Genomic DNA, 57,671 nt, shown 5'->3' on the forward strand with positions numbered 1-57,671 from the left:
TGATGATTTCATAGACGAAGCTTTATCATATGCAAAGCGAAATTTAGAGCAATCCAAAGAAACTTAGAGCAATTCTATGAAGATATTGTACTATTTTTTCATATTTAGTTTACAGAGCCGAACATATTAAATTTGTTATTAAATAAAACATTTACGTTTGTTTATATTATATCAAACTTTGATAAAAAAGTCACTAACTCTTTTTATTAAATATATAAAGGACTAGTCTTTTTAACTAGTCCTTATAACTTCTTTTAAACTATATTAACTTCTTTACTTCCACCATAGCTTTATCATAATCTGGATGATTTGTTACTTCCTTTACATATTCTACATATCTAACTACATTATCTTTATCAAATATTACTATACCTCTACTTAGAAGTCTAAATTCCTCTATTACAAATCCATAATTCATGCCAAATGATAAATCCTTATGATCAGATAAAGTGATTACTTTATCTATATTATTAGCGGAACAAAATCTTTTCTGTGCAAAAGGTAAATCTACAGAAATAGTTAGTATAGTCACATCTCCAAGCTCAGTTGCTGTTTCATTAAAGTTTATTGTTTGAAGCTCACATACACCAGTATCTAAAGAAGGTACTACTGATATTATCTTTACTCCATCCCCTGCATCTTCTAAGGTAAATGGGGATAAATCACTTTTTAATACAGTAAATTCTGGTGCCTTATCTCCAACCTTTATTTCTTTTCCTAATAATGTAACTGGATTTCCTCCCATAGTCACAAGGTCTTTTCTTTTTTCCATAATCTATTTCTCCTTTCATTGGTATCTAAAATAATTGATTTCCCAATGAATTTACCCTGAAATAGTCGGAACTAATCATTTGATATTATTATATTTCCGTAGATTTAAAACCTTTACCCTTTACTTCTACTACATCAGTTATAGTGAAAAAGGCTTTTGGATCTACTTCATTGACTATTTCTTTTAATTTAGCAATCTCACGAGATGTAAGAATACAGTATATAATATTCTTATCTTCATGAGTATATCCACCTTGACCCTTTAGAAATGTAACTCCCCTATGCAACTGTTCTATAATTGCAGTTGATAGTTCTTTGGATTTCTCTGATACTATTACTACATTCTTCTGTACATTAAATCCAGTTTGAACCTTATCTAGTATTTGATATCCTATATACATAGAAATCAAAGTATACATAGCAGCTTTATATCCAAATAGCAAGGATGATAGAGTTATTATAACAGTGTTTACCATCATCAAGCCTGTCCCAATATTTACATTAAGCTTTCTTTTAAGAATTGCAGCTATAACATCCAGCCCTCCTTGGCAAGTACCATTTCTAAACATTAATCCCATACCAAGTCCATTTAATACTGCTCCAAAAACTGACCCTAGAAGAATATCTTCAACTATAAAGTATTTAGAAATATCTTTAGTTATTGTAAGCCATGATGAAAAAACAAGCATAGATATAAATGCATAGGTAATAAACTTCTTATCTATCATTCTGACACCTACTACAAATATAGGAAGATTTATTAAAAATACTGATATTCCTGCTGGCATCTCTGTCAAATACTGAGTCATTATAGCAACGCCTCCAACTCCACCACTTAAAAGTCCATTTGGAACAAAGAATAAATTAAAAGCTAGAGAACATAGTAAGTTTCCAATTACTATGAATAATATTTTTGTAAATATCTCCCTAATTCCTCCTAGTTTTGATTGTGCTACATCAATTGTTTTCATTTATAAACTCCTCATTTTTATAATATATTGGTGGTAAATGTATACCCAAATAATACTACTTTATCATACAAATATCAATTGTTACTTATAGATTAATCGTAATAAAATAAAAAATCCACTCATATAAATAAGGAGATTTTTTATTTTATATTTTAACTTATAGTTCTGATATAATTAGTTGCCTCCTTGGAAACATCTAAGATCATCTTTATCCATCTATCTTTATTTTCTTTCGTAAATCTTGATTTTGGACCTGAAATTGAAATACAAGAAATAATCTCATTATTAACTCCAAATATTGGAGCTCCAATACAACTAACTCCTATTTCTCTTTCTTCATCATCTAAACCATATCCTTGCTTTTTTATAAGATCTATCTCTTCCATTAATTTATCCTTGTCTGTAATTGTTTTATTAGTATATTTTATTAATTCAATACTATCTAGTATATGCTCCTGTTTAGATCTAGGTTGATAGGCTAGTAGAATTTTTCCTGCACCAGTACAATGTAATGGAGCTGATACGCCTATTTTAGTAAACATCTTTAACAATCTATTACTTTCTTCTTGGGCAATATATACAATTTGGTTATTGTCTAAAATAGTTAAGTTAGAAGTTTCTCCGGTCAATTCTTTTAGCTTTCTTAGATATGGTTTTAGAATAATAGAAATATCATTTTGTTCATAAGCTCGCATTCCTATTTGCCATAGCTTCAACCCTAATTTAAACTTTTTAGTCGTTTCATTTTGTTCAATTATATTACATTCTTTTAAAGTATTTAATAAATGATATGTGGCGCTAACCCCATAGTTCAATGCCTCACTTATCTCCGTTACTCCTAATTCTTTTTCAGATAATGCCATGTAATCTATAACATCAAAAGCCTTAATAACTGATCTTATAGTTTTCTTTTGTTTTTCTTCTACTTCATTAGTCATATTGTCCTCCTGATATTCAACATTTATCTTATGGTATTTATTTACTATTGGTAAATTATTATACCATTTAATATGCTCTTTTACCATATTTATCTTTATACTAATTAAAGGAGGCTGTTTTAAAATTATAATTTTAAAACAGCCTCCAGATTAATGATATATATGATGTATTTCTAGTTTTTAATTTAAGCCATTAATTCTTTTAATAACGTAGTTATCCCAGCTCCAAGCTCACTGTTTTTGCCCATTCTGTACAATGTTCTCTCGATTGCAGAGATTGCACTTACCATATCATGTGTATCGATATTACCCATATGTCCGATTCTACACATTTTTCCAGCATATGCTGCTAAACCTCCTGCTACCACTGCACCTTCTTCTGCTAATATTTTTCTGAACTCAACATCATCTATTCCTTCTGGATATATTGCATTTGATAATGTAACTGCTCTATGTTCTTTATCTGCTAATAATGTAAAGCCCATAGCCTCTAAAGCTGCCTGCATTGCTCTTGCATTTTTTCTATGTCTTTCATATCTATTTTCTATTCCTTCTTCTTTGATTATTCTTACTGATTCTTTAAGTGCCCAAATCATATTTACTGCTGGTGTAGCAAAGTATTTTGAAGGATCATTCATAATTGGAAGCCATTTATCAAAATCAATATAATACTCTGGAATTCTTCCAAGTTCTTTTCTTCTCTCCATTGCTTTAGGTCCTGCCCATACTATTGCAAGTCCTGGTGCTACTCCAAATGCTTTCTGTGACCCAGTGATTAAAATATCTATATTCATATCATCTACATACTCTGGTTCAGCTGCAGTAGCACAAACTCCGTCAACTATATACATTGTCTCAGGGAACTTTTTCATCATTTCACCAATTTCTTTTATTGGAGCACAAACCCCTGTTGATGTATCAACATGAGTTACTGTAATAGCATCATATTTCTTTTCACTTAATTTTGCTTCAATATCTTTTACAGGTACAATTTTTCCCCACTCACTGCTTATCACATCTACATTTATACCTTTTCTCTCTGCAAGATCAATAAATCTATCTCCAAAGAATCCATTTGATACAATAAGTAAATTATCACCTGATTTTAAAGTATTTGCTATACCCATTTCCATTGCCATTGTACCAGTTCCTGCAACAACGAAAACTTCTCCTTCTGTTTTCCATAGTGTTTTCAAATCTTCAACAAGTTCTTTAAAATCTTTAATAAAGTTAGGATCTCCAAATGCAACAGTTTCCCTACCCATTTGATCTTGAATTGACCTTACTACAGGTGTAGGTCCTGGGATCATTACTAATTTACGATTTTTCATTATTATTTCCTCCCTTTTTACTATTGTTAATTATTATTCTACCATGTTAAATATAATGAATCAATAAGTAAAATTATTTTTTGACAAAACTTTACATAATAAGCTACCATTTTCTAAGATGGTAGCTTATTATGTAGTATATATTTTTATTATTGAGGGCTACTTACAGCTTTGGATAGTGCCATTTCTTCTTTTTTTCTTAATCTTTTATGCAAGTAGGTTGTAAACAATGGGCATAAAATAGCTGTTACTACACAAGCTGCTGCAACTTGAGCAGTGGCAACTGTGGCATACATAGCAAGGTTAGGGTCAACCCCTCCAATTGCTCCAGGAGTTGCTACCGCATTACCTGCAGTGTTACCGACTGCTGCTCCAACTGCAGTTTTTCTTTCTTTCCCAAAAAACCAATTATAAACCCAATAACATACAAAACCTGTTGTCAGAAGAGAGGTTAATCCTAATATTATTCCAGGTACTCCCGCTTTAACTACATCCATTAAATTCATTCCTGCCCCTAATGCAAATCCATTAAAGGGAATAATAATAGGTAATCCTTTTTCACATAATTCTCTAATATCTTCATCTAAGTTTCCTAATAACATTCCAAGTAATAAAGGAACTAATACTGCAACTATTGACATAAATGGAATATTTGCCATACCAGTTAATCCAAGAGCTATCATAGTAAAGAATGGCCCATCATTAAGTGATAATACAGAAATCGCCCCAACATCTGTAGGCTCTCCATATTGTCCAGCTAATATCGAGTACATTACACTATTAGAGTTTGTAAGAGCTGCAATTATAGCTAATGGAGTAATACCTAAAACACCTGCAGGTCCCCATATTTTACCTACAACTACACCTATAATTACACCTACAGCAAATTTAGTTAATGTAAGTACTGAACCCTTATAAAAAGGTAATCCTATCTGTTTTACATTGATAGAAGCACCACAACAAAAGATGAACATTCCAACAAATGTTGCTGCTCCCTTATTTGAAAATAGCGCTGTAGTAAATCCGCCTATAGCTAAGAATTGTGGGAAAAATGTATTTACAACTGCCCCTAATAATAATGGTATAACCATTAATCCGCCAGGGAATTTTTCAACAGATTTAAGTATCTTCATTTAATAAAGCCCCCTTATCCTATATTAGATTAATTACCATTCCACATATATGCATCAAATTCTTGAGGTGGGAAAGCGAACTTTCTCTTTTTGCTATGTGTTAATCCTGTTTCAACCATCATCTCTGCAATTTTAATGGCTACAGTTACAGGATCAAGTACTGGTAATCCAACTAATTCTTGAAGAGCTTCATCATATCCGCATAATCCAGCGCAACCTAATATTACAACTTCTGCTCCATCTTCTTCTACAATTTTCAAAATTTCATCTTTTAATTGATTTAATGTTTCTTCTCTATCTGTAACACATTTCTCTACATTTACATTAATAGCTCTAACTGAAGCACATTTATTTTCTAGTCTGTAAAGACGAACTAAGTCTTCTTGATAAGGGATAAATTGTTTTAACATAGTAAGTACAGTATATTTATGTCCTAGAAGACCTGCAATAGTTTGAGTCCCTTCTGAAATACTGATAACTGGAATCGAAAGTGCTTCTTTCAATGCGAAAACACCTACATTTCCAAATCCAGCAAGCACCACAGCATCTGGTTTAACTTCCTCTACCTTTTCTAATATTGCTCTAATAAATGACCAAACTGATTGATAATCTGCGAAACCACAGTCAATATTTTTTGTTCCTTTTGGATTAGTAAGAGGAATAAGTTCTGTAGTTTCTTTAGCCTTACGTGCTGCTGACTTCATAATAATACCTGTTACGATTTCAGAGCTGTTAGGATTTGCAACTAAAATTTTCATAAACACACACACTCCTTTTAATTGTTTTATATTATTTTAAACACCAGCTATTATTAGAACTAATAACAGTGTTGTTAATACTACCTAATTTTTCTATCTCTATTATCACAGTATCACCATCATCAATAACCTTACCATATCCTCCAGGGGTTCCTGTTAAAATAATATCTCCCTCATAAAGCGTCATAACATTAGATATATAGCTTATTAGATATGGAATATCGAATATCATGTCCTTTGTATTTCCCTTTTGAACTATATTTCCATTAACTATAGTTCGTATCTCTAGATTATGACTTTCTATATCACCTACTATTTCATAGCTAAGAGGTAAAAAAGTGTCAAAGGATTTAGCTCTTGTCCACTGTATATCTTCTTTCTGCAAATCCTTAGCAGTTACATCATTAGCCATAAGATAACCCCATATATATGAATCCGCATCTTCTACTGAAATACATTTGCCCTTTTTACCTATTACTATAGCTAACTCAGCTTCACAAGTTAAAGTTTCTATCATTTGATTTTTTATTATAGAATCCTCATTACCAATTATTGCTGAAGGAGCCTTTAAAAATATCAATGGTTTTTTTGGTATACTGGCTCCATCCTCTAAAATTGTGTCCGAATAGTTTAATCCTGTACAAATAATCTTTTGAGGAGTACAGGGCGGTAAAAGATTTATTTCATCAATATTTATAAAAGTATTACTTTTTTCAAAGTTAGAAAAAGAGTTGCCATGTAAGATTTCTATGTTTTCACCATGTAAAATCCCATATTGTACTTGTTCCTTATGAACGAAACGAATATATTTAATCATTATAATCACCTCTTTTTTCGTTCTATATATATTCCATAACCTTGATTATTCATGATTTCTCCATGTTTCATTACTACTTCACCTCTTACCATTGTAAGTATTGGCCACCCTTTAAATACTTGTCCAACATAAGGGGACCATTTTTCCTTTGATTTAATATCCTCTTTAGAGTACTCTTTGATTAACTCCATATCAACTATGACTAAATCCGCATCATGACCAACTATAATTGAGCCTTTTCTATAATTCAATCCATAGAGTCTAGCTGGATTAAAACTTGTAACCTCTACAAGCCTTTCAAAACTTAACAGTCCCTTATTTACTCCATTTAATAAAACCGGTAGTAAAGTCTGTATTCCTGGTATGCCATTAGGAGCTTTCCATATATCCATCAATCCTACATCTTTTTCTTTCTTTTCATAAGGACTATGGTCTGATCCAATGGTACTAATATAACCTTTATCTAATAGTTCCCATAGTCTCTTTCTATTACTTTCATCTCTCATAACAGGAGAAAACTTCAAGTATGGTCCATATTCCAAAATATCAGTGTCTATAAAAGTTAAAAAATGCGGACATGTTTCAGCATAAACTTTAACCCCTCTCTCTTGAGCTGCTTTTATTTCCATTAAAGCACTCTCCATACAAGTATGTAGTATTATCCCTTTAGCACCAGTTACTTCTAAATAATAAATTGCTCTCTTTACTGCTTCTAATTCTCCAACTTCACTATGAGACTCAATATAAGCCATAGGATCATTTCGTTCTTCTATCTTTAATCTTCTTTCTTCCAATTCAATCAATTCATTATTCTCAGCATGAATCAATGCAATTCCATCTACTTTAGCTAGTTTTTGTAAAATATCATATAAAGCATCATCTTTAACATACGGAAAATCTGCTACAGAGAAACACATAAACATTTTAATTGATGTTGCACCAGTATTCTTCCATAAAGACTCTATTATTTCAGTATTTGTAGCAGTTCCTCCAGCGTGGATTGCATAATCAATATAACCCCTTCCTTTATAAGCTCCAATAGTAAACTTGTAACTCTCCTCATCTACTATTGGCGGTATATTCATAGGATGAGATATTGCAGTAGTAATGCCTCCAGCTGCTGCAGCTGCTGTACCACTAGGAAAATCTTCTCTATTAGTTATCCCTGGGTCTTGAAAGTGAACATGTCCGTCTATAACTCCTGGAATAATAAATTTTCCTCTGGCATCAATTATTTCTAATGCATCTAGAACACTATCTTCACTTAAAATAGAGTGTATTTTTCCATCCTTTATGGCAATATTTCCTTTAAATCTTCCACTATGAGTTACTATAGTTCCACCTTTAATCACTTTGTCTATCAATTTAAATCACTCCCTTTAAATGCTCGCGCGTACATTTTGGCTAAAAAATAATAAGTATCATTTAGTAAAAGTATTCAATTGTTTAATTCTAGACTAACTATTGTGTTCGCGCGTACAAACTTAAATAAAAAAATATATTTTTTATTCTTATGCAAAATTATTAATTTAAAAATCTTTTAATAAAGCTTTGAATCCGCATAAAAATATTAGTTAAAATTATAAATCATAATCATCTATTTCTACAGATTGTTAATTATGAGTCATAATTTTAACTAAATTTTAACATAGTCGTTAAATTAAAGCAATACCAAATTAAATAATGATACTAAAATATTTTATCATATCTTATATAATTCTCTTTTATATAGATATCACAAGCCACATCTATTTCTCCCTTATGAATTTCCCTAGGTCTATAAAAGTACTTATAAAAGTTATTAGCCACTACAGCTCCTAGAAAATAAGGTCTAGCAGAAACTATTCCATCTATAGTTCCATCAAATAAATAGCTTTCTATCTCTTTATTGATACCATTTGTAATTAGTATAACATCATCCTTAAGTCCTTCTTTCTTCAAAAATTCACCAATATAATCTGCATGATAGGGAGCATATATCGCAATGGGATTATACTTGTAATAATATTTACTTAATGCTTTATAATAGCTTTCTTTAGACATCGTATCTAATCCTACATTATACTGTTCAATAAGAGGATATTCTTTTAATTTTTCATGGAAACCCCTCATTCTTTCTTTGCTCAATTCATACCCTTCGTCATAGGATAGAATTAATATTTTTCCCTTCTTCATCATTAAGTTAGCAATATAAGCGGCAGAATAAGTACCTAGGTTATAATAATCTGGCCCCACATGACAAAGTTCACTATTTTTGTAAATCATATCTAGAGTCATTAAAGGGATATTTCTTTTCTTACATTCCATAGTTACAATTTCCATATTTTCTTTACTTAAAGCACTAAATATTACTCCATCTACTGAATTTGTTTCTATTACCTCATAAAACTGTTTAATCTGTGTTTCACATTGATTTTTATCTATATTTATGTCAGTAAAAATCACTTTAATTTCTAGGTTATATCCTTGCCATATATTTGATGCTTCCTTTATCCCTTCATAAGTCTGCCACCCATAACCTTCATCTACGGTTGCAATAATAAATGCATATACTTTTTTTGTATTTTTTAGAGCTAGAATAGTAGCAGCGCTATTAGCAACATATCCCATCTTTTCAGCTTCTTTTAGTACAAGCTCTCGAGTTTTTTCGCTAACATTTTGACCTTTCAAAGCACGTGATACTGTGGCCCTAGATATATTTAATTTATCAGCAATATCTTGTTGTGTAACCATTTCTAAGCTCCTTTTATAATAAATTATATATTTTTATTATAAGTCAAATCTTTCCAAATTTAAAGTCAATAATAAAAGATACTCCCCTTTCAGTATTAAATACCTTTAAGAGAAGTATCTCCTTTAATTAAGCTTTTATTTTATCTTTGCTAATGCTTCAAGAAAGGCTTCTACATCTTCCTTATACACATATCCCATAGTACCTACTCTAAACATATCATCAGCAATAGGGTCTAGTCCTCCATTTACTACTATCCCTTGTTCTCCTAGAGCTTGGACTATTCCTTTAGCTTTTCCTGGAGCATATACTGCCGTTAAAGTTTTAGAAGCGTATTTTTCATCTTTGGGAAATATACTATATCCAAGTTCTTTAACCCCTTCTATTATTCTCATTGTATTTTCAGTATGTCTCTTATATACATTATCTAATCCTTCTTCAAATATCATTTTTAGAGCCTCATCTACTGCAAACACATTATATACAGATGGAGTATTTGGTGTTTGATTTTTTTCTTGGAATGCTCTTGCCTTCTTTAAATCAAAGTAGAATTTTGGAATATTAGAATTTTCTACTGCCCTCCAAGCCTTATCATTTAAAGATATGAATGATAATCCTGCTGGTACCATAAGTGCTTTTTGAGAACTTGATAAAACTACGTCTATATTCCATTCATCCATTCTCATTTCTAGTCCGCCTGCTCCACTTACAGAGTCTGTTATTAACAATATATCGCTATCTCCTAATGCTTTACCAAATGCTTCTAAATCATTAGATATTCCTGTTGCACTTTCATTATGAATTATAAATACTCCTTTAGTATTAGGAGTTAGATGATCCATCACCTTACCAACGTCTGCCGCTTCACCTAAATCAAATTCTACTCTAATAACTTTTAACTGATAAGCTTCTGCCATATCTGCAAACTGCTTGCTAAAAGTTCCTAAAACTGGTACTACTACTTCATCTCCAAAGGAAAAACAATTTTGTATAGCCGCTTCCATGGCCCCTGTTCCTGATGATGTTAATATATAGACTTCATTTTCTGTTTTAAATAATTTTTTTAATCCATTTCTTACTCTTTCATGAATTTCACAATATTCTTTGGATCTATGGGATATTGATTTTCTATTCATTGCATTTAAAACCCTATCTGGGACCGCCGTTGGTCCTACCATCATTGATATTTCTCTTTTCATATTTATTCCTCCTTTTTACCATGCGTAAAAATCATTTACTATTGTTAAAACCATTGTAACTCGTTTTAATAATTATGTCAATATATAAAGATAAAAAAGACCTTCTTATTCCCATAAGAAGATCTTAAATCTAGTATCTATTCTTCATTCCACCAATCTACATTTCCTAGTTGCGGAATACTTTTAGATTTGAATGTTGGATTTTTCCCCTCTCTTAACTGTCCAACGTAATCCTTTAATACTGCAAATACTATAGGAGATAATTTAGTTATTACCAATAAATTAATAACTGCTAAAATACCCATAAACACATCTGCTGTATCCCATACTAATGAAAAACTACTTATTGAGCCAAAGAATACCATAGCTAAAGCTAATATTCTATATCCAATTAGAAACACTGGATTTGTATCTAAAAATTCAATATTTGTTTCTCCATAATAATAATTTCCAATTATTGAGCTATAAGCAAATAAAAAGACGCATATTGCAATAAAAGTGCTACCCCAAGAGCCTACTTGGGAAGCTACAGCTGCCTGTGTAATCTGTACTCCTTTGAGTCCTGATGAATTTTCAAGAACTCCTGATAATAATATTATAAATGCGGTAGCACTACATACTAGAAGGGTATCTACAAAAACTCCAATACTTTGTATAAAGCCCTGCTTTATTGGATGCGATGTATCTGCTGTTGCAGCCGCATTTGGAACGCTTCCCATCCCCGCTTCATTTGAAAATAATCCTCTTCTAACACCATTCATAATTGTTACGCCTAGTGTGCCACCTGCTATCTGTGTAATCCCAAAAGCATTCTGAAATATTAATTTAAACATAGATGGAATTAAAGTTATATTTTTTATCATTATGAATATGGCCACCCCTATATATAAAGTAGCCATAATAGGTACTATAATTGCAGATACTGAAGCTATTCTCTTAACTCCACCAAATATTATATATCCTGTAATAATAACTAAAATAATCCCAGTAATAATTTCTTTAATTCCAAAAGCTTCATTAAATGCTCCTGCTATAGTATTGGACTGCACAGTATTAAATACAAATCCAAAGGTTATTGTAATTAATACTGAAAATATTACTCCAAGCCATCTCATATTTAGACCTTGCTTAATATAATATGCTGGTCCTCCTCTGAAGGTTTCCCCATCTCTAACTTTATAAATTTGTCCTAATGTGCTTTCAACTAAACTTGAACCTGCACCAATTAAGGCAATAATCCACATCCAGAATACTGCTCCTGGTCCACCTGTGGCTATGGCAATAGCTACACCAGCTATATTTCCAGTTCCTATTCTAGAAGCAGCAGATATACAGAAAGCTTGAAAGGATGATATTCCTTTCTTACCATCTCTCATTTCTGCTTCCTCTGTCAATAGACCAATACTATGACTTAATAGTGTAAATTGAGAAAATTTGCTTTTAAAAGTAAAGTAAACTCCAAGTCCAATTAGTAAAACTATTAAGATATAAGAATAAAGCCAGTTGTTTAATATTGAAACAATTTTTTCAATGCCTTGTAACATAGTATACCTCCTTAAGTAATGTTATACTGTCTATTGATATTGCATTACTGCTCTAAAGTAATATTGAATATTTTTTTATTATACTATGTTTCATTAAATATTGCAAGTTTTTTATATTTTGATTCTTTTATTGAATTATACTGAATATTCAGCTTTATCGTGTTATTTTTTATTTTTTTGCAAAACAAAAAGAGAGGAACTCTCTCTTTTCTTATACTCAAGTTGCACATATCGTCTTATACATTTTGAAGAAGGTATAAGTAGTATCAATTTCTTCTTCTGTTAGTTGATTAGAACTAAGGATTTCCGTATACTCTTTATCTTCATCTTCAAATATTTTCTCCATCCTAAACACATATACAAGATTAGTAGCTTCATCTCTTACTAGATTTAGAGCCTTAATAAATTTTATCTTATCATTTTTATAGATTTCTCCAGCAATCTTAGCAAATTCTATTGTAAACTCTCCAGAAGGATTGCTATATAGTTTCAAAATTTTACCCAATTCTTCTATATTTCTTGAATCATAGTCTCTTATATATGCAAAGATTTCATTTAATTCCTCTGGTTTTCTTGATATTTCATTCCAATCAATCCAATATAGCTCTTCTATATCAATTTTTTTCACCATTATTCTCCTCATGGTCAATATCTTCTACATCCTCTACATTTATTACATCTTCAACAATTTCTACCTCTACTTCTATGGAATCCTCATTATCATTGGAAAATTTCCATTTTTTATATACATTTAGCTCATCTGAGATTTTTTTAATTACATATGCAATTACGGCTAAATCATCAATAAATCCAGCCACTAAGAAATCCGGTATTAAATCTAATGGATTTACTAAGTATAACAAAGATATTATTATCATTATTATGGAGCCTTTTGATATTTCTCTATAATCTCCTCTCATCCAATCCTTAAGTAAATCTAAAAACAACTTTATATCTTCCCAAACTTCCATCAGTGTTTTATTGCCTTCTACCTTTTTCTTAGTTGAATTCAAGAGATTTTTCAATCTGTCCCTATCAAAATAAATTGTATTAGCCTTTCCCTCTAATCTTCTTAAAATTTCTTCAACATCTATCTTCATTTTCAAACCTCCATCTTAAGTTTCCTTCATTTCTTTATCTATAGCTCTATCTTAATTATACTATAATTTTAGCTTTTTTATCCCTAGTTTAATTTAATATTTTTGATTTCAATTATAATATAGTAAATAAAAATATAAATAAAATTTTACGAAATATTGTAAGATAGCATTTTTAAAAATCTATATAGATCAAGTTCTTTCTACAAGATCGAAATTAAATGAGAATTCTCCTATATGCCATAAAAGATTCCAATCAGATTAATGAACCTGACTGGAATCCTTTATATTTTAATTATTGACCTTTATATGGATTTGTAATTTTTCCTTCTTTAAGCTCTTTAATAGCTTCATTTACTTTGTCTTTCACCTCTTGCTTTATATCTTTTCCCCATTGCATATCCAGTACATCGTCTGCCCATCCTAGTGAAGCTCCTATAGGCTTAAGCTCACCATTTATTAATTGCTCAACAGTCTTTTTAAATAATCCCGGAGTATTATAAGTAACAGATGAAATAACAGTATCTGGGGCAACATCGTTTTGTGGTGAAATATATCCTACAGCTTTAACACCCTTTGATTTTGCAGCTTCTATTGAACCTAAACCAACTTGATTAGCACTACAGAAAATAACATCTGCCCCAGCTTCTGCCATTGCAAGAGCAGTTTCCTTACCTTTTTGTATATCCTCCCAAGAGTTTACATAGGTTTTTGTAACCTTTATTGAAGGATCAATAGTTTGTGCTGCTACTTCAAATGCATCTAAAGTACCAGCTATGACTGGAAATGGGAATGAGCCAATAGCTCCTAACTCTTTACTTTCAGTATTCATAGCAGCAACTATACCTGCTACATATCCGCCTTCCCATTCTCTGACACCGATTCCACCAACATTTGGTTCTTGACCTTCTTCACTATTTATAACCATATAGAAGGTATTAGGAAATTGAGGTCCTACTTTTTTTGCTGCATCAAAAAACTGAGTTCCATGAGCGAATACTAAATCATACCCCTTTGTTCCATAGTCTGTAAATACAGCCTCAAAATCAGCTTGCTGAACAGATTCTATATACTCCATTTTTATACCTAAATCCTTTTCTACTAGCTTTAATCCTTCATAAGCCGTAGCATTCCACCCCTGATCATTTATAGGTCCTGGTAATAATAATACTATTTTATAATCTTTCTTTCCATCTGCTGTAGTAGAAGCATCATTATCTTTTTTTGATGAACAACCTGCTAACAAACCCACTAAAAGCACTGAAACTAGGAATAATGCTAAAATTCTTTTCTTTATAAACATTTTTATTCCTCCTTTAATTTTGTATACATTTTGATTGTAACAATGAATAAAGTATCTAAGCTCCTCCCTTCCCTTTGTAATTACTTTTCATATGTTCTTCCAAGCGCCTTTGGAGACGTAGTACGTCCAACAATTCCTGTAACTGCCACTACAGTAAGTAAATATGGAAACATCAGAAGAAATTGATAAGGTATTCCTAGTCCTGCCATTTGCATTCTTATTTGAAGTGCATCTGCAACCCCAAATATTAGGGAAGCCATTAATACACCTTTGGGATTCCACTTCCCAAATATTACAGCCGCTACTGCTATAAATCCTCTTCCTGATACCATATTGTCTACAAACATATTAAATTGCCCAAGTGATAAAAAACATCCTCCAAGCCCCGCCAATGCACCAGATACCAATACACATATTGTTCTTACTTTATTTACAGGTATACCTACAGTATCTGCTGCCATTGGATGTTCTCCTACTGTTCTAATACTAAGTCCTATAGATGTTTTATAAAAAATATAATAAGATATTGGTACAAGCAAAAATGCTATATATACAAGTATGGTTTGTCTGAAAAATATTTCGCCTATTATTGGTATATTTGAAAGGATTGGAATATTCACTGGTTCAAAAGCTTTTACAGTTATAGGCACAGTAGTTATTCCAAATAATGCTCTATAAAAAAAACTAGTAAGCCCTATAGCCAAAAGATTTATTGCAACACCACTAACTATTTGATTTATTTTAATTTTCACTGTTATAAAAGCAAAAAGTGCAGATATTAAAATTCCACTAAGTATTGCAACCAAAGCCCCTATCCAATAGCTTCCAGTAAAATAAGATCCTACTACTCCTGCAAAAGCCCCAACTAACATTATGCCTTCCAAACCTATATTTACTACTCCAGATCTTTCTGAGTACATTCCTCCTAATGCAGCAAATAGTATTGGTACTGAAAGCCTAATGGATGCAGATAATAATGCAACAATAAATGTAATATTTAATATATCTTTCATTAATCCAACACCCTTTCTTTACGATTTAACATAAGTTCAATCTTAGGTCTTATGGCATTTCCCCCTAGCACAAATATTATAATTAAAGCCTGGATTATGCTTACTATATTTGCTGGAACTCCTACCCCTCTTTGCATTGAATTTGCTCCTGTTTGAAGCATACCAAGAAGTATTGATGATATAATCACACCTACAGGATTTGCATTACCTAAAAGTGCTGCTGCTATCCCATCAAAACCAACATTTTTAGAGAAATTATCCAAGAGTCTATGGTGAATACCATTTATTTCTGTAAAGCCTGCTACTCCTGCCAAAGCTCCACTTATGACTAGAGAAATTATTATATTTTTTCTAATATTTATACCTGAATACTCTGCACCATCTGGATTATGTCCTACGGCCCTAAGTCTATAGCCAAAGGGAGTTTTCCATAAAATAATATATACCATTATTGAAATTATCACTGCTATAATAAAACCTATATGTAGTCTAGTGTCGGAAACTACATAGGGAAGAAATGCATTTTCTCCTATTAAATCCGTTTGTGGATAAAAACCGCTTGATTCTCTAAGTGGTTTATCCACTAAATAACTAATAAAATATAATGCCACATAGTTAAACATTATTGTGGTAATTATCTCAGATGAGCCAAATATTCCTTTAAGTATTCCTGGTACCATTCCCCATATTCCACCTGCTATTATTGCTGCCAATAAGCAAAGAGATATGGTGATAAACGGGCTAAGATGCCCAGTTTTTAGCCCTACAAATACTGCCGCCATAGCACCTGCAAACATTTGTCCTTCCCCGCCTATATTAAATAGTCCTGTCCTAAAAGCAAATGTAAAGGAAAGTCCTGTTAATATAATAGGTGTAGCTTTTACAAAAATCTCAGCAATATTATAGATGTTTGTAAAATTCCCAAAGATTAAATATTTATAAGCTTCTAGCGGATTAACCTCTATAAATAGTAAAAGTACGCTCCCCATCAGCAACGCTAATAATACTGAGACCAGCGGTATAAAAATTGTCAAAATTTTATTCCTATTAAAGACTTTACTTGAGATTTTCTTATTAAGATAATCCTCGATTTTGTTCACAATTTTTCCTCCTTTAATTAGCTCCCGCCATCATTAAACCTATTTTGCTTTCTTCAAAATCATTCTTATCCATCTCCCCTACTATACTGCCTTTATAAATTACAGCGATTCTATCAGATAATAGGTTAATCTCTGAAAGTTCTGTAGAAATTAACAGTACTGCAGTTCCTTGCTCCTTAGCTTTTATAATCTGTTGATGAATAAATTCCGATGCTCCTATATCTACTCCTCTAGTAGGCTGCACAGCGATTAAGAGTTTTGGCAATTTATCTACTTCCCTTGCTACGACTATTTTTTGTTGGTTTCCACCTGATAGTTTCCTAGCTTCAGAATTTCTACATGGAGTTTTAATTGAATATTTTTCAATCATATGGTCAGCATGTTTATTTATTGTATTGAAATCAAACAAAAGTTTTTTTCTAAATGGAATCTTATAATAATCTTTCAATATAAGATTCTCACTAACAGAAAAATCTAATATTAATCCTCTTTTATGTCTATCTTCTGGAATATAACCTACACCTCTTTTTATTATTTCTGAAATGGACTTCCCTTTAATTTCCTCACCATTTAATAAAATACTGCCTGAATTCCCTTGAATTAAGCCAACTATTGCCTCTGCCAATTCTTTTTGTCCATTACCATCTACTCCAGCAATGCCTAAAATTTCTCCTGAGCATATTTTTAAGCTTATATTGTCTAAGCCCTTTATTCCTTTTTCCATTTCATAAGATAAATTCTTTAATTCAAGTACAGGCCCTCCTGGACAACAAACACTATCTTTTTCCATAGCTGAAAGTTCTCTGCCTATCATAAATTTTGCAAGTTCAAGTTCATTTGTCTCTTTAGTATTAATTGTCTTTGTTACTCTACCATCCCTTAATACAGTAACTCTATCACATACAAACATTACTTCCTTTAATTTATGAGTAATCAATATTATAGACATTCCAGTATCAGCCATTTTTCTAAGTGTAATAAACAACTCTTCAGTTTCTTGTGGAGTCAATACAGCTGTTGGTTCATCCATTATAAGTAGCTTTGCTCCTCTATATAAAGCTTTAACTATTTCAACTCTTTGTTGTTCTCCTACAGATAGGTCTGAAACCTTTGTATCTAAGGATATTTCCATTCCATATTTGGCCGCAATTCCTTCTATTTCCTCTTTGAGTTTTTCCTCCTTAATTACCAAACCTTTTTCCTTTCCCATGCCCATGATGATATTTTCTAATACTGTATGAACTGGTACAAGCATGAAATGTTGATGTATCATTCCTATTCCTAAATCTATGGCATCTTTAGAGGATTTTAAGTTAAGCTTTTTGTCTTCAAAAAATATTTCTCCTTTATCAGGTTGATATAGACCATATAATACATTCATTAATGTTGATTTTCCCGCACCATTTTCTCCTAAAAGAGAATGTATTTCTCCTTTCTTTACTTCAAAATCAATATCTTCATTTGCTACTAATGTTCCAAAATATTTGGATATTGAACACATCTTTAATATTGTATCCATGTTATCCCTCCCGTCTAATATTAATTACTACTCTATATGCATAATTTCTCTAAAATATTAGAATATCCTTTGTTATATTTCTATAAAACGGAGGCTGAAAGTTTAAAATATTTTGATTATTTTTTATGTATTAATTACATCCTTTTTAAAATAAATAAGTAACGCTTTTGGTGCCAGGCACCAAAAGCGTTACTTATTTACAACTCTTTTATTATACTAGCAATGGCTGTATTTGCTTACTCTTTAATGCTTCAATTATAGTTGGTATTATCATATCATAGTGAGCTATTAGTGAGGTAGATTTTTTCACAGGGTCATCTTGCCCAAAAGGTACAAAATAAACATTCTTTTTATCTAGCAACATACCTAAATTTTTTGCATTTCCACTAAGTCCATCATTAGTAGATATAGCAATTATTGCAGGTTTATTATTCCTTAGATGGGCCTTAAAAGCCATGCATACTGGTGTATCAGTAATGGCATTTGCCAGTTTTGCAAGGGTATTTCCTGTACATGGGGCTACAACTATTATGTCAAGGAAATTTCCTGGGCCTATACCCTCTGCATCCTGTATAGTAGATATAATTTCCTTACCTGTTGCCTTTGTTATCTTATCTTTCCATTCCTTTGCTAATCCAAACCTAGTATCAAAATCATTTGCATTATATGACATAATTGGATATACATCCGCTCCTTCATTAACCAATCTCTCTATTTCAACTAAAATTGTTTCAAATGTACAAAATGAACCTGTGATAGCTATACCAACCTTTACATCTTTCAATAACATTCCTATCCCCCCAACTCTTCAATAATATTATAAATAGTATCTTTCATAATTTTAGCTGCTGTCATAGGTGCTACTTTACCAGGTAGCCCCAATGCCCAAACAGTCTTTATCCCTAGTTCTTTAGACTTTTCAAAGTCTACACCACCTGGTATAGAAGCAAGGTCAACTATCAAAGATTCCTTCCTTAGTTTTAGTAACATTGCTTCATTTAAAACCATAGATGGAATAGTATTGAATATTACATCCATCTCATGAATGTAGACTCCTACCTCATTTAAATGTAATGGAATGTAGCCATAGCTGCTGATCCATGCTAAGTCCGTATAGTTCCTAGCCTCTACATATACATTTGCTCCTATGCCTTGAAGCATATTAGCCAGAACCTTACCTATTCTACCAAATCCTAAAACCATAGTGTTTGCTCCATGAATCGTAATATCTAGCTCTTCCATAGCTACTTGAATAGCACCTTCTGCTGTAGGGATAGCATTTAATACTGCCATTTCCTCTCTTCTGAGAAGATCTATAGTATTAATATTGTAGAAGGATGCAATACTAGATATTTCGTTAGATATTTTACCTGCTATAAATAGTTGATTGGAAGTCATATTCTTAAATATTTCTTCTATAATTATTTTCTCCAAATACAAAGGTGTATTTAGTAGAGTATTGTCATTAGAGCATGGTAGTGGTCCTATAACTATATTAGATTCTTTAATAGCTAAGTCTAGTTTCTCACTTATTTCTAACGTGTTATTTTCTAACCTATCAAAACCAAATAATTTAATATTATGACCATCTTTTCTAAGCAGTTTTGCTAATTTAATACTTCTCTCATCTCCACCTAATACTGATATTCTCATACCTTCCCTCCCATACTTAAAAAGACATTAAGTAATACATATTATGTATTTAAAAATTTAAGGTGCTTGTATATCTATACAAAAGAAAAAGCCTTAATGAATATCATTAAGACTTTTAAAATATTTATTAATCTAATCAAATTTTCCATTACCCTCCAAAGTACCATAATTTAAATCATCTCTAATCATAAGAACAACATCAGGCTTATGCTCTTTAATATAATCATATAAGCTCTTATCTTTATAATGTCTTAAATCCAATATTCGAGTTTCATTAAAATGATAGTAAAGTAGTGGTTCCATTGCATTCGTAAAAGAGTCACCAAAAATCAATAAATTAGGCAGATCTTTTCTATTAGTTTTGATAACAGTTTCTGCATGATCTCCCCCCATAAATACATTATAGGTAGGTCTTCCATCATTGTCCTTATTAATTTGATAGAAATCAGGATCCAATTGTCCATTTGTGAGCTTCTCATATGAGATTTTTTCAATAGGATAACCAATTTCTATCTTTTCATCTGTAGGATATAGATAAGCTAGTTTTCTATTTCTACTTCCTAAAATCGGATTAGGAAGAGTAGTGAAATCTATTTCGTCTTCTGTCAAAGGCAATCTAACATTATCTATCCTAACTTTATCGATTAAATTTTGAATTATCTCTGTATAAGCCTTATATGCTCCTCTAAATGTATAATGATGATCAGTTTTAAAATAATAATCTTCCCTAAGATCTTGTCTATATTTTTCAGTCATATTAATATAATTGATCTTGTTTTCTTTTAATGCTTTAAATATAATTGTTTCATTATTATTTAAATACTCTTCATTGTTACGATAATAATCTGGATATTTGCTTCTCAAATAAGAAGCCTGCTCTGGAATACCAACAAATAAAAAATGTCCGCCATATTCCCTAATATATTTATCAAGATCACGAATATTATCAGCCATAGTATTAATTTTTTCACTATAAAATTTAAAATCATGATTTGTATTAAACGGTATAAATGGTAATAGATTTCCTTCTTTAGCCATTACAATTTTATTAATATCACTTTTATTTAAAATGGACATATTTAGAAAAATATATTTCTCAATCCAATAATCCCTACCATAAATATGGTCTGTTAAATAAGTTTCCCACCCTTTAAAATATTCTCCACTTAGTAAGGACTCTCTGGTAAAGAATGGGGCATTTGCTAATGTTCTATTCTCAAGTATAGATACTTTCTCATCTTCTGTAATTATAGTCATAAATATGCCTAAATAAATTATAAACAGAAAAGAAACTATCAGGTAATATTTTTTAAGACTTTTCATTAAAACACCTCTAAAATCTAAAGTAAATAAATGGGTTGAATGTTGAATTTATCAAATACATAATGCATAGTAAAAATAATGCTATAATAAAAAACGGCTTTACATAATCAATGATTAATACTTTAATCCATGAATTTGACATCTTATCTAATCTCTTCTGAATAGCAGGATAGACTGGAATAGATGCTATTATAGCTATTATAAATAGATATTTGTATTCAATTAAATAATATATTCCTTGTGAACTGATCAATCCTTGTCCACCTATGCCAAACATAGCCATAAGATAATCTTTAGCATATGAAATGGTTTCAGATCTAAAAAGTAACCATCCTATAATTACAAAAAACATTGTATATATATGTTGAAATGGTCTCTTTAATTTTTCAATATATTCTCCAACAAACATCTTTTCTAATACTAATATAAATCCATAATATAATCCCCAAAGAATAAAGTTCCAAGCTGCTCCATGCCACAATCCAGTTAGAAACCACACTATAAATATATTTCTTAAAAATTTACTTTTACTTACTCTATTACCTCCTAAAGGTATATAAACATAATCTCTAAACCAAGTACTTAGAGATATATGCCAACGTCTCCAAAATTCAGTAATAGATCTAGAGATATATGGATAATTGAAGTTCTCCAAAAATTCAAATCCAAACATATGCCCTAGCCCAATTGCCATATCTGAATATCCTGAAAAATCAAAGTAAATTTGTGCAGTATATGATATTATTCCAATCCATGCAAGGATTACAGACAAATCTGATGTTTGAAGCTTAAATATTTCATCGGCAATAAAACCTACATTATTAGCGATTAAAACTTTTTTACTTAAACCTAATATGAATCTTTCAATTCCATAAGAGAAACCTTCTAAGCTTTCAGTTCTATCGTCTATTTGCTCTGCTACTGTTTCATATCTTACAATTGGACCAGCAATTAATTGTGGAAAAAGAGATATATACAAAGCAACATTAAACGGATTTCTCTGAACTTTACCATCACCACGATAGACATCTATAACATAACTTAATCCTTGGAATGTAAAGAACGAAATTCCAATAGGCATTACAATATTAAGTAAAGGAAGTGATGAATTAAATATTTGATTAATATTCTCTACTATAAAATTAGTATATTTATAATATCCAATAATAAAAAGATTGATAAATACAGATAAAAATATAATAAATCTAGCCATCTTCTTTTCATTTCTATACTTATCTACAAATAGTCCCATTAAATAATTCACAAATATGGATAGAAGCATAATAATTAAATACTTTGGTTCTCCATATCCATAAAAAAACAAGCTAAATATCAATAGTACTGAATTTCTCAACTTCCTTGGAGATATATAATAGAGCAAAATTACTGATGGTAAAAAAACAAATAAGAAAATAAGACTACTAAATAACATAATTTCCTCCTGAAATTTATTTATGATATTTAGTATATCATAAATCTCATGATTTCAAAACCATGTACATTTTTAGATATAGCTTATTTATTATTCATGCCTTATGGGCTTTAATATACTAATTTGGGTATAAATATAATATAAAACATATTATAAAATATAGAGAGGGGATTATTTATGTATAATATAAGAGCATTTTCAGATTTCGCATGACCATTTTGCTACTTTGGATTAGGTTTAGTCGAAAAACTTAAAAAAGATGGAATAGAATATAATATAGAATGGATACCATTTGAACTAGATCCCAATACTCCTTTAGAAGGAATGAATCTATTTGATGTATATCCAAGGGAATATGTAGTAAATTCTTTAAAATATTTATCCATGTTAGGAGAAGATCTAGATATTGAATATAACAATATCAATAGTAAGTTTAACACTAGGAGAGCTCACTTAGGCGGATATTATGCTAAGGATCAAAATAAGTATACTCAATATTCTGAAGCAGTATTTAAAGCATACTTTACCCTTGGTTTAAATGTCGCTGATAAAAATGTGTTAAATGAAATCGCTAAAATTATAGGTTTAAATATATCAGAAATGAATGAAGCTATAGATTCTGGAAAATATACTGATAAACTTATGGAAGATTATAAACTGGCTGTAGAATATAAGATAACCTCTGTCCCAACTTTTATTATCAATAATAAGATGCGTATCTCAGGTATAAAGGAATATAATGAATTTAAAAAATATTTTTAGAAAATAATATAAATTAAACATACTAAGGTGGAGCAATGCTCCACCTTAGATTGTTGACTAATGGCTTCTTGGTTTGCTAAAAATCAAGAAGCCATTACAATTTCGTTATAAATTTCTTCAAGAACTTCAAATATTGACACAAACAAGCGAGAAAGTAAAGGGGTTAGACCATCGTACGGCATGATAGGCGTTTTGCCATCATCAATAATCATTTTAGCGATTGTAGGGATTTTATAACTAGCATCAACAATTACATTCTTAATTCCGTCATACTTTTCTCTAAGTTTGTTATACAACAACGGAAAAACTGCTGAATCATGAAAATTTCCTGCTGTAGCTTCAAACCATAAAATGTAATTGTGCTTGCTCGGTAAGTGTGTTATTAATCCACTATCTCAAACGTAAATACAACGGGGTTTACAATATTTTCGCTAAGGGGCGACACATCAACTGACTTAATCTTCAGTTTTATTCCCAATGCTTTTTGGTATTCATACAAACGTCCACCTGCGCATCTTTCAAAATATGTTTCAATTGATGCCGGAAATCGAAACATTCCTTTTGGCGCATGCTTGTAGTATCCATGGTTACAGGCAAAAGTGACTGTGATTGTATTATCATCATTCAAAACCGCTGTTCTACCAAAGGTATTTGTAAATAGTTCCAGCCTTTCGGCAAGGGGCTTGTCAGCGTGTTCAAGTGCGAAGGCTTTGCGTTCTTTATCGTACCCAGTACCGCTACAACTTCCGTTTTGCTCGTATAGCCGGAAGCGTTGCTCCTTGGTGAGCTGCTCTTCCATCGCTTTTATAAATTTTTCATCGCATTCGTCTCCTTTATATGTTTGAACAATGTGTTCAAACAAAGGCAATATATCATCAGGAATTTCATTTTTACGCATTCGCATAATTTTCAGCATAGTTTTCATTTGCATAGACCCTCCTCTTTAATATCCATCACAAGATAATATAAAATTTGTTCGTTACGTCGTAAAATTAGTATATTATACCAAACATTTCTTTTCTACAGTTTAAATATGATATTAATTTAACTAGTTTGCATATTATCCGAAAAATGTTATCTACATTATAACACCATTCATACAAAAAGGCTATCGGCATATGAATGTCGATAGCCTGAGGTGGAGCAATGCTCCACCTTTTAAAATAAAAATAATACTGCTACACCTGCAACGGTTGTTATCGCCCCTAGTATTTCTTTAAGTTTTATCTTCTCTTTAAAAACTAACATTGATAATGGTATTATAGTTACTGGAACTATTGAAGTTATCGTAGATGATATTCCCGCTGAAGTATATTGCAAGGATAGTAATGATAATGATACTCCAACAAAGGGTCCAAATATAGAACCTATAGTAATTCCCAACATTGCCTTTTTATCTTTTAACGCTAACTTCAAGTCATCCCATTTTTTCAAATATATAAACAATATTGTAAAACTTATAAATCCAGCTATTATACGTATCTGAGTTGCTGCAAAGGGGTTATATTCTCCCATACCTATTTTACTAAATATTAGTCCTACCGATTGTCCAAGAGAACCTAAAAATGCATAAGTAAGTCCCTTTACCGAATGGGTTACTTTTATCTTTTTCTCATCAGGATTTTTACTCAATATAACTATTGCTATTCCAAGGAGTGTTATTGCCATTCCAAGAATACTAATTAATCTTAGCTTTTCACCAAAAATAATAAATCCAAGTAATGCCGCAATAGGTGGAGATGTGGCCATTATCAGCATAGATACTCTAGACCCCACCTCTAGATAGGATTGAAATAAAAATAAATCACCTATAAAAAACCCTATTAATCCAGATATACTTAAAAATATCCAATTTTTTGATGTTGCATCAATAGGTAGAAAATATCCTCTAGTAAAAAAGGTAAATACACTAATGAATATAAAACCTGTAACTAATCGAATATAATTTACTGATAATGATCCCACTTTTCTTCCTGATAACTCAAATGCCGTAGCACTTAATGACCAACAAAAGGCAGTGGCTAGTGCAGCTAATTCTCCTACGTTTGATTTAAGCATCTTCAGTCCTCTCTTTCACAATTAACTATAGGATTATAATATAGTATTTTATTGATTCATTCAATATGATATTTAGGGAGGACTAAGGAACTATCTTGCTAATGATAATATATTGTTCACACTAACCAATACATTAATTATTTTTTCTATAGGTCATAACTGTAATGACTCCATCAGCATCTCTCGAAAAAACAAGGATATTGTCATCATCCATAAATCTACTGTCAGAGAAGCCTACTTGACCTTCTTCAAATAAACTATTAATATCTGCTTTAAGTTTATGTTCAGCAAAGTAGTAATTAATCATACCCTCCTTGTCAGGAACCACTTTCTGTACCGATTCTGGTATTAATACAGCATCTTTTAATAAAGCTTCAATATCTATTAGTTCTTCATTCATTGATTCTTCATCTGATGTCTCCTGATTTCTTAGCAATGTCTGAATATACTTCTCTGCTTCCTCATAATTTCCTTTTGATGGATCTATGGGTAAATCAAATAAAGCGTTGATTCCTTCATAATCTGTATTACGGCTGATTTCACCTGTCTCTGCATTAAACTTATAGGCATTAGTAATATCGAAATTATCCATAACAGCAATGTACAAGCCTCTGTCTGCAAAAACTTCTATATCATCACATTCCATGGTCCTATACATTATCCCATCTTTTACAAACCAGCTTGCTCCACCATTCATTGTAAAAATATTAAGGTCTTTCGGGTGATGTCCTTTTATAAAAGGTGAAACAAGAAATGATATTTCATCATATAATGGATCACGGGAATCAGGCATTGGTGTTCCGTCTACCTTGGAAATAGCGAGTACTGAATATGTTCTATTTGGAAATATTTCTTCTGCAGAGTGTTTAAAATCACTGATTTCTTTACCAGATACTATTCCCATTAAGGTTATCTTATAATCTCCAATAGTCTGAGTCTGATCTATAGATACAGCTCCTTCACCTTCAAAAGCAAGGGCAAGTCCATTATCCCCTAAATTCTCTGCAATTTCCTTAGGTGTTAGTAACTTCCATGCTGCAAATGCTGAAATAGATGTTGCTACTATAAGTATAACAACCATAGCTGATACCGATAATCTCCTTTTATTTATACCTTTCATCCTACTTCTCTCCCCTATCTTATTTATAATTTTTCGATTCAAGCTGTCATCTGGTTCATTATCTGAAGAAAGGACTTGCCATAGCATTTTGTCTAATTTTTCAAAATCCTTCATATCCATTGACCTCCATATATTCTTTAATTAATTTTCTGGCTTTATAAAGCCTACTCTTTACAGTTCCAGTTGGAATTTTAAGTGCGGATGCAATATCTTCAATCGATAATCCAGTATTGTAGTGCATATATAAAGGTATTTTCAATTTATCATTTAACGATGCCGAAGCTCTATCAATCATCGTATAAGCTTCATTGTTTATGGCTACAAGTTCTGGTGTTGTAGTATCAATCATGTATGACTCATTATCAAAATCATCTTTAAATTCTACTATCTTTGCAATCCTATGCCTCCAACCAAATTTTCTATTCTGATTCTTCCATATATTTGCTGCAATGGCTATGAGAAAGCTCTTTGGATTTTTGTTTCTATCTATTTTATGGCATAACTCTATGGCTTTCAAAAAGGTTTCCTGATATAAATCATCCGCCTGATGTTTATCCATTGTCAATTTACAACAAAATCCATACACATCCTTACCATGGTTTTCAATTAAATGAGTTAACTCTGCAACATCCAATCCCTTATCCCCTCCTCTGCCTTAACCTTTCTTAAAAAATATTATACATTGATCGGCCTCTCATCTATATATTGTAATAACTTCTAATTAGGTTCATATTTTTTACAACCAATAGGAAAGTTCTATTTTAACATTTTAGAATTGAGAACTTGCTATGACCTCAATGAGTCTTAAGCAGATTGCCGAAATCTTTGATTTCGTGCAAGTAGCTTATGCAGTGGCCAAGAAAAGCTGCCTTTAATGTAACTTTAGAAGCTTTTCTTATAATTTATAACATAAAAATGGACTAACTTAGATAAAACCTTGTAATATGAAGGTTTACTAATTTAGTCCAATTATAACAGATTCATCTATAGCAGCAAAATTCTAAAAGTCTTACCTCTTTCTCAAAATCTACTAGTTTTTTTACTTTAGAAAAATATCTTACCTTTACATATTAACTTTAATATCTCTGCCTGAAGACCTTCATATGTATTATCTGACCAAAGGTCTAAGGCCATTGTTATAAGTTATTTAGGTCTATTTGTATTTACAATTGTGATATTGTTTTGCATATTACTCCCAACAAATTTCCCTATGTTTTTTTGCTTAATACTATTTTCTTCTTTTGAAGACAGCTATTGCTTCTCTGCTATAGCCATTACTGGCATTTGTTGAAAAACAAGATACTAGTTCCCATCCTTGCTCTCCCAATTTATTAAGCTCATAATCAAATTCCTCTATCTCTAGTATACCTCCCATCATACCTCTAGGTTCAACCTTAATAGTCTTATATTCCCATTTTTCCAAAATAACCACTCCCATTATTATATATTAGTAAGCAAACTCCTTCTTTTTTACATCTATTTAATATTATATAAATTTAAAATTGGAACAGATTCTCTACTTATTTTAATATCTTATCCCTCCACACTTTCCAACTTAGATACATAAATTCCTCTTAATACTACAGTAACTATAACCACTATACCCCCTATGATAGCATATGTTCCGGGCTTTTCGCCTGCAAAAATATATACCCATAACGGATTTAACAAAGGCTCCATCACAGTAATTAAAATAGCTTCTAATGCAGTAAGGTATTTTGTTGAATTCACGTAAAAAATATAAGGAATACCAAGTTGAAATACTCCCATTATAAGGATTATAATGATACTTTTGATATCTGGTAATGGAGTAAATATCAGAAAAGGTATCGCTACAATAAATGTTAAAATATTTCCAAAAAAAGTAGTATCCATAGCAGAACCATCTTTTTGCAATCTAAGTGATATAGTCATACAAGCCATAGAAAATCCCGATAGTATAGCTATAATATTACCTAATGTATTCCCTATATTCACATTATCTATGAAAAATAATATCATTCCTAAAAATACAATTGCAATTGAAATTATATCATACCATCGAATCTTTTCCTTTAAAATCCATACTCCTAAAATTGCAACAAATATAGGTGCTGTATATTGTAATAATATTGCATTTGCTGATGTAGTAAGTTTATTTGCCATAATAAAAAATAACATAGTAGTGCAAGTGGTTATAGCTCCTAAAACCTGCGGCTTTGTTTTTGTAAATTTGGGTTTCTTTATATAGGTCAGCATCACTAATGCAGCTATAAAGCTTCTCAGCCCTGATATTGATACTGGATTCCAATCTACTAATTTAACAAATATACCACCTGTGCTCCACATTATTGCGGCAATTGCCGCTAAAATTATTCCTTTACATCTATCTTTTTTTACATCCATTTATATTCTCACCCTTTAAGAAAATTTTCATCTTATATATTTTACATAATTTTCTCCAATCTTGCTATGCTTTTTTAGAATAAATTATTAAAAGGTTAAGCTAATTATTTAGCCTAACCTTTTATATTTCCTATTCTAATCTTATCAAAAGTTCACCAGCTTCTACATTTTGACCTTCCTTAACAGCTATTGAACTTACAGTACCCGCAGCAGCTGCAGTAATTTGTGTTTCCATCTTCATCGCTTCAATTATTGCAACTAATTGGCCTTCTATAACTTTCTCACCAGTTTTTATTAGAATCTTTGCTACTGTTCCCGGAATACTTGATCCAATCTCCAATTTATTTTCAGGGTCTGCCATCTGTATTGTAAAGGCTCCTTCCTTTACAATATTACTTGCCTTATCAAGTATTTTTATAGCTCTTCTACTATCATTGACTTCAAAATATAAAGTTCTATATCCTCTATCATCTAATCTACCTATTTCCAGGAGCTTAATGACTAAAATCTTACCCTCTTCTACTTCTACTTCTCCAGTTTCACCTTCCCTTAAACCATAAAAGAATATATCGCTACCCATTCTACTAAAGTCTCCATGTTCTTCAACATACCTTAGATAATCCTCGAAAACCTTAGGATATAGGGAATAAGATAATAAGTCTTTCCTTTGTGGAATTATATTATATTTCTCACTTAGATACTCTTCAATTTTTTCAAAATCCTCAGGAGGAAGTAATTCTCCTGGTCTACAGGTAATAGGCTCTTCACCTTTTAATACCAGTTTTTGAAGCCTCTCAGGGAATCCCCCCATGGGTTGACCCATCATACCTTGAAAATATGAAACTACTGAATCTGGAAATGCCATATCCTTAGCTTTATCATAGATATTTTCTGGAGTTAAGTCATTTTGCACCATAAATATAGCCATATCTCCTACAACCTTGGAAGTTGGTGTTACCTTTACAATATCTCCAAGCATTTCATTAACAACTCTATACATTTCTTTTACATCATCAAATCTATGGCCTAACCCAAAACTCTCAACCTGAGGTTTAAGGTTGGAATATTGTCCTCCTGGAATTTCATATTTATATATTTCTGCAGTTCCTGATTTTAACCCCGATTCAAATTGACTATATATTGGCCTTATTGTACTCCAATAGTCAGAGATAACTTGTAAATCATCTAAATTTAATCCTGTACATCTATCTGTATGTTCCAAAGCTGCAACTACAGAATTTAATGCAGGTTGAGATGTTAAACCTGCCATGCTATTAAATGCAGTATCTACTATATCTACACCGGCATGAGCTGCCATTAGTACTGTTGCTATTCCATTTCCACTGGTATCATGGGTATGAAGATGAATAGGAATACTAATCTCTGATTTTAATGCCTTAACTAATTCATAGGCTGCTTGAGGTTTTAATAAGGAAGACATATCTTTAATCCCCAGTATATGAGCTCCCGTTTTTTCTATTTCCTTAGCGGTCTTTATATAATAATCCAAGTTATATTTAGTCTTTGATTTATCTAAAATATCTCCAGTATAACAGATACAGGCTTCCGCTACTTTTCCTACCTTCAAAACCTCATCTATAGCTACTTCCATGCCCCTTAGCCAATTCAGTGAGTCAAATATTCTAAAAACATCTATACCCTTTTCAGCAGCTTCTCTTACGAACTCCCTAATTACATTATCTGGATAATTTCTATATCCTACTGCGTTGGCACCTCTTAGAAGCATTTGGAACAATACATTAGGTATCTTCTTTCTTAGGACTTCTAATCTTTCCCAAGGAGATTCTTTTAAAAACCTATAAGCCACATCAAAGGTTGCTCCTCCCCACATTTCTAAAGAAAATAAATCTTTTCCTAATACTGAAATAGCTTTAGAGATTCTATGCATATCAGCAGTTCTCATTCTAGTAGCCATCAGAGATTGATGTGCATCCCTTAATGTAGTATCTGTAATTAACAGAGATTTACTATCTTTAATCCATTCTACTAAACCTTCAGGACCTTTTTCATCTAATATTTGCTTAGTACCGTATTGGTTCCTAGGTCTATTTACCTTCGGTACCCTTGGAATATCAAAATCTGGTTTATTACCTATAGTTTCATTTACTACCTTTTCTCCTATAAAGTTTAGAACCTTTAGTTCAATATCCACCTTTGCAGTAATATCAAATAATTCTGGATTATGAGAAATAAATCCAGTATCACATTTTCCATTTAAAAAATCCTCATGATTTAATACATTTATTAAAAAAGGAATATTAGTCTTTACTCCTCTAATTTTTACTTCCTTTAATGCTCTCTTTACTTTTCTTGCAGCATCTTCAAAAGTCCTAGACCAGGAAGTTACCTTTACTAAAAGACTATCATAATAGGGGCTAATGTTTGCGCCAGTAAATCCACTACCTCCGTCAAGTCTGATACCAAACCCAGAACCAGTTCTATATATATCAATATTACCTGTATCTGGAGCAAAGTTATTTAATGGATCCTCTGTAGTAACCCTGCATTGTATTGCATAGCCTCTTATCTGTATGCTTTCCTGTCCTTTAATTCCTATTTCATCAGAATCCAGAGAATATCCCTGAGCTATTAAAATTTGAGACTGGACTATATCAATTCCTGTAACCATCTCAGATACAGTATGTTCTACCTGTATCCTAGGATTTACCTCAATAAAATAGTGATTTCCATGTTTATCTAATAAAAATTCAACAGTCCCAGCATTTCTATAATTAACAGCCTTCGCTATTTTAACTGCATCATTACATATGTTTTGCCTTTGCTCTTCTGTAATAGAAAATGCAGGAGTATATTCAATAACCTTTTGGTGTCTTCTCTGTATAGAGCAATCCCTCTCAAATAAATGAACTATATTTCCATATTTATCTCCTAATATCTGAACCTCTATATGCTTTGGCTTTTCAAGATATTTTTCAATAAATATATCATCAATACCAAAAGCCTTTTTAGCTTCATTTTTTGCACTATGGTATTCCCTTATTAAATCCTTTTCATCTCTTACAACCCTCATGCCTCTACCGCCGCCGCCAGCAGCTGCTTTAAGTATAACAGGATATCCGGCAAATCTAGCAAACTCTATTGCTTCTTCTTCAGAAGCTACTGCTTTTTCAATTCCTGGGATAGTTGGTACTCCAACACTATGTGCTACCTTTTTAGACTTTATCTTATCCCCTAGACTATCCATCATCTCATGTGTTGGTCCTATAAATTCAATGCCTACTTCTTTACATTTCCTTGCTAACTCTGGATTCTCAGATAAAAATCCATAACCTGGATGGATAGCATCTACTCCTTTTTTCAATGATAATTTAATAATTTCATCTATATTCAAATATGCTTCTATAGGTCCTTTATTTCTTCCTATTAAATAAGATTCATCAGCTTTTGTTCTAAATAAGGAGTTCTTATCTTCATTAGAATAAATAGCCACGGTCCTTATTCCAAGTTCATTACAAGCTCTGAATATCCTTATTGCGATTTCTCCTCTATTGGCGACTAACACCTTTTTAAATTTATTTTCCATTTATAACACCTCCAGATGCTTAATAATCTCTTCTGTAAATTCTTTAGTTCCTAGATTTCCTCCTAGATCTATTGTCTTACTATCTTTATTCTCCAATGTAAAAGCCAAAGCTTTCTCTATTCTAATTGCAGCTTCAAGCTCACCTATATGTTTCAACATCATTATTCCAGATAATATTGCTGAAGTAGGGTTTGCTATATTCTTTCCTGCAATGTCTGGTGCTGATCCATGAACTGGCTCAAACACTGCAATTCCTTCTCCTATATTAGCTCCAGGGGCTAACCCTAATCCACCTATAAATCCTGCTGATAAATCAGATAATATGTCACCATATAGATTGGGTGCAACGATTATATCATAATCACTTGGTGATTGAACAAGTTTCATACACATAGCATCTATTATTATGTCTTCAAATTCTATATCCTTATACTCTTCTGAAATCTTTCTTCCACATTCTAGAAATAAACCATCGGATAATTTCATAATATTGGCTTTATGGGCTAGTGTGACTTTTTTTCTTCCTTCCTTCTTTGCCAATTCAAAAGCATATCTACATATCCTTTCACTTGCTTTTCTAGTTATTATTTTGATACTCTCAGCCGCATCTTCACCTATCATATGCTCTATACCTGCATATAGATCCTCTGTATTTTCCCTTACTATGATGAAATCTACATTTTTATGTAAACCATCAACACCAGGATAAGATTTTATTGGTCTTATATTTGCAAAGAGATTTAATCCCTGTCTCAATCCTACATTAACGCTTCTAAATCCTTTGCCTATTGGAGTAGTTATAGGCCCTTTTAATGCTACTTTATTTTTCTTTATGCTATTTAGTACATAATCCGGAAGAGGTGTACCATAAGTTGTAATGGAACTCTCTCCAGCCTTAACTATTTCCCAATTTATATTAAGATTGGTGGCTTCAATAATTTCTACTACAGAAGATATAACTTCTGGTCCTATACCATCTCCTAAAATTAAAGATATATTATGTTCCATAATTATTCCCCTTTCATATTTAGAAGTCCACCAGCTTTGAGCATATCTCTTTGCCTTTCAGTTATATCTAATATCAATTTATATACTTTACTTTTAATTCTATTATTTACAATAATCTTATCTTCATTAATCTGATCCAGCATATTTTCAATAACTAATTCATCTAACATATCTATATCATTAAAATCATCTTCATTCTCGAACACTAAAGGAATTATCCCATTATTGATTAAGTTTTGTTTATGAATTCTTGCAAAGGATTTAGCTATTATAGACCTAATCCCCAGATATACTGGAACTAAAGCTGCATGTTCACGACTTGAACCTTGCCCATAGTTAAATCCTGCGACAATAATACCTCCGCCATTTTCCTTAGCTCTTTTAGGAAACTCTATGTCACAAGGTGTTAAACAGTAATCCGATAGATATGGAATATTAGATCTATATGGTAAAAGCTTAGCATTAGAAGGCATTATATGATCTGTAGTTATATCATCTCTCACTTTAATTAATACTTTTCCCTTAATCTCTCCTCCTAATTCCTTAGATTTTGGAAAAGGTTTAATGTTTGGTCCACGGATAATATCTATATCTTCTCCATAATCAGCTGGATTAACAATTAAATTATCATTTATTAAAAACCTTTCTGGCATAAATATATTTATATTTTCCATATAAATTGATGGATTAGTAATATATCCCGTTAAAGCTGACACTGCTGCTACTTCAGGACTTACTAAATATACATTTGCAGAAGGAGTTCCACATCTTCCTTTAAAATTTCTATTAAATGTCCTCAAAGATATACCGTCAGTAATTGGAGCCTGTCCCATACCTATGCAGGGACCACATCCAGATTCAAGTATTCTAGCTCCAGCTGATATAAGTTTAGAAAGTCCTCCATTTGCAGCAAGCATATTTAACACTTGTTTTGAACCTGGAGAAATAACCAAAGACACATCCTCTGATATAGTTTTTCCATCTAAAATTTCCGCAACTTTCATTAGATCCATATAAGATGAATTAGTACAGCTCCCTATTGCTACTTGATTTACTTTAATATCTTTTAATGTAGATACTGGAACTACGTTATCAGGACTATGAGGACAAGCTACCATTGGCTCTAATTCATCAAGATTTATTACTATTTCTTCGTCATAAAAAGCATCATCATCAGCCACTATATTCCTATATTCCTTCTCCCTTCCTTGAAGTTTTAAAAATTCATAAGTAATTTCATCAGAAGGAAATATAGAGGTTGTAGCACCTAGCTCTGCTCCCATATTAGTTATGGTTGCTCTTTCTGGGACAGATAAAGATTTAACCCCTTCGCCTATATATTCAAATATTTTATTAAGTCCACCTACTACCTTATATCTTTTTAAAACTTCAAGAATAATATCCTTAGCAGATACACCAAGATTTAATTTACCTGTTAGCTCAACTTTCACAATATAAGGCATAGTTATATAATACTCTCCCCCAGCCATTGCTACAGCCACATCTAGTCCTCCTGCCCCTATGGCTAACATTCCTAATCCTCCGCAGGTAGGTGTATGGCTATCAGACCCTAAAAGCGTTTCCCCAGGTACTCCAAATCTTTCTAAGTGTACTTGATGACATATTCCATTTCCTGGCTTTGAAAAATATATTCCATATTTTTTCGCAACTGTCTGAATATATAAATGGTCATCTGCATTTTCTGGACCAGTTTGAAGCATATTGTGGTCAATATAGGCTACTGATTTTTTTGTCTTAACTCTATCTACTCCAATGGCCTCAAACTGTAAATAAGCCATGGTTCCAGTTGAATCCTGTGTAAGAGTTTGATCTATTTTTAATCCTATTTCACTTCCTCTTATTAAATCTCCAGTAACTAGGTGATCCTTTATTATCTTTTCTGCAACAGTTAATTTCATCTTTTTTACCTCCAATCAACATCTAAATTGCCTTTGTTTCTTCCTTGCCTAAGATATTTGGAATAAATTTAAATACTAATTCCTTAAGCTCATCATTGCCAATATTTGAAGTTCTTCCATTAGCATATTCTTCATCCATCCATTTTTTAATTGGCAAAATCCTCTGGTCATTTTTATCTATTTTCTTTATATCACTTAGTTTAAAATATCCATTTATCCAAGCAGCAATACCTGCCAATCCAGAGTATGAATTTACTGCAACTATTGGTGATCTACCTAGAATCTTTTCAGTATCAAAGCTATTATATATTTCTTTATTTTTTAACATACCATCTGCATGGATTCCAGCCCTAGTGACATTAAATTCACTCCCTACAAAAGGTGTACGAGCTGGTACAATATAGTTCAATTCCCTTCCAAAATAATCAGCTATATCAGAAATTATTTTAAGATCCATATTCTTAGTAGTTCCCTTTATTTGTGCATATTCAAATACCATGGCTTCTAATGGACAATTCCCAGTTCTTTCACCAATTCCAAATAATGTAGAATTGACAGAGGAGCCTCCAAATAACCAAGAAGTAGTTGAATTTACAACCACAGAATTAAAATCATTATGTCCATGCCACTCGATAGATGATGAAGGCACATCACAATAATATCTTAATCCATGAATAAGGGCAGGTACCGATCTAGGTAACTCTACTCCAACATGAGGAATTCCTACCCCTAAGGTATCACAAGCCCTTATCTTCACAGGTATTTTATACTTATCAGATAATCCCATTAAATTCTTCGCCAATGGAGCTACAAATCCAAAGAAATCTGCACGAGTTATATCTTCAAAATGACATCTAGGAGTGATTCCATTTTCCAAAGCGGCCTCAGCAATAGAAAGATAAGTCTGCATTGCTTCTCTTCTAGTCATATTTAGTTTATGAAATATGTGATAGTCAGAGCAAGACATAAGTATACCTGTTTCTTTAATTCCCATCTCTTTTACTAATTTAAAATCCTCTTTATTAGCCCTAATCCAAGAAGTAATCTGTGGAAACTCATATCCTCTTTTAATACATTCTTCTACAGCTTTTCTATCTTTATCAGAATATAAAAAAAACTCAGTTTGTCTTATGATGCCTGAGCCATTATCTAACTCATGAAGATAATCATAGATTCTAACCATTTGCTCTACTGTCATAGATGACATGGATTGCTGCCCATCTCTAAAGGTAGTATCAGTAATCCATATATTTTCTGGAATATCCATTGGTAATTGAATATTATTAAATTTTACTTTTGGTATTTCGGAATAAGGAAATGCTTCCTTAAAAAGATTTGGTCTTAAAGTATCGATGCCACTGTAAATCATTTTTCTTCCCCCTCATTTGTGTTATGTTCTTTTTTGCAAGTTTACTTATTTTATATTTCTTTTTTAAAAAATCAACATTTTATTTTTCTTACTACTACATCCTCTGATTTCTAATGACTTTTTTCTTTTTTGTCTAGCCTCATCTTACTTCATTTAGTTTATTCACTGCCTTACGGCGATTATATGGTTTTTCCTTCCAATTCCTTGCTTTAATGTATTAAATAATATTTTAAACAATTCTAGCATAGTTTCAAAATAATATCAAGTGCATTTTTGCAAGTTTTTATTTTTTTCTTGCAAGATGTTAAATAATATACATTTTCAAAGAGTAGTTTTTGCTAATATCAAGTATTTGATTGATTATAATATAAAAGTTCTATATACTGAAATTATGATGAATTACATAATGGGGGATTGATTATGAGTATCAAATCTAAAGGTATATTAGCAGTTATTATTTCTGCAACTATTTTTGGAAGTATGCCTCTAATGGCTAAAATTGTTTATGAATCAGGTGGTAATGCAATAAGTCTGACATTTTATAGGTTTTCATTGATACTTCCTTTTTTATACTTGTTAATTAAGAGAAATGATAAGGAAACTTTAAAAATTACAAAAGAAGAGTTTAAAAAAATAGTCTTTGTAGGTACATTAGGATATGGAGCAACAGCATTATTATTATATTTATCCTATAACTACATCCCTTCTGGCATGGCAACAACAATCCATTTCATATATCCTGTATTTGTAATACTTGGCTGTATATTATTTTTTAAAGAAAAGCCAAGTATCATAAAAATAATTGCAGTTATACTTTGTTTGCTGGGAGTCCTGATGTTCTATGATGGTAATGGAAATATTAATTTCGCTGGAATATTCCTTGCTTTTGCATCAAGTATTACTTTTGCCTTTTATACTATCTACTTAGATAAAAGTGGTCTAAAGCAAATGAACACGATGAAATTAACTTTTTATCTATGTTTAATTGCATCTATTATGATGCTAATCTTTAGTATAATAACTAGAACATTTACAATAAATATGAAACCCTTAGGATGGCTGATGGCGCTATTCTTATCTTTATCAGTAGGATTAGGCGTAAATTTTTTTCAAATTGGAATCAAAATAGTTGGTCCTCAAAATACATCTATTTTAAGTACTTTTGAACCTATTACCAGTGTTATTATAGGAATATTAATATTAAATGAAAGTTTTGGACTAAAGACTATCTTTGGAATTGGATTGATACTGTTAGCAGTTATAATGATTTCTATTTTTGATAAGTAAAAATTTCCTGATTTAAAAAAGATGCAAGAAGTTTTTTAAAAAACTTCTTGCATCTTTATATTTTCTGTAATATAATGGTTTTTAAAATTTATTATACTATGCAAAGGAGGCCTTAATCTTGAAAAGTCCAGACACCTACGAGAGCACTTGGAATTCTATTACAATTAAGCTTGGAAAGAATTCCGAAGACACCAGACATTCCTCAAAATTATAACTATAATATATAATTTTGGGAGGAATAAAAATGTATAAAAAAATAATTATTGGTATTCTTGTTATAAGTATGATGATTGGAATGGTAGGATGCAATAAGTCATCTGGAAGTAAGCTTACTGAAATAAAAGAAAAAGGCAAGATAGTTCTAGGTACATCAGCAGATTATCCACCTTATGAATTTCATAAGTTAATTAACGGTAAAGATGAAATAGTAGGATTTGATATTGAAATTGCTAAACAGATAGCAGCCGATATCGGAGTAGAACTTGAAATTGTCGATATGAAATTTGATGGTTTATTAGCAGCACTAGTTACTGATGATATTGATTTTATAGTGGCTGGTATGGTACCAAAACCAGAGAGAGCTAAAGTTGTAGATTTTTCTATACCATATTATGCAGGTAAACAGAGAATGATCGTAAGAAAAGAAGATGCTGCTAAATTAAAAGGACCAGAGGAATTTAAAGGTCTTAAAATAGGGGTACAAAAATCAACAACCCAAGAGGAAATTGCAATAGAGAAATTTACTGATGCTGAAGTAATAGGATTAAGTAAAATTACTGATTTAGTACTTGAACTTAATAATAATAAAATAGATGGTATAATACTGGCTGAGCCAGTAGCTGAAGCTTATATAGCTCAAAACTCAAACTTATATATGCCTGAAGTTATTTTAGGTGAAGAATCTGGTGTATCAGTGGCAATCAATAAAGGTAAACCAGATTTGTTGGAATCTATTAATGGAACACTGGACAAGCTAATAAAAGATGGCTCAATAGATAAGCTAATTCAGGAAGCAACCGAATTAGCAGATCAAGATTAATTTAAAATATAATTGGCAAAAGGAAACAGATATTTCCTTTTGCCCATATCTTTTATATAGCTTAAATCTTTAGGAGGTGTATCCATGGATATAGAATTTTTTGTTGAATATTATAGTTATTTTTTAAAGGGTACTGGCACAACCCTTCTTATTTCATTATTTGGTGTAATCTTTGGAAGCTTAGTAGGAATATTATTAGCTTTGATGAAACTTTCAAACAATAAGTTTTTAAAAGGGATTGCTACATCCTATATAGAAATTGTGAGAGGAACTCCTTTAATACTACAAATATTTTTAGTATATCACGGACTTCCAAAATTAATCCCTCTACCATCTTCTAGAATATTTCTTGGGACCATAGCTGTATTTTTAAATAGTGCAGCCTATGTAGCAGAAATAATAAGAGCAGGGATTCAATCTATAGACAAGGGTCAGATGGAGGCATCAAGGTCTTTAGGTATGCCTCAAAGTATGGCAATGAAATATATAATTATTCCACAAGCTTTTAAGAATATATTGCCAGCATTAGGTAACGAATTTATTGTTCTGATAAAAGAGTCTGCAATAATATCTGTTATTGGAGTACAAGATCTAATGTATAATGCTGATACTTTAAGAGGTATAACTTATAGGCCTTTTGCTCCTTTAATATTTGCAGGTATTATTTATTTTATTATTACATTCTCACTTTCAAAACTATTAGGCATTTTGGAAAGGAGGTTAGGTGCTAGTGATAAAAGTAAAGAATCTCTATAAAAAATTTGGTAATTTAGATGTATTAAAAGGAATTGATGAAGATATAAAAAAAGGTGAGGTAGTTGTAATAATAGGTCCTAGTGGATCTGGAAAGAGCACTTTTCTAAGATGTCTAAACCTATTGGAAAATCCAAGTAGTGGAGATATAATGTTCGAGGGTAAATCCATTACTGATAAAAATACAGATATAAACAAGGTAAGGGAAAAAATGGGTATGGTCTTCCAGCAATTTAACCTATTTCCTCATCTTACAGTATTAGAAAATATAACCATAGCACCTATAAAGGTTAAAAACATTACTAGTAAAGAAGCTGAAAAAATTGCCATGAGCTTGCTTAAACGAATTGGTTTAGAGGATAAGGCATACAATTACCCAAATCAATTATCTGGAGGACAAAAACAAAGAATAGCCATTATAAGAGCATTGGCAATGTCACCTGATCTCATGCTTTTTGATGAACCTACTTCTGCTCTAGATCCAGAAATGGTTGGAGAGGTATTGGATGTAATGCAGTCCTTAGCGAAGGACGGAATGACTATGATAGTAGTTACTCATGAAATGGGATTTGCTAAGGAAGTGGGAGATAGGGTTATCTTTATGGATGATGGAAGAATTGTAGAAACAGGTACTCCTGATAAAATATTTAATAATCCAGAACATCCGAGAACTCAAGACTTTTTAAGAAAGGTTATACGATAAAACAATACTCCTTTCTAGTTTAATCTTATTTGATTATTACTAGAAAGGAGTATTTATTATTATTTAAATATCTTAATTCTTTCTTCTAAAGAATTATATTCTTTTTCTCCTGGTTCAGTAGTTGGTTTTCCAAATGGCATCTGAGCAATTAACTTCCAGCTGCTAGGTATATTCCACTCTTTTTTCACATCTTCTTCAATAAGTTCATTATAATGCTGCAATGATGCTCCATATCCTTCTATTTCTAATGATGTCCATATTACAAATTGATGCATTCCACTTGATTGCTGTGACCAGATAGGGAAATTATCTTTATAAGTTGGAAATTCTCTTTGCAAATATTCTACTATGCTAGTATCTTCAAAGAATAAAATTGTACCATATCCAGCACTAAATGAGTTGATCTTTTCTTCTGTAGAAGAAAATTTATCAGCTGCTACTATCTTTCTCAATGCTTCTTTAGTTATATTCCATAATCTAGTGTGATGTTTATCTAATAGCAACACTACCCTCGCAGTTTGTGAGTTAAAAGCTGATGGTGTATGTTTTACTGCATGTTCTATAATTTCTTGAATCTTTTCGTCAGATACTACTTTATTCTTACTAATCCCATAGTATGTTCTTCTTTTTTCTACTGCTTGATTAAAATTCATAGTCATTTTCTATTCCTCCATTTAATTTCCTTTTTTCATTTCTATTACCAAAACATTAGATGTTTCTCTTGCTTTTATTAGTATATCTTCTTCTACTACTTCCAATGCATCTCTATCCTTTAATTCAATTCCATTTATCTCTGAAATCCCTTCTATCTGTACTAAATATGCCTGTCTTCCTTCTCTAACTTTAAAATCTATTTCTTTATTTTTTTCTAATTCTAGTACGTGTATATTTGCATCTTGATATATTTTTATAGGTGCATTTCCTTCAGTACTTGATACTATTTGAAGCCATTTATTCCTTCTATCTTCCCATTGAAACCTATAATCACCATAGTTTGGCGTAAGTCCTTTTTCATTTGGAATTATCCATATTTGTAAAAACCTTGAAGTATTCTCTCCTAAATTATGTTCACTATGATAGATTCCCGTCCCTGCACTCATATATTGTACATGTCCTCTTGTGATAGTATTTTTATTCCCTATACTATCTCCATGTGTAAGCTCTCCATCTACTACATAGGATACTATCTCCATATCTTTATGAGGATGCATTTCAAATCCGGTATTAGTTTTAACCAAATCATCATTTAATACTCTTAACACTCCAAAGTTCATATTATCCTTATTGTAATAGCTTGAAAAAGAAAAATGAAAAATACTTTTTAGCCAGCCTAAATCAGATCTACCCATGTTTTTATTATCTAACTTTCTTAACATAATCTTCTCTCCTTCATTTTAGTTATTTTTTTATATCTTATTTTTATTTATTACTCAGTTACCTTTAGTTACTTAGTTTAATTATATTATTACATAAGATAATTTATATGTCAAGCATAATTTAAAAATATTTTAAATAAAAAATACCTCCATTGAATTATCAATTAGGAAGCATTTTTCTAAATCCATTCTACGGAAAATTAAAATTAAAATGGGATAAAACTTTCCTGTGGGTTATAAAAAAATCCTCTAATTAAAATAGAGGATTTTTGATAGTTCATTTAGTTATTAGCCCCACTTTTCAGCCCACTTTTGTATTTCATCCATGGCTGTGCTAAGTTCCTTTCCTTTGTCTGTAAGCTCATATTCAATCCTTACAGGGGTTTCTGGATATACCTTTCGTATAACTATGCCTTCTTGCTCTAGTTCTTTAAATCTTTCTGTGAGCATTCGCGCACTCATATTAGGTATTGCTGCTGATATATCAGTAAAACGTTTTTGTCCATTTAATAATGTTCTTATAATTAGTCCAGTCCATCTTTTTCCTAACAATTCAAATGCATCTTCAAATTTTGGACATAAATGATATCTTTCCATTTTCATTCACCACCTATTAATATTATACCATAGTTAGTATAATAAAGTAAGTATATTATTATACTATACCGAGTTAATAGTATATAATCTATTTTGTTAAATAAAATAAATTCAAATGATATAAATAAGTATTAGAAAATAGAAATGAAAACTTAGAAAGATTTTTAACTTTTGTGGAGGATAAAATTATGAATGAAAATAACTTTACAGATAATTTTCCTATTACCGTAAAACATAATAGAATAAAAGACTGCGAAAATGCTTATGAGGATTTAATGGAAGAATTTAATGCTATTCTCGACGCCTCAAATGATGGAATACATATTACTGATGGAAAAGGAGTAACTTTAAGATTTAATAAATCCTGTGAAAGAATTGATGGTGTAAAGGCTGATTATGTAATAGGAAAACATATGGAAGAATTAGTAGCAGAAGGTATATATTCAGAGTCCGTTGCTTTAGCTGTAATTAAAGAAAAAAAACAAATTTCCATGCTCCAACAAGTAAATGGTAAAGAAGTTATAGGAACTGGAACTCCAATATTTAAAAATGGAGAATTATATAGAATTGTCATCAATTCTAGAGATATAACTGAATTAAGGGATTTGAAAAGAGGTCTGGAAGAGGCTAAATTAATCAACAAAAAATATCAACAAGAATTGGATATTATCAGCTCTAAGGATAAAGCAAAGAATAGCAATATCATCTATAATAGTGACAAGATGGATAAAATAATAGATCTAGCCCTTCGGGTTGCTAAAGTTGATTCAACAGTTCTTATTGAAGGTGAGTCTGGTGTTGGTAAGGGAGTCTTAAGTTACTTCTTACACAACAACAGTCTTAGATACAATAAGGCTTTTATTAAAATTAATTGTGGTGCAATACCCGAGAATCTTTTAGAATCAGAATTATTTGGTTATGAAAAAGGCTCTTTCACTGGTGCAAATAAAGATGGAAAAGTGGGATTAATTCAATTAGCAGATAAAGGAACTTTGTTTCTTGATGAAATAGGAGAGTTACCACTTAACTTACAAGTAAAATTATTAAATGTAATACAAAATAAAGAATTAACTAAGGTTGGAGGCACCACTACTATTCCTATTGATATTAGAATTATTGCAGCTACTAATAGAAATCTACAAGATATGGTAAAAAATAAAGCTTTTAGAGAAGATTTGTATTATAGACTCAAGGTTGTTCCCATAACAATTCCTCCACTAAGAGAGCGAAAAGAGGATATCCCCCCTCTCATTTTAAATTTCTTAAATAGGTTTAATGAAAAATATAATTATAATAAAAAAATAAGTCCAGAAGCTATGAAAATATTGTTGAGTTATAATTGGTCTGGAAATATTCGAGAAATTGAAAACCTTATTGAAAGACTAGTGGTCACAACTAATGATGATATTATTAATAGACAGGATATCATTGATTGCCAATTAGTTTCTATAGGAGATTATTCAAACTTTGATATAAATAAAATCAGCAGCTATAAAAATATTATTGCAGAATATGAAAGAAAACTACTCCTAGATATAATGCCTCAATGCAAAAGCACCTATGAAATGGGTGAAATACTAGATTTAGATAGGAGTACCATAAGAAAGAAATTCAAAAGGCTAAATATCAAACTAGAATTTAAGGAGGACTGATTTCCTATGAGGAAATTATTCCTCCTTAAATTATTGATATTGACTGGCTCTTATTTTATAATCATTTAAGCATTTTGCGGAGGAAATTATTCCTCCTGTTTTCAGTTTTCTTGTTATAAACCCTTGATTTATCAGGTTGTTTTTTTGGCATAGGACTTGCTATATAGTATATCGAAAAATAAAATTTATTTGGAGGTATAAAAATGGAAAATATTAATGCAAACCAACCAGCAAGTGCTTCATCCTCACCAAGATTTGTTAATATGGGTACATTTATGAGGATGCCAAGAATTGATAAATTAGAAGGTTTAGACTTTGCTATTGTGGGGATTCCTTTTGACACAGCAAGTTCCTTTAGAACAGGTGCAAGATTTGGTCCTAATGGAATCAGAAACATTTCTGTAATGATGAAGCCTAATAATGTAATAATGGAAATCAATATCTTAGATGAGCTAAAGGGCGGAGACTATGGGGACATAAATATAGTCCCAGGCTATATACTACCTAGCTATGAAAAAATCGAAGAGGAAATGACTAAAATCGTCAATGCAGATGTTATACCAATAGCCTTAGGAGGAGATCACTCAATAACCCTTGCTGAATTAAGAGCAATTGTCAAAAAACATGGTCCAGTAGCATTGGTTCATTTTGATTCCCATGCGGATATTAATGAAGAAGTATTTGGTGAAAAATACAATCATGGAACTCCTTTTAGAAGAGCTATTGAAGAAGGCTTAATAGATCCTTCACATTCTATCCAAATTGGTATGAGAGGCTCCTTATATGACCCTAATGAACATAAAATGGCTGCTGAACTAGGTCTAAAGCTAATCCCTGCTCATAAAATCAGAGAAATGGGCTTTGAAGAACTATTAAAACAAATTAAAGAAAGAGTAGGAGATAAAAAAGCTTTCCTTACCTTTGATATTGACTTTGTAGACCCAGCCTATACTCCTGGTACAGGAACACCAGAAGTAGCAGGATTCACTTCCCTTGAAACCTTAAATTTAATTAGAGGAATTAAGGAATTAAACTTTGTAGGTTTTGATATTGTTGAAGTTGCACCACCATATGATTTTGGAGAGATTACATCATATATGGCTGCTAATATTGCTTTCGAGTTTTTATCAATTCTTGCTCTAAAGAAAAAAAATAGTAGATAATAAGATAAAAATAAACCAAAGACTGGAGGATTTATATATGTCCGATACTTTGATTAAGGGAGATAATTTAGAAGAACTAAAAAAATTAAATCTAGATTTAAATGATATTACAGTCCTAGACTCTTTATCCTTAGACAAAAAAAGCAGCCAAATAGGTTTGATAAAATCTGTTTTTTTTACTGCAATTGCCATATTCGTATTCTTTATACCTTTAACCATAAATGGAACGACAGATGTTCCTTTTGGTTTTATCTACAATTTCTTTATAAAGGCTTTAGGAAATTTTGGACTATGGTTAATAACCTTAGTTATAGTATTTACTGGAGTTGTGAGCGTATATGGAAAATTTTTTGCTAAAAAAGATACTATGTTAGGTAAATATTTTGGTGAAGATTCTGTGTTTCATCCCTTTATGTATTTACTAGGTGGCTTCTTTACCTTATTATATACTCTGGATGCAACAGTTCCTGGATTTACAGGTCCAGAATGGATAGTAGGAACTAGCACTGGCGGAACCGTTGTCCCAGCAATAGTAATGGGTGTAGCTTGGATAATCCCAGTTGGCTGTTTCTTTATGCCTTTTCTATTAAATTATGGAGTAATAGATTTTGTTGGGTCATTGATGGAACCTCTGATGAGACCTGTTTTTAAAGTTCCTGGAAGAGCAGCAGTAAATGCTATAGCATCTTTTGTCAGTTCCTCCTCAGTAGGAGTTTTGATTACAAATAAGCTATATCATACAGGAGTCTATACAGAGAAAGAAGCAGTCCTCGTTGCCACAGGATTTAGTGCAGTAAGTGTAGGATTTGCTTATATGGTAATTAAAACGGCAGGTTTAGCTGATCATTTCTTAAAAGTGTATTTTATAGCATTATTCATTACTCTATTGATTAGTGCAATAATGGCAAGGATACCACCTTTATGTAGAAAAAAAGATATTTATTATAATGGTAAAGCTCAAACGAAAGACGATATTAAAACTCAAAAAAATAAGGGAAAAGGAATTATTAAAACAGGATTGGATAGAGCTATAAAAAAATCTTATACTGCTAATAATATTTTCAGTGAAATAAAATCTAGTTTAATTGATGGATATATTGTATTTCCTAAGGTGTTGACCTTATTAGCTTCCATGGGAATTTTAGGACTAATTGTTGCTGAATATACTCCTTTTTTTAATTGGCTCGGAGCTCTATTTGTTCCACTACTTAAGTTGTTTCAAGTACCTAATGCCGTTGAAATAGCACCTTCTCTCCCAGTAGGAATCGCTGAAATGTTTTTACCAGTATTATTAATTGCTGATAAAGTAGAGTTGTTAGATATCGGTGCTAGATATGTAGTCACAACTATTTCAATAGTCCAAATTATTTTCTTCTCTGAAACTATAGTTGTAATGATGGCAGCAAAATTGCCAGTAAAATTAAGTGAATTAATCATATGTTTCTTTGAAAGAACTATTATAGCTATACCTATAACTGCATTGTTTATGCATATATTGTTTTAAATATTAGAATAGATAAAGGTGGAGCTTATCAGTATACTCCACCTTATATTTTATACCATTTATCTAACTCTTATTTCTCTACAACAAACTCAGTTTTCATAGTAGGTGAATTTGTCATAGTGTCTTGAACTGGGCAGGTTCTATCTATAAAATCGAATTCTTCTTCTGAAGAATTGGATTTTATTTTGATTTTAGTTCTCATTTCAGAAAATCCAATTTTTACTTTTTTATTTTTTCTCACAAATCCATTTGTAAGCCGTTGACAATCTTAGATACTAAGTTTACTATAAAGATATATTATGGTATTCAGGAGGTAGGTAAATAGATGGAAAGACAATATGTGTCTGTTATTGGTGGTGCCAATATTGATATTATAGGTACACCCTATTATAATTTAACTCCCAATGATTCCAATCCAGGTAGAACAACATTGACATTAGGTGGAGTTGCAAGAAATATTGCTGAAAACCTTAGTAGATTAGGAGTCAATATAGAATTTATAACTGTATTAGGAAATGATAGTTATTCTCGTGAAATAGAACACAGCTGTCAAGAACTTAATATTAGCTTAGAACATTCTCAGATTATGCCTAATGAACGAACTTCTACTTATATTTGTATTAATAATGAATTAGGTGAAATGCAAGTGGCCATTTCTGATATGGAGATTTACAAATATATAACTCCCAGTTATTTACAAAAAAAGCTTGAAATAATTAATGGTGGGGCAGCATGTGTAGTAGACACTAACATTCCTGAAGAGTCACTGGAATATCTAATGGATAATTCTAAAGTTCCTATATTTCTTGATACCGTTTCTACTAAAAAGACTGAAAAAATCAAAGATTCTATTCGTAATATTCATACCTTAAAACCTAACATTATAGAAGCAGAAATTCTTTCTAATATGAAAATTATCAACGCAGAAGATTTAGAAAAGGCAACTAGTATTATCCTTAAAAAAGGTATTAAAAGACTGTTTGTGTCTTTAGGTGCTAGGGGTGTATACTATACCGATGGGACTATTAAAGGCAGTATCTTACCTATACCAACTGAAATAATCAATACTACCGGAGCAGGTGATAGTTATATAGCTGCTGTTGCTTGGGCGTATTTAAAGGGTTTTGATTTAGAAAAATCAGCTAAAGCCGGCCTAGCCGCATCTTATATTTGTGTAAGATCAAATCAAACAGTATCAAAAGATATATCAGCACAAAATATTGAAAATATAATGGAAAATAATTGGAGGTAATATGATGAATTTAAAAGATATTTTAGTAATAAATCCTGAAGTACAAAAGGCTATTGATGAAAATAGACCTGTAGTAGCATTAGAATCTACTATTATATCCCATGGCATGCCTTACCCTCAAAATGTAGAAACCGCTTTAACAGTTGAAAAGATAGTTAGGGAAAATGGAGCTATCCCTGCAACTATTGCTATAATAGGTGGAAAGCTTACGGTAGGTATTACTCATGAGGAAATTGACCATCTTGGTAAAAAAGGACTTAACGTAACAAAAGCCAGCAGAAGGGATATTCCTATTCTTGTTTCAAGGAAAGAAGATGGTGCCACAACTGTTGCCGCTACAATGATAATCGCTTCTCTTGCTGGAATAAAAGTTTTTGCTACAGGTGGAATTGGCGGAGTTCATCGAGGTGCAAAGATAACTATGGATATTTCTGCTGACCTCGAGGAACTCTCTAATACTGAGGTAGCCGTTGTATGTGCTGGAGCAAAATCCATTTTGGACCTTGGTTTAACTATGGAATATCTAGAAACCAAAGGTGTTCCTGTTATTGGCTATCAAACAGATGAGCTCCCTGCATTTTATACTAGAGAAAGTGGATTTAAAGTAAATTATAGAATGGATACTCCTGATGAAATTGCAAGAGCTTTAAAAGCAAAGGAAAATTTAAATATGAAAGGCTCTATGGTAATTGCCAACCCTATTCCTATAGAATATGCTATGGATTACTCATATATAAATAATGCTATAAATGATGCAATTGTAGAAGCAGAAAAACTTGGTATCAAAGGAAAGGAAACAACCCCTTATTTACTTGATAAAATTCAGAAACTAACAGAAGGCAAAAGTCTTACAGCAAATATTCAATTGGTATATAACAATGTAAAGCTAGGAGCACAAATAGCATCTGAATTATGTAAATTATAGATATATGACACGAGCGGATGATTCTTCTATAGTGCAGAAGAACCATCCTTTTTTATTTGGACATATGGAGTCTTTTATTTTTACTTAAACTTGATTTTTTTTAGGATTTGCTGTATTATGGTTGAAATACTTAATAATTTAGAGGAGTAATGGAAAAATGTCTATAGAAAAAGTAAAAGAATATTTAAAGCAATTCAATAAGGATAAAGATGTTCTTGAAATGGAACAATCAACTGCTACAGTTCAATTGGCAGCAATTGCTTTGGGTACTGAAGAAGCAAGAATCGCAAAATCTCTATCCTTCTATGATGGAGATGGAGCCATGATTGTAGTAGTTGCAGGAGACGCAAAGGTTGACAACAAAAAGTTTAAAAGTGAATTTAATTTTAAGCCCAAAATGTTATCTCCAGAGGATACCGTAAGCTTTACAGGTCATGAGGTCGGAGGTGTATGTCCCTTTGCTCTGCCTAGCAATATAAAAGTATATCTAGATGATTCTATGAGAAGATTTGCTACGATGTTTCCTGCCTGTGGCAGCAGCAATTCTGCTATTGAACTTAATTTAGATGAATTGGAAAGAATATCTAAAAGCTGTAAATGGATAGATGTTTGTAAGGACTGGGAATAAGAAATCCCCTGCAAGGACTCTTTATAAAGGATCTTTGCAGGGGATTTTGTTTATTACTATTTAGATGGGAGTATATCATATTTCTCCAATATCTTTAAGGCTTCTTCACGATCACTTACAAATGGAACAATACAATGGCCTGTATTACTGTTGAAATGTCCACCATAGTCACCATCTTTACCTTCATACTGTTCATATAGCACTATCACCGTTCTATACAAAAGTGGCCTAGACACAATCTTTCCAAAATGATAGTATTTTGTGATTGGACGTCCATCAGTACCAACACCCTCTTTGTAAGTATATACTAATGGCGATTCATGATCTATTCCTTTTATAAATTGTAGCCTTTCCATTTCATTAGAGGTTAATTCATATTCAGGAACAGAAATTTGACCTTGAAAAGTATTGTCTGTAAATAGATTAAATCTATATTTTCCTGAAATATAAATCTTATGTGTTTCTAGATAGGAGGGATCATCCAGTTTTATTTCCACGGCATCAAGCTCCTTATTAATTGGAAATGGAATAGTATATATCAGAACAAAGGCAATAAAGAAAATATAAACAGCTTTTTTGATTATTTTAGCATATAACGTTTTCATCTTCCCCCTTGTAATATGTTGTATTATATTAGTTGCCATATTCTATATTCTCGTATCTAAAATTTTATCCCATATTTATAATTTTAGCAAACAACTTTTTAATATCTTCTTGACCGCATATATCTACTTCTTCTTTGGTATTTCCAACACTAATTGACAACTTTATCTTATCACATTCTTCCATAACTTCAATTAACATTGAATCCTCTATTTCTCTGCAAGATTCAGATTTGGCATATACTAATTCAACATCTGGTTCAAGAACATATTCTAACTGCTGCCTTCTAATAGAGTTAATTAAATCTTTAAAGTAGTACATGCCATATAAAGTAGCTTCTAAATAATCTGAAATAGCAAAACAATTAAACCCATCATCTAGGAAAGCATCTCTTAATCGAGTCATGATATAGTACACAACTTCTTTGTTTCCTTGAAAATATATAGTAGCACAATTAGTTAATACAATATTAGAAGCACAAATTGGATAAGTATCATCAGCTGGCAACAACCAAAATTCAAATGGATAACATTTCATTATTGACTCAATATCACTATCCATTATGCCTAAGTAAAGTACACGAATTATATTATCATTAACAGGAAGTGCATTTAAAAATCCTCTGAGCTTTTTAACATTAACCTCTTTATCGTTATGAGGGATAAATACATAATCATCACCATCTGCTTCAAATATTATATCATTATATATATTTATAACCTCAAAGGGTAGAGCTTCTTCTAGAATTACTTTCCTATCTAGATTAATTATAGTAACCTTATCAAAAAAAATTGGATGTTCACATAAAAACATATTATTAGTCACACCTAATTCATTTAATATTGTTGCTGACTTACTACTGTTATTAGATTTGATAATATTATGTATATTTGCTGTTAAGGCTGGTGCTGCATAGCTGTTGGCTATTTGGGTAACATAATTGAAATTTTTGTTTATATTTATTCTATGCTTAGAGGGCATCAAAAAGCTATATCCCCATCTATCTCTAACATTATTATAAGAATTAAACAGTTCATCAGCTCTAGCAGAAAAAACACCTAAATAAGCAGCTGGGAAAGAAAGACCTTTATTATTACTATGAGCTGCCACGATTATCTGATTATTATTTATAATCTTTTTAATTATATTTTTTAAACGATAATCATCAGAAAGATTTACCGTACCTCCACTTAAGTGTATAATCGGGATTCTCTTATCTAAACAGTATTCAAAGGCAGCCATCAAAGCCTCAATACTTGTCTTCATCTCTAATGTAGTAAATATTCTTATACTCACCAGCTCCGCTTCCGGAGCATATAAATTTATAATTTTGCATACATTAAAACCATGGTCTGTTATCGCTGGAATATCATCTGACCTATTTACCACCAAGTTCTTGTCATTTACAATCAAGTCCTCTATTATATTTAATTCATCCTTTAATTCCGATATTACACCTTCATCTATTACAGCTATTTTCATAATCTATCCCTCGGCTTTTACCATATATTTCTTTTGCTGGTATCTAAAGAGTTCAGCATATCGTTTATTATCCTTTAATAGTTTTTCTGGTTTACCATCCTCTATAATTTCACCTTTTTCCAATACTATAACCCTATCAGCCAGAGATAAATTAGAAAGTCTATGGGATGTAAATAAAGTTAATCTGCCCCTAGTCATCTCCTGTAGCTTATTAAAAATTTCATGCTCTGCTTTAGGGTCTAAATTGGAAGATACCTCATCTAAAATGAGAATAGTATCTTTTCTATATAACACCCTAGCTAATGCTAGTTTCTGTGTTTGTCCTCCCGATAAAATTAAACCCTCTGAAGTAAAGAATTTTGATATATATGCATCTAATCCAGCATCGTTTAAGCTTAATATCTCCATAAAATCGGATTTATCCAATGCTTCTATTATCTCATCATCTTTATTTATTTCATTTGGATTTGTTAAATGAAAGTTTTCTCTAATACTAAAAGCAAAGTTATTCATATCCTGAAAGTAAACACTGAAAGCTTTTCTCAGAGAGCCAATAGAATATAAGCTTATATCTATACCATTAATCTTAATCATCCCGGAAGTCGGCTCATAAAATCTTAATAATAATTTTATAAGAGTTGATTTTCCAGAACCATTTAATCCTACAAAAGCTACATGCTCTGGAGCATCAATATAGAAGCTAATATCTTTTAGGGCATACTTTTCACTAAGAGAATATATAAAACTAACATTTTCAAAAGCAATACTCTCTACTTTATTTAACTCCAATTCGCCTTCATCCTGAATCCTGTTGATGTATTTAAATAAAGACTGATAATTATTCATCCTCAGCTTATTTTCAACTATTTCCATAGCAGAGGCTATAAACCCTGATGTAGAATACCATAGTTGTCCTAATAATCCGCTTAAAAATACATAATCTCCTATTAATAATTTTCCATCTAATATATTGAAAATAATATGTCCGCTAACGATAACCAAGACTATCTCAGGTAAAAAATCTAAGATAAGTGTTACTCTCGATCTTTCTTTTAAAATTTTCTTGCGCTGAATAAATAGTCTGCCCCATAGCTTGTCATAAGAATCCTTAAGCATTTTGCTGGATTGAAAAAGTCTCATATCTTGGCTAAATCTTCTATCAAAAGCAATATTTTGAATATAAGATAGCTTTCTCCTATTTGCCATTTGGTCTAAACTTAAGTCGTAAAGAGATTCCGTATAATATTTTAGGGCTGCTCCAGATGGTATCGCAACTGCTATCATTAATAGGGAATAAAATATATTTTCTTTTGAGAGAATTACAAAGGCTATTAAAAATGATATAGCGGCAGATATAGCTGAAATACTTGACCCTAAGGCTTGAATAAGAATTGATCCGTCCCTCATAGCTGATGTAATCTTATCTTGATAATTGGGGTCATCAAAATAAGCCAAATCTACATCAAAAGAAAAATCCATCATATTTCTTACCATCCACTGGTCCAATTCCTCTGAATGAACCATTCTAGTATATATTTGAACCTTTATCATAATTACTTTTACCAATGCTATCAATGCCATTAAAATCAAAAGATTATATATGTATCTGCTATGATAGCCCCCTGCATATCCAGATATATAGTTGATTATCTGTTTTGAAACAAAAGCACCTGCTATATTTAATATAGGATTAAATAGTTCCGAGAATACTCTCAACAATGTATATATCGGGGAGACTTTCCAAGAAAGACTGATGCACCAAGAGAATACCTGTACAAAGTCCTTTATATTATCTTTATATTTATTCCGAAAATCTTTAAACATAATAAAACCTCGCTTATTATATTAGGAGAAAGACTTGCATAGATACTCTCTCCCAAATCTTTATTTTATCATCTCAATAGTTCCATCCTTAATTCTCCATACATGATCCGATTCTTCTGCGATTTCCATATCATGAGTTACTATGATTACACAAAAATCCTGTTGATGAGCTAGTTGTTTCAATATATTTATGATTCGTTCACTGTTTTCATCATCTAAATTTCCTGTAGGTTCATCCGCTAAGATTACCTTTGCCCCTGTGGCTAATGTTCTTCCAATGGCCACTCTTTGCTGTTCCCCTCCTGATAAATTGGAAGGATAGCGAGATAGCTTATCTCCATCTATCCCCAAGGAATCCAACACCGATTTTCCCTTTTCTCTTGCCTCTTCTTTTGGTATTCCCTTGTATTCCATAGGAAAACTTACATTTTCCAAAGCAGTAAGCAGTGGAAATAATTGAAATGCCTGAAATATCATTGAAACATTATCTCTCCTGTATTCATCTAAATCCATATCCTTTAAATCATTTCCATCTATGGAAATCTTCCCTTGAGTCGGTTCGTCTAGTCCTGCCATTATGGAAAGCAAAGTAGTTTTTCCACTACCGGAAGGTCCTACTATTGCATTTAATTTTCCTCCTTCAAAGGTACAATTTATATCCCTCAGTACATCTTTATCTGCACCTTTATATCTATAAAAAATATTTTCCAGTTCTAACTTTGCCATATTGATTTCCCCCTTTATCTATTATTGGCTTCATATCTATTCCTTTACCTGAAGCATTTCCAGTGGCTTTTTATTGGTTACCTTTCCTATACCTAGTATCAGTCCTGCTGTAGTACCTAGCATATATCCTCCTGTTACCATTATGTATTTCACTAAATCTATCGGATAGGATTTTATGGATATAGCAAATACGGCTATACATGCTATGGCTGTTCCTATTAATACCAATATAAGATTTTCTTTAAATATATTCCATCTTACTTCTTTTTCCTTTACACCTAATATTCGTAAAATCGCTACATCTGTTGTGCGTCGTAGTACCATTATAAAGACTAATATACCTGCTATTACAATTGATAGAGTAAATGTTATAGGATATAAAACTTCTAGTAAGGATAGATTCTTTTCTAATGGTTCTATTACATTAGTTAGTTCCTCGTCCCACAGTTTCAGCTCCGTTGCAAATTCATTGAAGCTATTATTAGACACTAGTCCCTTTATCTCTGCTTTACGCGATATAAGCTCCTTATTCTTTTCTTGCTTAAACTCAAATTCTATCTTGCTATAGAATATTTGCATCTCAACATTATTCAATACCTCCATTGGATAAATAAATACTTCCATGTCTTCATTTACTATGTTTTTTCCATAATAATTTTTTCCAGTGGAAATTCCTTTATAGGTTCCTACTATGGTTCCATAGGTCCTTACGGATAGCTGTCGATGCCGTGAAGCAGGCTCTAAAAGTATCTTATCTCCCAATTTTAGGTCGTAATGATCCATTGCCTTCTCAGCTACTAAAATTGGAAAACCCTCTTCTCCATTTTCATCTAATATCGTTAGCTCACCATTCTTAGAATATCCTCTGGTATATTCCTTGTCAAAATCCTCCAATGAATAATTATCTATAATATTTAAATCAGTTAGATTTATAATTCCATCTGAGCTATTATAGCTTTTATTGCTTGCATATACTACAAATATTGGGTGCTTTATAAAAACATGAACCTTATCCTTTTCTCCTATTTCATATTTCTTTATTGCTCCATCTCTATCTATATATAGTTCTTCATAATTCATCCATGCTATGGATTTATAATCCTCTACTAACCCCGTCTCCATCAATCTATCTATATGTCTCCTATGGATTGGACCTGTTCCATGACTTGTAGTTCTGCTTCCCTTTGCCACTATATCTCCCGTTATAATACTGTCTTTATATGCCTTTTCTATTAGTTCATTGTTCTTGATAGTTAGGTAGTTCATCCATAGCAATGCAAAGGTAAATATTCCTGCCAATATTATTAGGAATATAGATGTTACCTTTGAACGTAAAGTATAATTTATTGAAAATCTTCTCAATGCTTTTTTACTATCTTTTCTATGGTCCTCTATGTACTGCTCTTTTCCTTCCTCTTCTTCTTTTACATATACTGCAGCTTCTGTTGACTGTGATACGGTAGTAGCTTTAACCATATCTATATATTCACTTTCTTCTTTACTTTCTTCTTGTAAAATTTTCTTCTTTTTATTGTTATTGATTAAATCTATTACTGATGAATTTTTAAGCTGTTTTATTCTAAGGAACAGCATTATGACAAATGGAAGCATGGATAGGATGATAAATAATATAAAGTATTTTATATCCAGACCAAAATCAACAGTCCTCTGTACATTAGAAGGTATACTGCTCAATATTTCCGTTGATTCTTCTATTGCCTTTTGATAGCCTGTATATCCTCCTAGTACCGATGCTATAATGCCAAATATGACTAGTGGCAATACCAGATGCTTTCCGCTTATTTTTGCAGGGATTCCCAATGCTCTTTCTATTGCATAGTTCAGTTTATGTCCATCTATATATACATATATTACAAAACCTTGTATCAGTATTAAAAGCATGGAAAATACCATAGCGCTTATTGCTGTAGACCTTTTAATCGGGTCTGAAGCTTCTTTAAAGCTGTCTATACTATTCATTAAAAAGGATAATTCATATCCCAATTCCTTTAGCGGCTCTCTATATTTTTCTATAAATGTAGTTTCATCCTCTGCATTTTTTAAAACAAAGCTATATGAATGAACTCTCACAGGTATTGGTTCATCTAATCCTCCAGTATATCTGCCAAGCTCCATAGGCATAGTACTTTCAGGAATATACATACATTCATATTGAGCAGCACGATTGTTTTTAAATATACCAACTACTTCAAAGGATTTAGGTTCAGATGTATAATAGTTCCTCCATTCTATTTTATCCTTTTCTGTAGATAACAGAACACCATATTCAGAATCTCTCATCTTAATATCAAGCTTATCTCCAATACTTATATTATGATTTTTGGCAATAGTCTCATGTATGATGACTACATGGTTCTGATTGTCATAGTCCTCCTTATCTATCCATCGTCCATCCACCAAGTAATAATCCTTTGCATTCTCTTGTACCTCCTGCATTGCTGTCATATCCTTAGTACCTATAAGATCATATGAGATAATATTCTCATTGATAAAGTCCATTTCCTCCTTGATGATTTTAAACTGTGGATTATCCCAATCTATATATCCATTATCATCTAGTTCTATATATAGGGGTCCACCATCATATAGGGGCTTGGCAGCAGAACCTGCGTTACTCTGCACATAGACTTCTGTTCTGAATAAGTATTTTTTTCCCTGCTCCAACTGAAATAATTGGTCAATAACGTCATTGTTGATATATTCATACTTTTCCCCTGTCATTATAGAATAAGGCAGGAATAGAAAACGATGCTCCTGGTACTCCTTATAGTAAAATTCTGATTCTATATAGTTTGGGATTCCAGCCAATATATCTGTTACCTTAGCCCTTAGTATTGTCCCTTCATAGATATTCTCAGCAAGGGTATATTTATCTACCTCCTTCAGCTCTCCAATAAATATTGTATCATTTACATTTGAACCTATCATCTCACTATACGCACTATCATTTCGTTTATTTCTATATAATCCATCTATCAATCCTATAGTAAATCTTCTATTATCCTCAAAAGCTATCATTGGGTCACCAGTGATTATCTCCTGAGCTTCTTTTACATCATAGTTATTCTCATCTAATGGTCGTATTGTCCCAATGCTCCTATAATATTTTCCAATATTATCTATCTCTCTATTGACTATGAAGAACTGACTAATACTAGATATAAAGAGATTTGATGCAATTAATAATATAATGAGAAGGAGTATGCCCTTTAGTGGTCTTCTTAGGTTAGATTTGTTGATTGGATTTTTCATGGATTTCACTCTCCTTATACTTTACTATATTAAGCAAAATAATATATGATTGCGTTATTATCCTA

Annotated in this window: 51 protein-coding genes and 1 pseudogene; 11 read left to right on the forward strand and 41 right to left on the reverse strand. The window is 31.6% G+C overall.

The features are described from left to right. Positions 1-259: 259 nt before the first annotated feature. The 21 genes from tpx to KQI38_RS12075 form a co-directional block, all read right to left on the reverse strand. Positions 260-772: a thiol peroxidase gene (gene tpx, locus KQI38_RS11975; RefSeq protein WP_216559716.1), complete on the reverse strand. Its 513-nt coding sequence runs from the start codon at positions 770-772 to the stop codon at positions 260-262. 88 nt (positions 773-860) lie between these two features. Next, on the reverse strand, positions 861-1,742 hold the full coding sequence (locus KQI38_RS11980) for a YitT family protein (protein WP_216559718.1): 882 nt from the start codon (positions 1,740-1,742) through the stop codon (positions 861-863). Positions 1,743-1,894: 152 nt separating this feature from the next. Continuing rightward, entirely contained in the window at positions 1,895-2,680 is a 786-nt protein-coding gene (locus KQI38_RS11985) for an IclR family transcriptional regulator (RefSeq protein WP_216559720.1), read from the reverse strand. A 185-nt stretch (positions 2,681-2,865) separates the two neighbouring features. Continuing rightward, positions 2,866-4,011 (reverse strand): pyridoxal-phosphate-dependent aminotransferase family protein, encoded by a 1,146-nt coding sequence (locus KQI38_RS11990; RefSeq protein ID WP_216559722.1) that lies wholly within the window; start codon positions 4,009-4,011, stop codon positions 2,866-2,868. Between the two features lie 149 nt (positions 4,012-4,160). Continuing rightward, positions 4,161-5,144: a 2-keto-3-deoxygluconate permease gene (locus KQI38_RS11995; protein ID WP_216559724.1), complete on the reverse strand. Its 984-nt coding sequence runs from the start codon at positions 5,142-5,144 to the stop codon at positions 4,161-4,163. A 29-nt stretch (positions 5,145-5,173) separates the two neighbouring features. Further along, positions 5,174-5,902 (reverse strand): aspartate/glutamate racemase family protein, encoded by a 729-nt coding sequence (locus KQI38_RS12000; RefSeq protein ID WP_216559726.1) that lies wholly within the window; start codon positions 5,900-5,902, stop codon positions 5,174-5,176. A 31-nt stretch (positions 5,903-5,933) separates the two neighbouring features. Then, complete coding sequence (locus KQI38_RS12005) at positions 5,934-6,719, reverse strand: fumarylacetoacetate hydrolase family protein (RefSeq protein WP_216559729.1); 786 nt, start codon at positions 6,717-6,719, stop codon at positions 5,934-5,936. A 5-nt stretch (positions 6,720-6,724) separates the two neighbouring features. Next, entirely contained in the window at positions 6,725-8,083 is a 1,359-nt protein-coding gene (locus KQI38_RS12010; protein ID WP_216559731.1) for a dihydroorotase, read from the reverse strand. Between the two features lie 325 nt (positions 8,084-8,408). Beyond that, a complete protein-coding gene (locus tag KQI38_RS12015; protein WP_216559733.1) occupies positions 8,409-9,452 on the reverse strand; it encodes a substrate-binding domain-containing protein in 1,044 nt (347 codons plus the stop codon). A gap of 135 nt (positions 9,453-9,587) precedes the next feature. Further along, positions 9,588-10,649, reverse strand: a complete 1,062-nt coding sequence (locus KQI38_RS12020; protein WP_216559735.1) for a pyridoxal-phosphate-dependent aminotransferase family protein — start codon at positions 10,647-10,649, stop codon at positions 9,588-9,590. A gap of 137 nt (positions 10,650-10,786) precedes the next feature. Beyond that, a complete protein-coding gene (locus KQI38_RS12025) occupies positions 10,787-12,193 on the reverse strand; it encodes an alanine/glycine:cation symporter family protein (protein ID WP_216559738.1) in 1,407 nt (468 codons plus the stop codon). A 217-nt stretch (positions 12,194-12,410) separates the two neighbouring features. Then, positions 12,411-12,821 (reverse strand): hypothetical protein, encoded by a 411-nt coding sequence (locus KQI38_RS12030; RefSeq protein ID WP_216559741.1) that lies wholly within the window; start codon positions 12,819-12,821, stop codon positions 12,411-12,413. Then, a complete protein-coding gene (locus KQI38_RS12035) occupies positions 12,808-13,293 on the reverse strand; it encodes a YkvA family protein (protein ID WP_246565811.1) in 486 nt (161 codons plus the stop codon). Before KQI38_RS12035 ends, KQI38_RS12030 begins: the two co-directional genes overlap by 14 nt. 292 nt (positions 13,294-13,585) lie before the next feature. Then, positions 13,586-14,593, reverse strand: a complete 1,008-nt coding sequence (locus KQI38_RS12040) for a BMP family protein (RefSeq protein WP_216559742.1) — start codon at positions 14,591-14,593, stop codon at positions 13,586-13,588. Positions 14,594-14,673: 80 nt separating this feature from the next. After that, on the reverse strand, positions 14,674-15,606 hold the full coding sequence (locus tag KQI38_RS12045) for an ABC transporter permease (RefSeq protein ID WP_216559744.1): 933 nt from the start codon (positions 15,604-15,606) through the stop codon (positions 14,674-14,676). Next, on the reverse strand, positions 15,606-16,706 hold the full coding sequence (locus KQI38_RS12050) for an ABC transporter permease (protein ID WP_216559746.1): 1,101 nt from the start codon (positions 16,704-16,706) through the stop codon (positions 15,606-15,608). The genes KQI38_RS12045 and KQI38_RS12050 overlap by 1 nt, the downstream gene beginning before the upstream one ends. 13 nt (positions 16,707-16,719) lie before the next feature. After that, positions 16,720-18,225 carry an ABC transporter ATP-binding protein gene (locus KQI38_RS12055; protein ID WP_216559747.1) on the reverse strand — a complete coding sequence of 502 codons (1,506 nt, stop codon included), beginning with the start codon at positions 18,223-18,225 and terminating at the stop codon, positions 16,720-16,722. 211 nt (positions 18,226-18,436) lie between these two features. Next, complete coding sequence (locus KQI38_RS12060) at positions 18,437-19,015, reverse strand: dipicolinate synthase subunit B (protein WP_216559749.1); 579 nt, start codon at positions 19,013-19,015, stop codon at positions 18,437-18,439. Between the two features lie 2 nt (positions 19,016-19,017). Further along, positions 19,018-19,878 (reverse strand): dipicolinate synthase subunit DpsA, encoded by an 861-nt coding sequence (gene dpsA / locus KQI38_RS12065; RefSeq protein ID WP_216559751.1) that lies wholly within the window; start codon positions 19,876-19,878, stop codon positions 19,018-19,020. Between the two features lie 132 nt (positions 19,879-20,010). After that, positions 20,011-21,201 (reverse strand): DHHW family protein, encoded by a 1,191-nt coding sequence (locus tag KQI38_RS12070; RefSeq protein ID WP_216559752.1) that lies wholly within the window; start codon positions 21,199-21,201, stop codon positions 20,011-20,013. A 10-nt stretch (positions 21,202-21,211) separates the two neighbouring features. Beyond that, positions 21,212-22,633: an MBOAT family O-acyltransferase gene (locus KQI38_RS12075; RefSeq protein WP_216559754.1), complete on the reverse strand. Its 1,422-nt coding sequence runs from the start codon at positions 22,631-22,633 to the stop codon at positions 21,212-21,214. A 225-nt stretch (positions 22,634-22,858) separates the two neighbouring features. On the opposite strand from KQI38_RS12075, the pseudogene KQI38_RS12080 reads away from it, so the two are divergent. Then, positions 22,859-23,395, forward strand: a pseudogene (locus KQI38_RS12080) (DsbA family oxidoreductase); the annotation flags it as partial. 83 nt (positions 23,396-23,478) lie between these two features. Here the strand turns inward: KQI38_RS12080 and KQI38_RS12085 are convergent. The 11 genes from KQI38_RS12085 to KQI38_RS12135 all read right to left on the reverse strand — a co-directional run bounded on the left by KQI38_RS12085 (position 23,479) and on the right by KQI38_RS12135 (position 36,819). Then, positions 23,479-23,691: a hypothetical protein gene (locus tag KQI38_RS12085; RefSeq protein WP_216559757.1), complete on the reverse strand. Its 213-nt coding sequence runs from the start codon at positions 23,689-23,691 to the stop codon at positions 23,479-23,481. Between the two features lie 86 nt (positions 23,692-23,777). After that, positions 23,778-24,320: a hypothetical protein gene (locus KQI38_RS12090; protein ID WP_216559758.1), complete on the reverse strand. Its 543-nt coding sequence runs from the start codon at positions 24,318-24,320 to the stop codon at positions 23,778-23,780. A gap of 233 nt (positions 24,321-24,553) precedes the next feature. After that, the gene (locus KQI38_RS12095) at positions 24,554-25,453 is read right to left on the reverse strand and encodes a DMT family transporter (RefSeq protein ID WP_216559761.1); all 900 of its coding nucleotides are present in this window, start codon (positions 25,451-25,453) and stop codon (positions 24,554-24,556) included. Positions 25,454-25,586: 133 nt separating this feature from the next. Continuing rightward, complete coding sequence (locus KQI38_RS12100) at positions 25,587-26,687, reverse strand: hypothetical protein (RefSeq protein ID WP_216559763.1); 1,101 nt, start codon at positions 26,685-26,687, stop codon at positions 25,587-25,589. Continuing rightward, positions 26,674-27,207, reverse strand: coding sequence for an RNA polymerase sigma factor (locus KQI38_RS12105; RefSeq protein WP_216559765.1), 534 nt, complete (start codon positions 27,205-27,207; stop codon positions 26,674-26,676). Before KQI38_RS12105 ends, KQI38_RS12100 begins: the two co-directional genes overlap by 14 nt. Positions 27,208-27,801: 594 nt before the next feature. Next, positions 27,802-27,996, reverse strand: a complete 195-nt coding sequence (locus KQI38_RS12110) for a DUF4177 domain-containing protein (protein WP_094903756.1) — start codon at positions 27,994-27,996, stop codon at positions 27,802-27,804. 110 nt (positions 27,997-28,106) lie between these two features. Continuing rightward, positions 28,107-28,958: a DMT family transporter gene (locus tag KQI38_RS12115; protein WP_216559767.1), complete on the reverse strand. Its 852-nt coding sequence runs from the start codon at positions 28,956-28,958 to the stop codon at positions 28,107-28,109. A 130-nt stretch (positions 28,959-29,088) separates the two neighbouring features. After that, positions 29,089-32,523 (reverse strand): pyruvate carboxylase, encoded by a 3,435-nt coding sequence (locus KQI38_RS12120; RefSeq protein ID WP_216559769.1) that lies wholly within the window; start codon positions 32,521-32,523, stop codon positions 29,089-29,091. Continuing rightward, positions 32,524-33,531, reverse strand: coding sequence for an isocitrate/isopropylmalate dehydrogenase family protein (locus KQI38_RS12125; RefSeq protein ID WP_216559771.1), 1,008 nt, complete (start codon positions 33,529-33,531; stop codon positions 32,524-32,526). Between the two features lie 2 nt (positions 33,532-33,533). After that, complete coding sequence (locus KQI38_RS12130; RefSeq protein ID WP_216559773.1) at positions 33,534-35,450, reverse strand: aconitate hydratase; 1,917 nt, start codon at positions 35,448-35,450, stop codon at positions 33,534-33,536. 22 nt (positions 35,451-35,472) lie between these two features. Further along, complete coding sequence (locus KQI38_RS12135; protein WP_216559775.1) at positions 35,473-36,819, reverse strand: beta/alpha barrel domain-containing protein; 1,347 nt, start codon at positions 36,817-36,819, stop codon at positions 35,473-35,475. A 420-nt stretch (positions 36,820-37,239) separates the two neighbouring features. Here KQI38_RS12135 and KQI38_RS12140 point away from each other — a divergent pair, with 420 nt between their 5' ends. The 4 genes from KQI38_RS12140 to KQI38_RS12155 all read left to right on the forward strand — a co-directional run bounded on the left by KQI38_RS12140 (position 37,240) and on the right by KQI38_RS12155 (position 40,601). Next, complete coding sequence (locus KQI38_RS12140; RefSeq protein ID WP_094903747.1) at positions 37,240-38,106, forward strand: DMT family transporter; 867 nt, start codon at positions 37,240-37,242, stop codon at positions 38,104-38,106. 244 nt (positions 38,107-38,350) lie between these two features. After that, positions 38,351-39,145 carry a transporter substrate-binding domain-containing protein gene (locus tag KQI38_RS12145; RefSeq protein ID WP_216559777.1) on the forward strand — a complete coding sequence of 265 codons (795 nt, stop codon included), beginning with the start codon at positions 38,351-38,353 and terminating at the stop codon, positions 39,143-39,145. Positions 39,146-39,229: 84 nt separating this feature from the next. Continuing rightward, complete coding sequence (locus KQI38_RS12150; protein WP_216559779.1) at positions 39,230-39,901, forward strand: amino acid ABC transporter permease; 672 nt, start codon at positions 39,230-39,232, stop codon at positions 39,899-39,901. Further along, entirely contained in the window at positions 39,876-40,601 is a 726-nt protein-coding gene (locus tag KQI38_RS12155; RefSeq protein ID WP_216559781.1) for an amino acid ABC transporter ATP-binding protein, read from the forward strand. The genes KQI38_RS12150 and KQI38_RS12155 overlap by 26 nt, the downstream gene beginning before the upstream one ends. 59 nt (positions 40,602-40,660) lie before the next feature. Here the strand turns inward: KQI38_RS12155 and KQI38_RS12160 are convergent, their stop codons facing one another. The 3 genes from KQI38_RS12160 to KQI38_RS12170 form a co-directional block, all read right to left on the reverse strand. Beyond that, positions 40,661-41,260: a nitroreductase family protein gene (locus tag KQI38_RS12160; protein WP_216559783.1), complete on the reverse strand. Its 600-nt coding sequence runs from the start codon at positions 41,258-41,260 to the stop codon at positions 40,661-40,663. Positions 41,261-41,275: 15 nt separating this feature from the next. Continuing rightward, on the reverse strand, positions 41,276-41,977 hold the full coding sequence (locus tag KQI38_RS12165) for a pirin family protein (protein WP_216559785.1): 702 nt from the start codon (positions 41,975-41,977) through the stop codon (positions 41,276-41,278). 288 nt (positions 41,978-42,265) lie between these two features. Beyond that, positions 42,266-42,574 carry a winged helix-turn-helix transcriptional regulator gene (locus KQI38_RS12170; protein ID WP_216559787.1) on the reverse strand — a complete coding sequence of 103 codons (309 nt, stop codon included), beginning with the start codon at positions 42,572-42,574 and terminating at the stop codon, positions 42,266-42,268. 188 nt (positions 42,575-42,762) lie between these two features. Between KQI38_RS12170 and KQI38_RS12175 the strand changes: the two genes are divergently transcribed. From KQI38_RS12175 to KQI38_RS12185, 3 genes are all read left to right on the forward strand, one after another. Next, on the forward strand, positions 42,763-44,226 hold the full coding sequence (locus KQI38_RS12175) for a sigma-54 interaction domain-containing protein (protein WP_216559789.1): 1,464 nt from the start codon (positions 42,763-42,765) through the stop codon (positions 44,224-44,226). Between the two features lie 203 nt (positions 44,227-44,429). Beyond that, positions 44,430-45,389 carry an agmatinase gene (gene speB, locus KQI38_RS12180; protein WP_216559791.1) on the forward strand — a complete coding sequence of 320 codons (960 nt, stop codon included), beginning with the start codon at positions 44,430-44,432 and terminating at the stop codon, positions 45,387-45,389. Between the two features lie 37 nt (positions 45,390-45,426). Continuing rightward, on the forward strand, positions 45,427-46,893 hold the full coding sequence (locus KQI38_RS12185) for a YjiH family protein (RefSeq protein ID WP_216559792.1): 1,467 nt from the start codon (positions 45,427-45,429) through the stop codon (positions 46,891-46,893). Positions 46,894-46,963: 70 nt separating this feature from the next. On the opposite strand, the gene KQI38_RS12190 is transcribed toward KQI38_RS12185, so the two are convergent. Continuing rightward, complete coding sequence (locus KQI38_RS12190; protein WP_216559796.1) at positions 46,964-47,134, reverse strand: hypothetical protein; 171 nt, start codon at positions 47,132-47,134, stop codon at positions 46,964-46,966. A gap of 84 nt (positions 47,135-47,218) precedes the next feature. On the opposite strand from KQI38_RS12190, the gene KQI38_RS12195 reads away from it, so the two are divergent. From KQI38_RS12195 to KQI38_RS12205, 3 genes are all read left to right on the forward strand, one after another. Further along, positions 47,219-48,145, forward strand: coding sequence for a carbohydrate kinase family protein (locus KQI38_RS12195; protein ID WP_216559799.1), 927 nt, complete (start codon positions 47,219-47,221; stop codon positions 48,143-48,145). A gap of 4 nt (positions 48,146-48,149) precedes the next feature. Further along, a complete protein-coding gene (locus KQI38_RS12200; RefSeq protein ID WP_276515581.1) occupies positions 48,150-49,070 on the forward strand; it encodes a pseudouridine-5'-phosphate glycosidase in 921 nt (306 codons plus the stop codon). Positions 49,071-49,227: 157 nt separating this feature from the next. Beyond that, a complete protein-coding gene (locus KQI38_RS12205) occupies positions 49,228-49,698 on the forward strand; it encodes a YbaK/EbsC family protein (RefSeq protein WP_216559803.1) in 471 nt (156 codons plus the stop codon). 56 nt (positions 49,699-49,754) lie between these two features. Here the strand turns inward: KQI38_RS12205 and KQI38_RS12210 are convergent, their stop codons facing one another. From KQI38_RS12210 to KQI38_RS12230, 5 genes are all read right to left on the reverse strand, one after another. Next, on the reverse strand, positions 49,755-50,303 hold the full coding sequence (locus KQI38_RS12210) for a hypothetical protein (protein ID WP_216559805.1): 549 nt from the start codon (positions 50,301-50,303) through the stop codon (positions 49,755-49,757). Positions 50,304-50,367: 64 nt separating this feature from the next. Beyond that, on the reverse strand, positions 50,368-51,783 hold the full coding sequence (locus tag KQI38_RS12215; RefSeq protein ID WP_216559807.1) for a S8/S53 family peptidase: 1,416 nt from the start codon (positions 51,781-51,783) through the stop codon (positions 50,368-50,370). Between the two features lie 3 nt (positions 51,784-51,786). Next, entirely contained in the window at positions 51,787-53,607 is a 1,821-nt protein-coding gene (locus KQI38_RS12220) for an ABC transporter ATP-binding protein (protein WP_216559808.1), read from the reverse strand. 60 nt (positions 53,608-53,667) lie between these two features. Next, positions 53,668-54,333 (reverse strand): ABC transporter ATP-binding protein, encoded by a 666-nt coding sequence (locus tag KQI38_RS12225; RefSeq protein ID WP_216559809.1) that lies wholly within the window; start codon positions 54,331-54,333, stop codon positions 53,668-53,670. 36 nt (positions 54,334-54,369) lie between these two features. Continuing rightward, complete coding sequence (locus tag KQI38_RS12230) at positions 54,370-57,606, reverse strand: FtsX-like permease family protein (protein ID WP_216559811.1); 3,237 nt, start codon at positions 57,604-57,606, stop codon at positions 54,370-54,372. Positions 57,607-57,671: the final 65 nt, after the last annotated feature.

It is taken from the genome of Tissierella carlieri (assembly GCF_018917285.1).
GTDB classification, from domain to species: domain Bacteria; phylum Bacillota; class Clostridia; order Tissierellales; family Tissierellaceae; genus Tissierella; species Tissierella carlieri.

Coding starts and splice junctions, on each gene's coding strand:
- KQI38_RS12095 (WP_216559761.1), bottom strand. CDS start 25,453: ATGCTTAAATCAAACGTAGGAGAATTAGCTGCACTAGCCACTGCCTTT.
- KQI38_RS11990 (WP_216559722.1), bottom strand. CDS start 4,011: ATGAAAAATCGTAAATTAGTAATGATCCCAGGACCTACACCTGTAGTA.
- KQI38_RS12040 (WP_216559742.1), bottom strand. CDS start 14,593: ATGTTTATAAAGAAAAGAATTTTAGCATTATTCCTAGTTTCAGTGCTT.
- KQI38_RS12125 (WP_216559771.1), bottom strand. CDS start 33,531: ATGGAACATAATATATCTTTAATTTTAGGAGATGGTATAGGACCAGAA.
- KQI38_RS12015 (WP_216559733.1), bottom strand. CDS start 9,452: ATGGTTACACAACAAGATATTGCTGATAAATTAAATATATCTAGGGCC.
- KQI38_RS12025 (WP_216559738.1), bottom strand. CDS start 12,193: ATGTTACAAGGCATTGAAAAAATTGTTTCAATATTAAACAACTGGCTT.
- tpx (WP_216559716.1), bottom strand. CDS start 772: ATGGAAAAAAGAAAAGACCTTGTGACTATGGGAGGAAATCCAGTTACA.
- KQI38_RS12060 (WP_216559749.1), bottom strand. CDS start 19,015: ATGTTATTGAAAGATGTAAAGGTTGGTATAGCTATCACAGGTTCATTT.
- KQI38_RS12075 (WP_216559754.1), bottom strand. CDS start 22,633: ATGTTATTTAGTAGTCTTATTTTCTTATTTGTTTTTTTACCATCAGTA.
- KQI38_RS12135 (WP_216559775.1), bottom strand. CDS start 36,819: ATGATTTACAGTGGCATCGATACTTTAAGACCAAATCTTTTTAAGGAA.
- KQI38_RS12070 (WP_216559752.1), bottom strand. CDS start 21,201: ATGAAAAGTCTTAAAAAATATTACCTGATAGTTTCTTTTCTGTTTATA.
- dpsA (WP_216559751.1), bottom strand. CDS start 19,878: ATGAGAATATCAGTATTAGGTGGAGATGAGAGAAGTATTAAATTAGCA.
- KQI38_RS12100 (WP_216559763.1), bottom strand. CDS start 26,687: ATGAAGGATTTTGAAAAATTAGACAAAATGCTATGGCAAGTCCTTTCT.
- KQI38_RS11980 (WP_216559718.1), bottom strand. CDS start 1,742: ATGAAAACAATTGATGTAGCACAATCAAAACTAGGAGGAATTAGGGAG.
- KQI38_RS12055 (WP_216559747.1), bottom strand. CDS start 18,225: ATGGATACAATATTAAAGATGTGTTCAATATCCAAATATTTTGGAACA.
- KQI38_RS12045 (WP_216559744.1), bottom strand. CDS start 15,606: ATGAAAGATATATTAAATATTACATTTATTGTTGCATTATTATCTGCA.
- KQI38_RS12000 (WP_216559726.1), bottom strand. CDS start 5,902: ATGAAAATTTTAGTTGCAAATCCTAACAGCTCTGAAATCGTAACAGGT.
- KQI38_RS12140 (WP_094903747.1), top strand. CDS start 37,240: ATGAGTATCAAATCTAAAGGTATATTAGCAGTTATTATTTCTGCAACT.
- KQI38_RS12220 (WP_216559808.1), bottom strand. CDS start 53,607: ATGTTTAAAGATTTTCGGAATAAATATAAAGATAATATAAAGGACTTT.
- KQI38_RS12230 (WP_216559811.1), bottom strand. CDS start 57,606: ATGAAAAATCCAATCAACAAATCTAACCTAAGAAGACCACTAAAGGGC.
- speB (WP_216559791.1), top strand. CDS start 44,430: ATGGAAAATATTAATGCAAACCAACCAGCAAGTGCTTCATCCTCACCA.
- KQI38_RS12185 (WP_216559792.1), top strand. CDS start 45,427: ATGTCCGATACTTTGATTAAGGGAGATAATTTAGAAGAACTAAAAAAA.
- KQI38_RS12195 (WP_216559799.1), top strand. CDS start 47,219: ATGGAAAGACAATATGTGTCTGTTATTGGTGGTGCCAATATTGATATT.
- KQI38_RS12225 (WP_216559809.1), bottom strand. CDS start 54,333: ATGGCAAAGTTAGAACTGGAAAATATTTTTTATAGATATAAAGGTGCA.
- KQI38_RS12020 (WP_216559735.1), bottom strand. CDS start 10,649: ATGAAAAGAGAAATATCAATGATGGTAGGACCAACGGCGGTCCCAGAT.
- KQI38_RS12160 (WP_216559783.1), bottom strand. CDS start 41,260: ATGACTATGAATTTTAATCAAGCAGTAGAAAAAAGAAGAACATACTAT.
- KQI38_RS11985 (WP_216559720.1), bottom strand. CDS start 2,680: ATGACTAATGAAGTAGAAGAAAAACAAAAGAAAACTATAAGATCAGTT.
- KQI38_RS12090 (WP_216559758.1), bottom strand. CDS start 24,320: ATGAAAACTATGCTGAAAATTATGCGAATGCGTAAAAATGAAATTCCT.
- KQI38_RS12035 (WP_246565811.1), bottom strand. CDS start 13,293: ATGAAGATAGATGTTGAAGAAATTTTAAGAAGATTAGAGGGAAAGGCT.
- KQI38_RS12145 (WP_216559777.1), top strand. CDS start 38,351: ATGTATAAAAAAATAATTATTGGTATTCTTGTTATAAGTATGATGATT.
- KQI38_RS12150 (WP_216559779.1), top strand. CDS start 39,230: ATGGATATAGAATTTTTTGTTGAATATTATAGTTATTTTTTAAAGGGT.
- KQI38_RS12165 (WP_216559785.1), bottom strand. CDS start 41,977: ATGTTAAGAAAGTTAGATAATAAAAACATGGGTAGATCTGATTTAGGC.
- KQI38_RS12170 (WP_216559787.1), bottom strand. CDS start 42,574: ATGGAAAGATATCATTTATGTCCAAAATTTGAAGATGCATTTGAATTG.
- KQI38_RS12200 (WP_276515581.1), top strand. CDS start 48,150: ATGAATTTAAAAGATATTTTAGTAATAAATCCTGAAGTACAAAAGGCT.
- KQI38_RS12205 (WP_216559803.1), top strand. CDS start 49,228: ATGTCTATAGAAAAAGTAAAAGAATATTTAAAGCAATTCAATAAGGAT.
- KQI38_RS12005 (WP_216559729.1), bottom strand. CDS start 6,719: ATGATTAAATATATTCGTTTCGTTCATAAGGAACAAGTACAATATGGG.
- KQI38_RS12175 (WP_216559789.1), top strand. CDS start 42,763: ATGAATGAAAATAACTTTACAGATAATTTTCCTATTACCGTAAAACAT.
- KQI38_RS12210 (WP_216559805.1), bottom strand. CDS start 50,303: ATGAAAACGTTATATGCTAAAATAATCAAAAAAGCTGTTTATATTTTC.
- KQI38_RS11995 (WP_216559724.1), bottom strand. CDS start 5,144: ATGAAGATACTTAAATCTGTTGAAAAATTCCCTGGCGGATTAATGGTT.
- KQI38_RS12130 (WP_216559773.1), bottom strand. CDS start 35,450: ATGAAATTAACTGTTGCAGAAAAGATAATAAAGGATCACCTAGTTACT.
- KQI38_RS12115 (WP_216559767.1), bottom strand. CDS start 28,958: ATGGATGTAAAAAAAGATAGATGTAAAGGAATAATTTTAGCGGCAATT.
- KQI38_RS12120 (WP_216559769.1), bottom strand. CDS start 32,523: ATGGAAAATAAATTTAAAAAGGTGTTAGTCGCCAATAGAGGAGAAATC.
- KQI38_RS12215 (WP_216559807.1), bottom strand. CDS start 51,783: ATGAAAATAGCTGTAATAGATGAAGGTGTAATATCGGAATTAAAGGAT.